This window comes from Bacteroides neonati (assembly GCF_000499785.1).
Lineage (GTDB): Bacteria > Bacteroidota > Bacteroidia > Bacteroidales > Bacteroidaceae > Bacteroides > Bacteroides neonati.
In genome coordinates this window covers 173,015-230,685 of the sequence record NZ_HG726027.1, presented here as the reverse complement: position 1 = coordinate 230,685, position 57,671 = coordinate 173,015, and the positions used below count along the sequence as shown (strand labels likewise).

The window sequence follows — 57,671 nt, the reverse complement described above, 5'->3', positions numbered from 1 at the left end:
TAAACTGATTGAGTCCTTTTAGTTCAAAAGAGAAATCTACCACATTAACCTCATCTAGAGATTTTGCATCAAATTTAGGAAACATATTGTCTGGAGCCAACTGATAATCCTTTAATCTCCCGGGATAATCTTTCGCTACCTCATCGGCACGCACTAGATTGACTGTATATCCTTCTTTCAATTTGAGAGAAGACAATACTGATAAATCAATTTTGGTACCCCCAGATACAATAGTCTCCTTAGAAGTAAGAGTAACTGCTTTTTCAAAAACCTGATTTTTCAGAGTTATCACCTGTTCATCTTTGAACGTCAACAATTGAAGCCCTCTGTTTGTGCTCGGAAAAAAGACAGAAGATTCTTCTTTAACAAGACGAACAGGTAGTAAACTATTAATCTTCAACCCTTCCATATTCACGCTAAGCTTAGCTGTCGTTTTTCCCATACCTGCGGGAATCACACAGGTGGATTCTGCTATTTTCACTTTATCTACACCAATAAACTCTCGCGTTTGGTAACCAGCCAAAGCTATATCGTCACTTTTCAAGACCTCTAAAGCGAATCGATTATCTTTTTCAACAGGGCGAGTAGTGGCGATAAGCATACTTGCCTCTACTTCAGCACCTATACTGGTCGTACCAATAAAAGGAATTATAATCTCCGCAAAAGGTTGGGAGAAAAACACTAAATTTTGACGTGGATCGACACCGTTATAATAGCTCTTCACATCATATTCACCTTCATAACTTAACTCCTTACTGCACGATGTCAACAGGATGATACAGGCAGGAATGATATATAATAATGTATTTTTTTTCATATTATTCTAATTCTATTTTTTTTCTGGAAAATAAACAGGTGATGTCCATTGAATCTTTGCCTCATCGTAAGGAACGTCAGAGGACGATGAAACATAAGAATGAAAGTGTATCGGTTCGTTATTTTCCTTAAACTTGCTTACAGAGCACTTCAATCCCGACTCTTTAGTCAGTGGAGCATAAACCAACAGGTGTTTGTTTGTCGGATCCTCAACATAAAGATTTTCCATTATTTGATCAGAAGTCAACGCACAGTCGTAGAGACGAATATCACGCATATAACCTACAAAATTACCAAAACTAGCTTGGATTTTATACCAATTGTCGTTATTTGCAACATCAAATTCTGTCTCAAGAATACCATTAATATACATTTTCACATGTTGTTTTTTATACGTAAATGTAATGTGATACCATGTGTTCCGTGCAAGGGACTGCTTCGAAAAAGCCAATGGATCGTCAGAACCACCCGCCTTATATTGAAGCTTTCCGTTCGATGTTATGCGAGAGTAAAAAGACCCCATGGCAGGCTGTTGGTTATCAAACAAACGATCGAACTTCATGCCATAATGAAAAGTCCACTCCTTGATCTCGACCGGTGCATTGGGAAACGTATACTTCATATAGAACCCTTGTTGGCGCATTACAGAAGTCTCCAGAATACGATCCAGCGCAAATATCTGATAAGAGCTTTGTTCTAAAACTCCCATGCTATTAGCCGTACTGACTTGTACCGGGATGGCATATTTGTATGAGGGGTTGAGCGTTGCCGCTTCTTTCTTGATATTAATCTTCACCGGTGCAGTATTGTATGATCCCGCTTGTATCACATCCTCAACACGTTCTACTGTAAAATATTCAGAAGGGAGTATCTTGAAGTTCTTGCCATGTTCTTCATTATACTTATTCAAAGTAGTCGTATCAACTGCATAAGCTATATAAACGTCTTCCTGAGCAAGATTGGCGGTACGTGCAGAGAATCTAGCCACTGCGCCATTTTCCTCAAGCAATATTTTTTTCATTGGAGAGCTTTCAACCTCTTCCATATATACTGCATTAGGCAGATTTTTCTGAGCATTCACTTCATCTACATCCACGTTGGCACAGCCAAAGACGATGAACGAAAGAACTCCTGTAAGAATATAATTTAATCTCTTTTTCATTTCTAAAATATTTAGATTATTTATTAGCCGGATTCATTATCTGAATACCTTTTCTCAAATACTTATAAGTGGGCTGTGCTGCAAAGTCCTTTTGCATGTGATAAGAACCGATACCTCCTTTGCGGTATTGTCCCCCAAGCGGCTTCCATTCCGCCATACCTATGTAAGAAGGAACAGTTCTCCCATCTGGGGTAGAAAAATTAACACCACCAGTAGACGAATATTTCTCAAATTCTTCCGTCACAATCAATTTATTTGCAACTTCTTCGGGAGTATGAACCGATGAAAAATGACTAATTAAAGAATTCAATCTACTGTCTAATCTAGCATTAGAACTGGCTCCATAAGTTTGTAGAATGAAATAATTCATATAGGGTCCATATTTAGGTGGAAACCAATCCGGCTCTCCATCCACTATCAACAGCTTCTTACGTCCTTCTTCTGTCTCGGCTTTAGGTCCGATGCGTTTTGCCATCGTCTCGAAAAACGTATACATGCGTTGAGGCGGTCTCCACATCTCTTTAGCTGTTTGAAACGGCTGTGAATAACTCGGCTCAGCATCAAGGTCAAAACCATCATAACCAAATTTAAAAATAGTATCGCAAAGTGCATTTGCATAAGTCTCGACAGATTTCAGGATAGCCTCTTCGTCACCATCTTTCCATCCCCAAAAACCTTTATTCCATGTCTCCCAGTGTTTTTCTTTTGGAATATCCGGATTCTTCTCAGCAAAATCGGCTGGCACAGGTGGAGTAAGACCTTTACCTATATCAAACAGCAGACAAGCCGTTACCACCTTTAACCCCTTTACTTCTTGGGCATATTTCAAGTCGGCCAACATCTCTTTTGTAGGATTTGCCCAAAGTTTTTCGCCCCAAATAGCCACCAAGTCGGTGCTATCTGGCAATTGCGACAAGAATGTTGAGCCGGGTCCATTGGCTGCCCATGCAGCAAACCACCCAAATGTCAATGAGTGCTCTGATTTTTTATATATACGTAAATTTTCGTAATATTTTTCATTGGCTGCTTTCATCTCAGCATCTGCATGCTCCAGAAGCTTGTCAATATTTTCATTTTCTAACTCTGTCCAATCCGAACAAGCCGTTTGGAAGCAGGAGATTGCAATAAGCAATAGTATATGGAGTGTCTTTTTTAGTTTCATCACTATTATCTATTAAAAATTATTTATTGGATTTCTTATCCCACCATACCCGCGTGTTACCTTTGTCGGGTCCGCCTAACATCTGAACAGCCTTGTTAATGTTTTCAAGATTGTCAGTGTATTCTTTATTAGAATAAACAATACGAGTAGGACCTACAGTTCCGTCTACATCAGAGTCTGTACGGACAAATTTGGCAGGAAAAATATGAGGATATCCTGTACGACGATATTCGCTCCAAGCCTCTTGTCCATCAGGATAAAGTGCAATATACTTTTGAGTTATAATTTGTTCCAACGATTTCTCAAACTCTTTACCTTCCCATTTGACAGTAATCGTACTAACAGGAGCAAGGTTATTTGCGGGATTTGTGTTATCCACAAATTTCACTGGTTTATTAGATGAGTTGGCTACATAACTTTTAGCTTTACTATCATCTATGCCATTCTCTTTGAACGAAAGTGCGATAGCCTTGTTGTAAAGTTCTTCTGCGGTAGCACCACCCATATTCCAATTGCGTAAAGCACCCTCAGCGCGCAAGAATGCAACTTCTGAAGCCTTCATTATATAAATAGGAGTTGCATTTTGTACGTTCAACAACGAGTATTTTGTTCTATCCAAATATTCTGAAACCTTTTCAAGGCTTTTGAAAACAGGATAGAATCCTTCCACAGAACTTTGTTTAGCTTTCGTAAAATAGACGTCTGTACGCGGATCTTCATAGCCCACCATATATGAGTAAATTTCAGCACCCATACGAGCATCGTTATAAGAAGAGCCATTAATTATGACTAAAGGGTTGTTCAGGAAAAGTCCGGCACCTTGTGATAGTTGTGCCATATCATTCGCCTCTACCATTACACCGAATGGGTTTGAAATTGCTTTCTCTGCATATTCTTTAGCCAATGCTTCATCGGCATATACCACGCGCATGGCTAAACGCAACATCATAGAATTAGCTAATTTTCCCCATTTTACATAATCACCCCCATACATCAAGTCGTATTTAGGAAGGACATTGTGTCTTACCTGATCAAGAACCTGCACGGCATTATCTAATTCTTTCAACATTTCAGAATACACATCCTTTTGAGAATCATAAGTTGCTTGAAGCATATTCCCTTTGGAAATCTTCAGATAGGGAATAGGGCCAAAAGTATCTGTTGCTTTGTGAAGACTTGTAACCTTTATGATATCCAGCAATGCATTTACTGCATCATCACCTATTGTTTGCTCTTTTAAGTTCAACCAACTAGCAAAAGTTTTTTTATACATTACTGAAAAAGTATAATCACTCCACCCTTTCAATGAATAGGATGGAAAGCCTCTTCCAATCCACTTATTTTGAGCCGGAGAGATATAGCCGATCCAACATGCCCCTGCTAATGTATAAGGTATTTGATAGTCATTTACATAATCTGTTCCAGAGTTTCCCACCGGGAAAATCGTAGTTTGAAAGCTGGTAAAGAAACCTCCGACATCCAGACCATCCTTTTTTAAGTCATCTTCAGTCGGGTGGCGAAAATCTCTATTTATTTTTTCAAAGTCTGTCTGGCAAGCATGAAAACTCAGCATACCGACAGCCATCAATGCTATATATTTTGTAACTTTTCTTTTCATTTTGATAATATATTAGAACTGTATTTTTAAACTAAATCCAATATTACGTAAGCTCGGTGCTCCTAAGTACTCACTTCCCTGTCCATAAGTTCCTGTTGTAGCAGTGAGCTCGGGATCAAATGGTGCCTTACAATAAATCATCCATAGATTACGACCAATAAGAGACAGTGAAAGATCCGGCATCTGAGTTCCAAACATCTTCTTGGGAAATTTATACCCCAAACTTATCTCTTGAAGACGTACATTGGTAGCTTTATAATAATAATATGCCGCAAGTTGCTCTCCACCTACTACCGAATAGTATTTGCGTGCATCCACTATTTTACCACCTTTGACCATCACCCCACCATTATCGCGCGCAATAGCTGAAGTTTTAGAAACTCCATATTGGTCCATTAAAGCTTGCGTTCCAGAAGTAACGATACCTCCTACACGTGCATTAATCAAGAAAGCCAAGTTGAAGTTTTTATACGAGATATCGTTTCTCCAACCCATCGTAAAATCAGGGTTGACAGATCCGATTTTCAAGCGTTTACCATCAGGGAGATCCATAGTAGAGATATTTCCCTCTGCATCTACGTAAACATCACCTTTATTATCCCGTTTCAAGATCTTGGTAATATACACATCGCCAATTGCATCACCTTCGCGAATATAACCACCTCCAGCACTTGTTTCTTTAAAGCTGATCGTTTTATCTCCATCACCCGTTGGATAATCATGTACCAATTCTTTTACTTTATTGACATTTCGCGAATAAATCAGATTGGAGGACAGACTTACAGGTCCAAATTTGTCGCTATATCCCAATGTTATCTCAAAACCATGGTTTTGTATATTACCTGCTTGAATGATAAATGACGAATATGAAGCAGAAGCGGGAAGCGTATTCAAGAATGTTTGGTTATAAGTATTGGATAAATAGTAAGTAAAATCAAAATTAACCTTATTATTGAACATACGCAAGTTCAAACCTGTCTCATAAGAACGGGTACGCTCCGCTTGAAAATCATAAAAAGGTTTCACCGTTTTTGTACCGGGAAGCCCATTTTCCATAGGCAAGGTCACTGTTCCACGAGTCATACCGCGATACCGATCCGGGATGGGAGAACCTACCTCTGTGTATGACCCTCTTACTTTCATGTAAGTAACCCAGTCAGGAAGTTTTGCCATTTCAGAGATAACACCCGACAAGCCGATTGAAGGATAGAAGAACGATGGCTCTTTGGCATTCACCAACAAGGAACTCCAGTCGTTACGACCTGTTATCGTCAGGTACAGCATATTCCTCCAACCCAATTCTGCGCTACCAAAGATGGCTGTGCCGCGTTTGCGGAAAGAGCTGTCTCCACCATGATTAAACTGGGGGTCAAGGGCATCGGAGGAGAAAGTATTTGGCACTTTCAAGATAGGACCAAAAAATCCCACGTTACTTGTATACAGATCTTCCAAACTGGCACCAAAGTTTCCTACAAGATTGAAATCACCAAATGTTTTGTTTATACCTAAGATGAAGTCCATATATGTTTGTTGAGAAAGAGATTGGGAATGTCCAAACATACCATTGCCGTGTGTATTGGCATATAAAATACCTTGTCCAGAAGCGTGATAACGAGTTTCACTCTCTGTATTTGCGTTATCCATACGAATACGCCCTGACACATTAAGCCAGTCAAGAATATCGTACTTCAAACTGGCCATAAACATATAGCGTTTACGTTTACTCGGAGTCATCATGTCGTTCACTATGAAATATGGGTTTTGCATCTGCATACCATTATCACCATACGCCCAATTCTGCACCGGAAATTTACGAATCGGATCATACCGTTTATAGAGTTGTACAGCTTGCCAACTCTCCCCCCTCGGAAAGAGGTAAACTGCAGGAATGGGATTATAATATTCACCTGGACGATACATATTTTGTGATTTCTGAATGATGTAGTTCCCATTCAAGTCTAAATGCAATTTATCATTCAAGAAACTCGCAGTGTTACGAACCGTAAAATTGTAGCGATCATAATTATTATTTGTAATAATACCTTTTGAATTTGTTGTTGCCACAGATACAAATGTTTGATTTTGCTTTGTTCCTGTGGTCATAGATAAAGAATTAATAAAGTTATGTCCTGTTTCAAAGAAGTCCATCGGATCAAAAGAAGAGGGTGTAGGAAGTTTTTCTCCCCAACTTTCAAACTCTCCCTTTACATTACCATAAGTGTTTTGAAACTCAGGTTTAATAAATGGAGTGGAAAAATCGATGCTGGAAGAAAAACTAACTTTGAGTTGTCCTTCTTTTCCTTTCTTTGTATTGATCAATATAACACCACTGGCTGCGGCAGAACCATAAAGAGCAGCTGCCGAAGGACCTGTTAATACGGAGACACTTTCAATATCATCGGGATTAATATCGGCAATACCTTCACTACCGGGCTGTTTAGCAAATCTAAGATCAGTACCTATATCCCCACCACTGATATTATTCATAGGTACACCATCAATCACATAAAGGACATTATTGCCACCTGTAATAGACTTCACACCTCGTACAACAACACGCGTTGCAGCACCTGCACCAGCTGAAGAGGCGTTGATATTCACACCTGCAACCTTACCATTCAACGCATTTACAAAATTAACATCTTTCACCGCAGTAAGCGATTCATTATTTACTTTCTGTACATTATAGCTCAGCGCTTTCTCCGATCGTTTTATACCGAGAGCAGTAACTACCACCTCGTCCAATACTTTGGCATCTTCCTGCAAAACAACCGAATAGGCTAGCGCATCTCCTAAAGTAACCTGTTTAGGTGCATAACCAATATAAGAGATTTCCAACACATCGCCTTTGGCAGCCTGCAAGAAAAACTCACCGTTCAAATTTGTAATTGTTCCTGCACCAGCGCCTTTCACCTTGACATTGACGCCAATCAATGGTTCACCATTTCCGTCTTTCACAGTCCCAGTAACTCGACGTTGCTGAGCAACCGGTTTGCTTTCCTGTACAATCATGATGTGTCTGTCTTTGATTTTATAGCTTAGTCCCGTTCCGGACAATACCATAGAGAGGGCTTTTTCGAGAGGTTCTGCATTGATATTTAAATCAATGCGCTGCGTTTTTTCCAGTTTAGATTCATTAAAAGCAACCAGATAGGTAGATTGTTTTTCTATTTCCTGCAATGCTTCTTGCAACGTTGTGTTCTTTTTCTTGATGGTTATTCTCGCATTACTTTGTGCAAAGAGAGAAACACACAAAAAAGAATTGATAAAAAAGATAAAAAAGATAACTTTAAATCGATTAAAATTCATATTTTTGAATGATTATTAGTGTTAAATCATATATTATTTATTTCCAGAAGATAAGCGTATAGCTTTAATACTAAGAATAGATTTCATATCCGGAATTAGGCGACACCCTTTTTCCGGATACTTTTTTACATAAAAAAGTGGATTATTTAAGATTAAACAAATGCTATTTTGAACTGAGTTATTTCTTTTTCTTCGATTTTATATAACAGACATCTACTTCGAATTCATAATTAAAATCACCCACAACAACCTGCATGATATCCATCACCTCTTTGATATTAGATTTACCGGGGAATTCAAAATTATATTTATCTTCATTCACATAATTGGCATCGCATTGAAATTTAATATCATATCGACGTTCCAGTATGGTCAGCATCTCTGCTACAGTACTTCCTCTGAAAACGAGGGTACCTCTTTGCCAAGCGGTTACATCGGATATGTTGGCCTGATTGATATGGCTCGAAGCGGTATTCTTATCGTAAATTATTTGCTGTCCGGGTGCAAGCGTATAGCTCTTATCGGAATCATTACAGTCTACCTGTATTTTTCCGGAAAGCAAGGTGGCTACTATTTTGCTGTCTTTCGGATAAGCCGACACATTAAACTCGGTTCCCAATGCCATGACAGACACTGTTGCCGATTTTACAATAAAGGGTTGATCGGGGTTCTTCTTTACCTTAAAATTGGCCTCGCCCATGAGATAAACGGTACGCGTATCACCTTTAAAAGATTCGGGATAAAATAAAAGAGTACCCGAGTTTGTCTGAACGGTACTTCCATCGGGCAACACTACACTGTTAAGCTCGCCATAAGACGTGAACTTCTCGACCATAGCTATATCCGAATAGGTGTCTTTGGTATAGAAAAAGGTAACCGACACGGAAACGACTAGTAAGGCTACAGCTGCCGCATAGCGCCAAAGGGTCGGTTGTTTGCGGGTATGCTTGATTTGAGGGATACCTGCTTTACGATATACGTTCGATAACGAATTCCAAGTATCTGCATCGGGTACTCCCTCCGTTGCCTCCCATACAGAATACAGTGCCTTCTCCTTTTCTTCGGAGTGTTCGGGATGGATTAGCCATTGATGCACCTCATCCGTAACCGATTGCTCAGGTTCGGAAACAGTGAATATACGAATAATTTGTTGAATGTAGTTTTTCATTATTTAATCGGCTTATACTATAGAGACAATCGAGCAAACGCAACTACTCAACGCAAATAGAAAAAAATTAAAAATAAAATGATTTTCTTCAGTTCGGCCAATGCCAGGTATAGATGACGCTCTACGGTACGGATCGAAATATTCAGCTTTTCGGCTATCTCATTATTGCTCATGTGTTGCTGTCGGCTCATTATGAAAACCTTTCGCCGTTGTTCGGGCATCCGACTTACCGTTAGTTTCATTAACAATTCGATTTCTTTGGCATACAGTTCATCATGAATATCCGCCTGAAAGGAAGAGGCATATTTACCGACCAGTTGTTCCTCGTAAGTATTGGCAATCGATTTATGTTTCAAGAAATTAAACACCTGATTGCGAACCATTATATAAATGTATCCGCTGTTCGATTCACAATTCTTCCACGTCTCTGCATCTGCCCATATCTTCACAAACACATCTTGCGCTATGTCTTCAGCATCATCTTCCGATTTTAGTATTTTATAGGCAAAAGCCTTTACTTTCGGGAAAGTTAAAATGAAAAATTGCTCGAAAATCTTTCTACGTTCTTGCTCGTTGATGTAATTCATAATAAATTTATTGAAGAGCAAATGTAGTTTTTTTAATAAAAGCGCACAAGTAATAAAGAATAAAAATAAAATGAGCCGATTTTACAAATCAATTTACTATTCAATACTCATATAAATAAAAAGGAACAATAACTAAAATAAAAAAGCTTCAAAAGCTCATGAATAAGAGTTATACAGAACAGAGCACACATCATTAAATCGGAAGAGCCGGTATACACACCGACTCTTCCGATTTAATGATATAAAAACAATTATTTAGTATGATAATGCATAGCAAACTGCATAAATACCTGCGAGAGTCCACTGTCTTGTCCTTGTTGTTGGGCAAAGCAAAGATCGCGCATCATCGGCATATCTTTAATTTCGATCACCCGAAAAGCACCCGACACCAACTCTTTGGTGATGGAGCGAACAGAAACAATCCCCATGCAATCGGTGTGTTCGAGAAATAATTTAATGCTTTCGGTACTACCCAGATACATCAAAACAGGAAGCGATGATAGCTTGATGTTGTGCTGCGACAAGGCGCGTTCGAATACATCGAGTGTACCCGACCCTCTTTCGCGCAATACCAACGGAATATTCAATAGTTCGTGCGGTTCTATTTCATCGCCAAGGGCTAATTTGCGGCCGGTGTGCACGACAGCCACCAACTCATCGTCCAAAAAGGTAGTATATTTAAGGTGAGGCAAGCGAAATACGCCCTCGACCAATCCCAAATCAATCCGATGCTCCTGCAAGGCAAGCTCTATCTCGCGCGAGTTTCCGTTGAGCAAAGAGATAGTGACCTGCGGAAACTTCGTGATAAAATTGGCCAGCAACGGAGGAAGCACGTATTGTGCGATGGTAGTACTTGCTCCAAGTCTCAATTCGCCTATGTATTCGTTGTGCAACAGGTGCATCTCATACTCCAATCGTTTGTAAGCATCGAGTATGCGTTCGCTGTGTTCCATCAAGAGCCGACCGGCCGCAGTCAACTCTATCGTGTTGCCTTGCCTGTCAAACAGCCGGGTCTGATAACAGTTTTCCAGCTCCTGTATATGCTTTGTTATCGCCGGCTGGCTGACAAAAAGCTCTCGCGAAGCTTTCGTGAAACTGTGATTCTTGGCTACACTCAGAAATGCTTTTAAACGAAAATCGGACATAATACCTATATGATTAATAATGTTTATAGCTCTTCGCCCTTGATGCCGAATGCCTGCATCACCGGGTAAGCGAGCATTTCCCATTGGTAATTTACCACTTCTTCGGGTTCGTTCATACGGAATTGAACAATCTCTTTTCCTTGCACATCTTTCAGTGCTTCGGTCACCTTCGCTCCGTATTCTTCATTAAAGGAGATGAGTATGAGTTTCTTCACATCGGCCGAATCGAGTACGATATGCAGCAGGTCGAGGTATAAATCTTCTCGCGATACCATGTCGGCACAAGGCACACTGGCAAATGAAAATTCTCCGAACTGATTGGTAAACGCTACTCCATTAAGTTCTTCTTTGAGGTCTGATGGGCGGCAGTTTGCAAGCGCAGCCGACTCGTCATCATAAACCAGCAACGTTTGAATCTCATTTTTCCCTTCGGCAATATTTGCATCAAGTGCCAGATAAGTAGATAACTCGGAGAAGTCAATATCGGGTAACTGGCGTTTTAGCAAGGGCTCAAAGTAGCGCTTTAAATCGCTGGTCACAAAGTTCAAAAAGGCAGCGTCAACCAATAGCACATTCTCTGAAAGGAGTATCTTTTCGCTCATATAATTCTTTTGTTTCAGGTTTATATTCTTAAGTCTCAGACAAAGGTAATTATTATCTTTCAATTAACAACACTTCAGTAAAACTATTATAAAATCCTGACAAACAGTAATGTATATTGAAAATCAATCACAAACCAATGATTAGCTCACTGATTACTAACATATTTCAACTATTCAAGCCCTTGAACTTATACAGTCAACATCAAGCATCCTTAGCCAATATATGAGTATCTGTAAAGATATTATTTCTAAAAACAGTATAAATTAAAACAATTTGAGTGCAGCACTAAGGTGCTGTGTTAACGAACTACTGCCATGCATCAAACAGATTATATCTATGAAAACAAAAGAGATACAACATCTGTTATTAAAAGAAAAGAAATGTTTCTCTTAATTAACCCCAATATCCTTAAAATAATAATTTTTCGATACTATTAAATTGTTTTATCTGTTTTCATTGTATACTCTAGAGAACAGATAAAATTATCAAATTCAATTAAACAGTTAAAGACATGAAAAGAATTTATTTGTTTATCGTAGGCTTTATCTACTTGGTACTAATACCGGAAGCGAACGCATGTACACGTATCGTTTATACTGGAGATAATGGAATGGTTGTAACCGGTCGTACAATGGATTGGAAAACCGAAATGCATAGTAATATATGGATTTTTCCCAGAGGAATCGAAAGAAGTGGAGAGACTGGAGCCAATTCATTAAAATGGACATCTAAATACGGTAGTGTAGTAACATCTGCATTTGAAATAGCCAGCACCGATGGGATGAATGAGAAGGGTTTAGTAGCGAACTTACTATGGTTGAACGAGTCTGTATATCCAGTATGGGATAAAAGCAAACCGGGACTAACCATAGCCGCATGGGTGCAATATATGCTAGACAACTTTGCTTCGGTTAATGAAGCGATCTCTTCTCTCAATAAAAATTCTTTTCAGCTAGTTTCTGATAAGATGCCTGATGGTACGAGGCTCGCAACATTACATCTATCTATTTCTGATGCTACTGGAGACAGTGCTATTTTAGAATATATAGATGGAAAGCTGAACATCTACCACAGTAAGGACTATAAGGTCATGACCAATTCTCCAACTTATGATAAACAGTTGGCCTTGAACGACTATTGGAAATCTATTGGTGGATTGACTTTCCTTCCGGGAACGAATCGTGCTGCAGATCGTTTTGCAAGAGCCAGTTTCTATGTCAATGCACTTCCTAAAATAGGAGACGAGAAATTAGCTGTGGCGAGCGTATTCAGTGTTATTCGTAATGTCTCTGTGCCTTATGGAGTTTCTACTCCCGATAGCCCTGAAATTTCTACGACACAATGGAGAACTGTATCAGATAGTAAGAATCTGACATATTTCTTTGAATCGAGTTTGACGCCGGATATATTCTGGGTAAACCTTCGGGACGTGAATTTGTCAGAAGGTGCTCCAGTACTTAAATTATCTATAGCCAACGGTGAAACATACAGTGGAAATACAGTAAATCACTTCAAGGTTTCTCAACCGTTCAAATTTCTAGGTGTGAATGATTAAGAAAAAAGAATTACCTGCTTCATAGCACTTATACTTTCTTATATATAAGAGTACGTACTTAATGAGCCATTGATATACTAATTAACGGTGAGTTAAATACGTACTCTTTGCAGGCAAAAGAACGTACTCTTTTATCAATTGATTATCAGTATATTACAAAACAAAAACAGCTATACAAGAAAGATGAAGTGATTGCAGGAAATCCGCTTTTCTTTACATCGCGCTTAAACAGGAAAAGGGAGAATGAATAAAGAGTCGCAAAGTAAGAAAGAGCGAAAAAATGGCAAAATATAGACATTTTGTCACTATTTCTTTTAATATTACTGAAAATTTGTCACTTTTTGTTGCGTGGTAAATCTTTTGCCCCTCCTACAATGTTATTTAAAACATAGAAATGAAAGGAGAACAAATCATATGAACTTTAACAATTTTACCATTAAATCGCAAGAAGCTGTTCAAGAAGCTATTGAGCTGGTGAAAAATCGAGGTCAACAAGCCATTGAGCCTGCACACGTTATGTACGGAGTGATGAAGGTAGGCGAAAACGTAACCAACTTCATCTTTCAGAAACTGGGTGTGAACGGTCAGCAGATAGAAACGGTTATCGACCGGCAGATCGAATCATTGCCCAAGGTATCGGGTGGCGAACCTTATTTAAGCCGCGAAAGCAATGAGGTGTTTCGCAAAGCCACGCAATTATCGAAAGAGATGGGCGATGAATTTGTATCGATCGAACACCTGCTTTTGGCTTTATTGAGCGTTAAGAGTACGGTATCGACCATCTTAAAAGATGCGGGAATGACCGAAAAAGAGCTGCGCGGAGCCATCAACGAACTGCGCAAAGGCGAAAAGGTAACTTCGCAATCAAGCGAAGATACGTATCAATCGCTCGAGAAGTATGCCATCAACCTGAACGAGGCTGCCCGAAGCGGAAAGCTCGATCCGGTGATTGGGCGCGATGAAGAAATAAGACGGGTACTTCAGATATTGAGCCGACGTACCAAGAACAACCCCATATTAATCGGCGAACCCGGAACGGGTAAGACGGCTATCGTAGAGGGATTGGCTCATCGTATCTTGCGAGGCGATGTGCCCGACAACCTCAAAGACAAGCAAGTATACTCGCTCGATATGGGTGCATTGGTAGCCGGTGCCAAGTATAAAGGTGAGTTTGAGGAACGACTCAAATCGGTTGTAAACGAGGTGATGAAATCCGAAGGCAACATCATTCTCTTCATCGACGAGATTCATACGCTTGTCGGTGCAGGCAAGGGCGAAGGTGCCATGGATGCCGCCAATATATTGAAGCCGGCATTGGCTCGTGGCGAACTGCGTGCCATCGGTGCTACTACGCTCGATGAGTACCAGAAGTATTTCGAAAAGGACAAAGCCTTGGAGCGTCGGTTCCAGATTGTACAGGTCAACGAACCCGATACGCTGAGTACCATCTCCATTCTTCGCGGATTGAAGGAGCGGTACGAGAACCACCACCATGTACGTATCAAAGATGATGCGATCATTGCAGCCGTTGAGCTGAGCAATCGCTACATCACCGACCGCTTCTTGCCCGACAAAGCAATCGACCTGATGGACGAAGCTGCGGCTAAGTTGCGCATGGAGGTCGACTCCGTACCCGAAGGGCTCGACGAGATATCGCGCAAAATCAAACAGTTGGAGATTGAGCGCGAGGCCATCAAACGAGAGAAAGATGAAGTGAAGTTGAAGCAACTGGGCAAGGAACTGGCCGAGCTCAAAGAGCAGGAAAGCTCCTACAAGGCCAAGTGGCAAAGCGAAAAGACACTGATGGACAAGATTCAGCAGAACAAGGTCGAGATAGAGAGCCTGAAGTTCGAAGCCGACAAGGCCGAACGTGAAGGCGACTACGGCAAGGTGGCCGAGATTCGCTACGGCAAGCTGCAACAACTTAATAAAGAGATCGAGGAGATACAGACTCAACTGCGCGATATGCAGGGAGACGCTGCCATGATTAAAGAAGAGGTGGATGCCGAAGACATTGCCGACGTGGTATCGCGCTGGACAGGCATACCGGTAAGCAAGATGATGCAAAGCGAGAAAGACAAATTGCTTCATCTCGAAGATGAGCTGCACGAGCGGGTCATCGGACAGGACGAGGCCATCGAAGCGGTATCGGATGCAGTGCGTCGTAGTCGTGCGGGCTTGCAAGACCCCAAACGCCCCATCGGTTCGTTCATCTTCCTGGGCACCACGGGTGTGGGCAAAACGGAGCTTGCCAAAGCATTGGCCGAGTTCTTGTTTGACGATGAAACCATGATGACCCGTATCGACATGAGCGAATATCAGGAGAAGCATAGTGTTTCGCGGTTGGTAGGAGCACCTCCGGGATATGTAGGCTACGATGAAGGCGGACAGCTGACGGAAGCCATCCGACGCAAACCTTACTCGGTGGTATTGTTCGACGAAATCGAAAAAGCACACCCCGATGTATTCAACATCTTGTTGCAGGTACTCGACGATGGCCGCCTGACCGATAATAAGGGACGCGTGGTAAACTTCAAGAATACCATCATCATCATGACCTCCAATATGGGCAGTGCCTATATACAAAGCCAGATGGAGAAGATGGGCGGAGACAATAAAGAAGAGGTGATTGAGGAGACGAAGAAAGAGGTGCTGAATATGTTGAAGAAAACCATTCGCCCCGAGTTCTTGAACCGTATCGACGAAACCATCATGTTCTTGCCGCTCACCGAAAAGGACATCCGACAGATTGTATTGCTACAGATAAAGGGTGTAGAGAAAATGCTGGCCGGGAATGGTGTCGAATTAAAGTTAACCGATGCAGCCGTAGAGTTTATCTCTCAAGCCGGTTACGATCCTGAGTTTGGTGCGCGTCCCGTGAAGAGAGCTATTCAGCGATACCTGCTCAATGATCTGTCTAAGAAGCTTCTTGCCCAAGAGGTAGATCGTGAAAAGGCAATCATTGTAGACGCTGATAACCAAGGACTGGTATTCCGCAACTAATCTACATGACGGACTTCTATCGAGAGGGGAGTGATATCCCCAGCCGGTAGAAGTCCGTTTGTTTTAAAAAACAAACCGCTTCGTTATCACCCGGCAGTTAGAATGATTCATCACCACTACATATCCCCCGCGTTTTTCGAGCGTAAGAATCAATGAGGGTGGAGTGAACAATTGTTTCATTTGCAACGTTCCACTATCATCATATATATAAATCATCGTGCCTGCCAATAATCTTGTAAGAGACAAGGTTTTTGCCCGACTATCGAAATGCACCTTTACATTATCATTAGTTACTATCTCCATATGCACACTCTGCCTTCCGAGCCCCCAAGAAGGCATACAATATATAAAAAAGCGTGGGAACTGCTGTCATTATTGCACTTGAGGCTCTGGACTGCCCACTATTCAGATAATGTACAACTCTCCCACGCCCATACCATATATTTGCATATATAGTAGAACACGGGCGTTTGTGCATTATTCCTGAATAGTGAAATTGTCCAGATTTCAAGTACAGAATAATATTTTAACGCCTTTGTCTTTTTAAATTTAATCTCATCCGTTCACATCCGACGCTTCAGGGCAATGAACTGCAACAAAGATAGGTAAAAGGCTAGAACATTATATGAGAAAACTTAAAAATATTCACGAAAATGCCACAGATTTATAAAACAGCCCCTAGTTGTTTTTGTTTAAAAAAACAATAAAAGATATTATGTAACGTATAAGCTGACTCCATCAGATCGCTAAAATACGTCTTTATGTGTTCAAAAAAAGCTGGTTGCCTTCTCCCAAAAGCTGGCGGCCTTTTTCAAAAAGACGACCGGCTTTTCTAAAAATACCGAGAGGTTTTTCAAAGCCTCCTTCAGCCTTTTCTCTCCCCCTATTTTCCCTTGACTCATTTATGCGGTCTTACGCTTTTCTTCGGTTCTTTCTTTTATCTCTCATTTATTTATTTTACTTTTGTCCTATCACCAATTTATACTATTCTGAATGATGACACTAATTGACGGAAAAGCCATTTCCGAACAAGTAAAGCAAGAGATTGCCGCCGAGGTGGCAGAGATCGTTGCCAAAGGTGGCAAGCGCCCTCACCTGGCAGCTATTCTTGTGGGTCACGATGGCGGTAGCGAAACATACGTAGCTGCCAAAGTAAAGGCCTGCGAAGCCTGTGGTTTCAAGTCCTCGCTCGTGCGCTACGAAGCCGATGTGACCGAAGACGAACTACTGGCTAAGGTGCGTGAACTCAATGAAGATGCCGATGTAGACGGATTCATCGTGCAACTTCCCCTGCCCAAGCATATCTCCGAGCAGAAAGTGATCGAAACCATCGACTACCGCAAAGATGTAGACGGATTCCATCCCATCAACGTAGGGCGCATGTCCATCGGGCTTCCTTGCTACGTATCGGCAACACCCAACGGTATTCTCGAACTGCTTAAACGCTATAAGATAGAAACTTCGGGAAAGAAATGTGTGGTACTGGGACGTAGCAACATCGTTGGCAAGCCCATGGCCTCGCTGATGATGCAAAAAGCCTATCCGGGCGATGCAACAGTGACCGTATGTCACAGCCGTTCGCGCGACTTACTGAAAGAGTGCCAAGAAGCCGATATCCTGATTGCTGCTTTGGGACAGCCCAACTTCGTAACTGCCGATATGGTAAAGGAAGGCGCAGTGGTGATCGATGTAGGTACTACACGCGTGCCCGACGCCAGCAAAAAGTCCGGCTTTAAGCTAACCGGCGATGTGAAGTTTGAGGAAGTAGCCCCTAAGTGCTCGTACATCACCCCCGTTCCGGGCGGTGTGGGACCCATGACGATCGTCTCACTGATGAAGAATACATTGCTGGCCGGCAAGAAGGCGATTTATCAATGAAACAGCTTACCGCTTTCACCCTTTTGTTTCTCTCCTTCTCCTGCACCTCTGTGTCGCAGGAAAGGAGAGATTCTGTTATCTGTACCACAGATTCGACCGCGACACAGCGTATCACTCTGCTCTTTGCAGGCGACCTCATGCAGCATCAAGCACAGATTGCCGCTGCACAACAGGCTGATGGCACGTACGATTACTCGCCCTGTTTCGAACCGATAAAAGAAGAGATCGAACGGGCAGACATCGCCATCGGCAACCTCGAAGTAACCCTTGGGGGCAAACCCTATACAGGATACCCTGCCTTTAGTGCACCCGATGCTTACCTCACCGCCATTCAGGCTGCCGGGTTCGACGTACTTCTGACGGCCAACAATCATTGTCTCGACCGCAGACGCAAGGGATTGGAGCGAACCATCCGTCAACTCGATTCGTTGCAAATACCCCACGTAGGAACTTATTCGGATAAAGAACAACGGGCAAAACGCTACCCGCTATTGCTCGAAAAGAATGGCTTCCGCATCGCCTTGCTAAACTACACCTACGGCACGAACGGAATTCCGCTTACTGCGCCCAACGTAGTTAACTATATCGACAAGGCGGTCATAGCCGAAGACATCAAAGCGGCGCAAGCCTTGCAGCCCGATGCAATCATTGCCTGCATGCATTGGGGCATAGAGTATCAGTCGCTCCCCAGCCGCGAACAGCAAGCATTGGCCTATTGGCTATTGCAAGAGGGTGTAACGCACGTTATCGGTGCGCATCCACACGTGGTACAGCCCATGGAGCTTCGAACCGATAGTGTAACCGGACGGCAACACGTGGTTGTTTACTCCTTGGGCAATTGCTTCTCGAATATGTCGGCACGCAAAACAGATGGAGGAGCTTTATTGACGCTCGAATTGACAAAAGATAGCACCACTCGGGTGAGCCGCTGCGAATATCAATTGGTATGGACGGCACGGCCGGCACTCAGTCGAAATAAAAACTTCATTTTATACCCAATCCACGCAGTCCCCGACTCACTGCCCGAAACGGCACTTAACCGTTTGAAGATCTTTATAAAAGACACCAGAACCCTCTTCAGCAAGCATAATCGGGGAATAGAGGAAAGCACTTTTTTTGAAAAAAAATCGTCCAATAATTTGCAGAATAAAAGATAATACCTATCTTTGCATCGCATTAGAGAAATGCACAACATGGTGGATGTAGTTCAGTTGGTTAGAGCGTCAGTTTGTGGTTCTGAATGTCGCCGGTTCGAGTCCGGTCTTCCACCCGGTCAAGTCTCCATAAATCTTTGATTTATGGAGACTTTTCTTTTATATAATACCTGATAACGGAGCCGAGAAGCGATTCAAAGCATCGAAAGAATACAAAAGAAGCCTTCGGTTTAGAGTTGATTGATATTAATACAACTCTAAACCGAAGGCTTCTTTCAACTGCAATAAGGCACTGTTCTTTTGCGCCATCATCTGAAACTTCTCAACGCGACTAAAGGCACGTACATTCTCGGTAGCCTCGCTTACACGAACCGTCATGCGAACTTTACTGTTCTGCAAACAACTACGAAGGTAGTTCTGCATTTCGGGAACGAAGGCAACAAAATCTTTCGCAATAATCTCATTGTCGACCACTACTTCGAAGGTGGTTTCATCGAGCAATTTAGGGCGGATGTTCTGCATACGCATCGCAATCGCTTTGTGCTCCAGAGGCAATCGGCCGGCATAGTCCTGCCAATAGAAATTCAGGTCTTTCTCATTAAACATAAAGTCCTCTTCCGGCTGTTGTTTGGCAGCTTGCGGCATCTGCTGATCGGCAGGAACCTGTTGGTGCTGCTGCGTATTTTTCTGCGGATGTTTTATAGAGAGTCCGATGCTGCCTTTATGCATCAGTGGTACTTTCTTCTCCTCGACCAACTGAGTCTTCAATGCCTGAGCAGGTTTAGCAACGGGCGAAGGAGCGGGCTTACTGTGAGTAGCAACCGCCGCCCGAGCAGAGGTAGCCACAGGGGGCTGTTGAGTCGTAACCGAAGCTTGAGACGTAGCAGCAGCACTCTGCACTTGCTGAGCATTGGCAGTTTGCGTAAAGATGGGTTTTATAGCTTGTTTAGGGCTACGCCCATGGCTCACGTCATCCCCCTCGGTGGTAAGCTGGGCAACCTGAATCAAGGTTAGTTCTACCAACAATCGCTTATTCTTGCTGGTACGGTAATTCATATCACAATCATTGCACAGCTTCATCGAGCGATACAAGAAAGGAAGCGGGCATTTCTGCGCTTGTTCCTGATAGCGTTGACGAATACTTGCACCTACCTCGAGCAGTGCGAGCGTAGCAGGATCTTTACTCACCAACAAGTCTCTGAGATGAGAGGCAAGTCCGGTGATAAAGTGGCTTCCGTCAAAGCCTTTGTTGAGCACATCGTTGAGCAGCAACAAAGCATCACTCACTTGATTGTTCAAAAAGCAATCGGTCAGACGGAAATAATATTCATAATCGAGCACATTCAGGTTCTCAATCACACTCTGGTAGGTAATGCGGCCACCGGTAAAGCTAACTACCTGGTCGAAGATAGAAAGTGCGTCGCGCATACCACCGTCGGCCTTGAGAGCAATCACGTTCAAGGCTTCGGATTCGGCCGAGATATTCTCTTTCGAAGCCACATACGCTAGATGCTGCACGGTATCTTCTACGCTGATGCGATTAAAGTCGTATATCTGACAGCGCGACAGGATGGTAGGAAGAATCTTATGTTTCTCGGTTGTAGCGAGAATAAAAATAGCATGCCGGGGCGGCTCTTCAAGCGTTTTAAGGAAAGCATTGAAGGCCGAGGCCGAAAGCATATGAACCTCATCGATGATGTACACCTTATACTTACCAATTTGTGGAGGAATACGTACCTGCTCTACCAATTGGCGGATATCATCGACCGAGTTATTGGAAGCAGCATCCAGCTCATGAATGTTGTACGAACGCTGTTCGTTGAATGCCACACACGACTCGCAGGCATTACAAGCCTCGCCATCATCAGTGGGTGTCATACAGTTAATCGTTTTGGCAAAAATACGGGCACAAGTAGTTTTTCCTACTCCACGCGGACCACAGAAAAGATAGGCATGAGCCAGTTTCTGGGTGGCAATGGCGTTTTTCAGTGTCGTCGTCAGTGCCCGTTGTCCCACAACAGATTCGAATGTCGAAGGGCGGTATTTACGAGCCGATACAATATAGTTCTCCATATTCCGGGTTCTATCTATTTTTTGAGTTTCTGCAAATGTACGCAAAAAAGTGGTAAGTGACCAGCGATGGCTGATAAGTTTTGATCAGGAAATAGTAAGTTTTAAGTTATATGTTTTATCTTTGCATGCAGAAATAAACAAAAAATCATGGTCAAATTAGGCACAATCTGGGATTTTATTGGTCGGCATAAATACTGGATTACGATTCTGGCATTTGCTGTTATTATCGGCTTCCTTGACGAAAACAGCATGATTCGTCGCATTGGTTATGCGCGAGAGATCAGTGCGTTGCAAAACGAAATTGATAAGTATCGCACCGACTACGAGGAGAACACCGAACGCCTCAACGAACTAACCAGCAATCCGGATGCTATCGAACAGATAGCGCGGGAGAAGTATCTAATGAAAAAACCGAACGAAGATATTTACGTATTTAAAGACAAAAAATGAAATCACTCATACCCGTATTTTTCATGGTAGGTGCTGTAATGGTGCTTACAGGTGCTGCTACCTATATTAGCGGATGGGACTATTCGCCCTACCTCTATCTCTTAGGAGCTGCATGTGTAGCACTGGCTCAGATCAATCTGCCGCTTGCTACTACCAACAAGATTCTCAAACGCTTGCGCATTCAACAGAAGTTTGGGGGAATCATACTCTTGCTATCGGCCGTATTCATGTTTACCACACGGGGCAACGAATGGATCGTATGTTTGGCCATCGCCTCGGTATTGGAACTATATACCGCTTTCCGTATCCCCAGCGAGGAGGCCAAGGAGCAATAACGAAACGGTCGGTTAAGTACCAAACAAATAGGGCTTCGTATGTCTGTATCGACTACGAAGCCCTATTTGTTAGTTTCCTTATCTTACTTCTTCGCCGAAGCCGAAGTGTATCTGGCATTCAAACCATCTACAATTTCTTTCGTAATATTGAGTGAAGGCTCAGCATACAATAAGTTATCAAAACCTGTATTGCTGATAATCAAGCTATATCCTTTGGTTACGTTATATTCTTTCAGGAATTTGTTGATTGAATCGCGTAGCTGTAAGCTGTTCTTTTGGTTTTCGGCAGCCAACTCTGAAGATAACTTCTGTTGCAATGCCTGAAGATCTTGCTCCATTTTAGCCAGACGGTTGTACTCTTGCTGTGCTCTATCTTGTGAAATGAAAGCGTTGGCTTCGTATTTCTTCTGGAATTCCTGCTTCTGCTTGCCCAGTTCGTTTGCTTTCTGGTTCAAAGTCATACGGATATTTTCTTCTTTCTTCACCATGGCCTCATTCAGGTCAATGCAAAAATTATATTTAGAAAGCAACGTATCTACTTCTACATAAGCAATCTTTAGTTCAGATGATGTAGCCCCTTTCACTCCGCCTTCGGCAGCAACCGCTGTGTTATCGGCTTTACCGGCGCATTGTGAAAATAAAACGATAAGTGCCAAAGCTGCAAAACCGTTGATGAGGTAGTTTATTCTCTTCATAACTTGTAAAATATAGTTTTTAATTAATTAATTCATATTATCGTTTAAGGTCTTTTTCTCCAGCTCATCAATCGAGAATCCGGATTTGCGTTGTGCTTCCCGATCTTGAGATTGTACACAACCAATGCCTTTGTCGCGCAATGTTTTATTGCCACTAACGTGCCCATTGGGAAACTTCCCTCCTTTTACTAAAAGCATCCGGATGCCTAATAATGCAAGGCAAATAGCAACTATTAACAGAGTTATCAGTATTGTATAGAGCATTTACATTAATTTTGTGAGTGCAAATATAGACTTTTGTATGGATTAAGCCTCTTTTTTAAAGGAGAAAAAGAGAATTACAGTCAAAATACGCAACTAATTTAAGCATATTTAGCAATATATCGACTTATATTTGCCCTTTCATTAATAACAAAAAGAAAACAGAATGGAAAAACAACTATTGAAACCTACCGGCATCTTTCGGTATTTCGCAGAAATCTGCCAAGTGCCGCGCCCTTCAAAGAAGGAAGACAAAATTATCTCTTACCTCAAAGAGTTTGGTGCAAAGCATAATCTCGAAACCAAAGTCGATGAAGCCGGTAATGTACTGATCAAAAAGCCCGCTACAAAAGGAAAAGAAAACTTACAAACCGTAGTGCTGCAATCGCATGTGGATATGGTGTGCGAGAAGAATGCAGACGTAAAACACGACTTTCTGGTCGATCCTATCGAAACGGAGATAGACGGAGAATGGCTGAAAGCAAAAGGTACTACGCTGGGAGCCGACAATGGTATCGGAGTAGCTACCGAATTAGCCGTATTGGCAGATAATAGCATTGAGCACGGCCCGTTGGAGTGTCTTTTTACAGTCGATGAAGAGACCGGACTTACCGGAGCATTTGCTTTGAAAGAGGGTTTTATGAATGCAGACATCTTGCTGAACCTAGACTCGGAGGATGAAGGCGAACTCTATATCGGTTGTGCAGGCGGTATCGACTCGGTGGCCGAATTTACATATAAAGAGGTAGAGGTGCCTATCGATCATTTCTCTTTCAAGGTAGCAGTAAAAGGATTGAAAGGTGGACACTCGGGTGGCGACATCCACTTGGGACGAGGCAATGCGAATAAGATTCTGAACCGTTTCCTTCATCAAATGCAGGTTTGTTACCAAAACGATTTTTACCTGTGCGAAATAAACGGTGGCAACCTGCGCAATGCTATTCCGCGCGAGGCATTTGCCGTCTTTGCCGTGCCCGAAAAGGCAAAGCACGACGTACGCACAGCCTTGAACGTATTCATTGCCGAAATAGAGAATGAACTAAGCGTAGTGGAACCCGACTTGAAAGTTGTTCTCGAATCGGAAGCTCCCCGCACAAAAGCCATTGATCAGGATACAACGCTCCGGTTGATAACAGCCTTATATGCCTGTCCGCACGGAGTATTTGCCATGAGTCAGGACATCCCCGGACTGGTTGAAACCTCTACCAATCTGGCATCGGTTAAGATGAAGCCCGAAAACACAATTCGTATCGAAACCAGCCAGCGCAGTTCCATCCTTTCGGCTCGCGATGATATGGCCAATACGGTGCGCGCTGTATTTACCCTGGCCAAAGCACGTATTAGCTCGGGCGACGGTTATCCGGGATGGAAACCGAATCCCCACTCGGCAATCCTCGAAGTGGCTGCTGCCTCTTATAAGCGTCTGTTCGGAGTAGATGCACAGATCAAGGCTATCCATGCCGGACTGGAGTGCGGACTGTTCTTGGATAAATACCCTTCATTGGATATGATCTCATTTGGCCCCACAATGATCGGTGTACACTCGCCCGACGAACGTTTGCTTATTCCTACGGTAGAGAAGTTCTGGATTCATTTGCTTGATGTATTGGCAAATATCCCTGAAAAGAAGCAATAAACAAAACCAGTTTTCGTTTATATAGACACAGATTATAAGACTCATGCGGTTGATTAATCTGTGTCTTTTCTTTATGAATATGCTACCTTCGAGACATGAATGCACGAAACACGATCCGAATTCTTTTCCTGCTCTGCTGTTGCTTCTTCGCAATAAGTTTGCCAAGCCAGGAGCAACCTCGCTTTCGGGTGATGTGGTGGAATGTGGAGAACCTGTTCGATACGCACCACGACTCGTTAAAAAATGACAGAGAGTTTCTGCCCGATGGTATCCGTCGTTGGAGTTATGGGCGATACAAGAAGAAGTTGGACAATCTGTCCCGGGTAATCACCGCAGTAGGCGAATGGACACCTCCCGTATTGGTGGGGCTCTGCGAAGTAGAGAACGATACGGTACTGCGTGATCTCACCCGCTACTCCGCACTGGCCGGACAAGACTATCGATACATCATCACCCATTCGCCTGATGAACGAGGCATCGATGTGGCGTTGCTTTATCAACGCCATCGCTTCAAACCTCTCTCCCATCAATCCATTCGCATAGCAGCTTTCAATCGGAAGAGCCGCCCCACCAGAGATATCCTACACGTTTGCGGCCTGTTGTTGAACAATGATACGATTGACATTCTTCTTTGCCACCTACCCTCGCGGACGGGCGGTGTGAGAGAGTCTGAGCCTTATCGACTCTTTGTTGCCCAAAAGCTACGCACCATATCCGATAGCTTAATAAACGTACGAACGAATCCAAAACTGCTTCTCATGGGCGATTTCAATGATTACCCCGGCAATAAATCCATCACCCGGGTGCTGGGCGCGGCAACTCCTTCGGCACACATATCTTCCGACAGTCTATATCACTTACTGGCACGTAAAGCCCGCCAACGGAACTTCGGCTCGTACAAATATCAAGGGCAATGGGGATTATTGGATCATCTCATCGTATCGGGCAACCTGCTCAACACCTCCACCCACTTCTATACCAGTGAAGATAAAGCCGATGTGTTTCGAGCTCCTTTCCTATTGATAGACGACGAGAATAAAGGAGGCAAGCAACCTTTTCGAACCTATTACGGCATGAAGTATATAGGAGGATATAGCGACCATTTGCCCATCTATACCGACTTTTATATTCGGGAATAGGATGGGTTCAATCGGAATATTGATATAGTTTGAGGTCAAACTTCGGCACCATAGCCAAGAGATGATCAAAGATATCGGATTGAATCCGTTCGTACTCTTTCCATATTTTATTTCGGGAGAAGAAATAGACCTCAATAGGTACACCATATTCGGTTGCTTGCAGTTGACTAATAATTAAATCAAGCTCTTGATTAACCACAGGAAGACTACCTCAATTCCGCAGCTAATTTATAACTGATTCAAATAGCGATTTAATTCACCTAATAGTTCCTACTCGTAGCTTTTCCCCCTGCTTTTCTCCTTGATTTCAGGTTATAGGGCATAGCTTCCCCTTTCCCCAGTTAGCTGAAGGCATAAGTAATCCCACGAAAAGTTGTTTTTACGGACTCCAAAGCAACTTGTATGGTTTGTCGGAATAAATATTGAGTACCCATTGTCTGCCTGTCTTTACCCATTTCGCAGGAACTGTAATGAATCGAAAGATAAATCGTTTGACTCGGCTTACCGGTTCAATATCTTCAAACACGGCTGCAACCTTCTCAATAAGGTAAGCATAAAAGTTTTTAGCCATGGCTGTAAGTAGCAGGAATACTGTATTCTCTTTGAGGAATGAACAGGGAAGATGACTCCACCCGAAATCGTTATTCATCATGTCGAATGTTCTTTCACAGGCTCCACGAGCATTGTAGAAGAGTACAATGTCTTTTTCAGAACTTTCATGGTCATTGGTTAAGATGCACCGATAGGTGTATTCACCATCAAATAGGTCCAATTGGTTGTCCTTACGCTTTTGCCTTTGAATAACAAGTCGGTAGTTTTCTTCTTGCAAAAAGGAAGTAAAAGGTATGGAGGTCACTTCATAATTCTCGAAGTTGATTTCTTCTTTTTTCCAATCTGTGATTTTCGTCATTTCTTCATACAGAGACTGACATTTGCCGGCTCGTATGTAGAACTTGTTGCAGTAGCCATGTGTCATACGGATAATCTCTTCCGAATAAGAACCACAGTCCATCCGGCAACGGTCTATGAATATTCCCCTATCGGCCAAACGACGAAAAGTCCGTTGGAGCGTATCCGCTTGACGAAAACGGACATTTGCGTTTGCGGCCCGATTTTCCACACCAACAATGTTACCACCAATAGTTGCCGTGCCGGGGAAATAACCACGTTTTTTCTTGTAAGAATACTGAGTGTCATACTTTTCTGTGGGAATAAACTGGTGGTCGAAGTCCAAGTTATAAAGCGTGTTTGGCTTGAGTTGTTCTGTTTGAAGGAGCATATCGAGCATCAAACTATTAAGCTGTTCCGCCTTATTGAAAGCATAGCTTGCTCCTTTTTGGGAAGTATAGTGGATATCCAATTCTGCGAGTTCTTTTATGCCTCTCAATAAAGTATCCGGACTGGGGATTTCAGTATCCGGGCGTAATTCAAGATGTTTGCCAAGGTGTTTGCCGATATCTTCGATGTGGTCACCGCCGCAATAGTAGATCCAAAATAGGCTCGAAATAATTTCGCTATATTGGTAACCGGCGTAGGAAGAACGTAATCCTAAAGATTTATCGATCACGGAATTCAGTCCTAAACGAGAAAATTCATCCATTGCGTAAAATATACCCCCAAAAGGAGTGATATTATCTGATTTTATGGCTATTTTTGTTGTCATATGCACAAGTACCTTTATGGTTTGTTTGGTAGCACTAATTTAGGTGAATCTTGTGACATAACCAAACCTTGAGGATGTTATTCATCCTCAAGTGTTTGGATTCTCTGAAAATAATATGACTGCGGATTTAAGGGACTACATAAATAACGTTCGATATACACCCTGAACACCTGAGAGTTGGTAGGAACTGTATCCTTGTCGGGCTGGTAATCTGCCAACAAAGGAATTTCCTTTCGAAAAGTATCGAGCATATCGGGCGTACAAAATTTAATGGTATTGAGGTCGAGTATAATGTTCTTCTTTACTCGCCTACCACCGGAATCTTGCATGAAACGCCAATTCTGAAAACAAGTACTGACCAATGTATAAGGAGGTATGGTGGAAATCGTATTATCGAAGTTCTTCACTTTGACGGTATTGAGCGTTATCTCCTCTACCACCCCATTGGCATCGTTGGACGGAAGCGTAATCCAATCGCCTATACGAACCATATCATTGGCCGAAAGTTGTATCCCCGCCACAAATCCCAGAATCGTATCTTTAAAAACCAACATCAAAATAGCCGCCGATGCCCCCAAGCCGGTAAGTAAACTGGCCGGAGAGCGATTCATCACAACAGCAATGATCACAATGCCTCCCACGAAAAACAATAATACCTGAAGCACTTGAATAAAGCCTTTCAAGGGACGGTTTCTGGCCGTTGCCTCGCTACTGTACACATCGAGAATCATCAACAAAACGCCGTTGGCAGCCAATAAAAGCGAATAAACAATGTATAGTACACAGGCTTTCTGAGAAAGAAAAAGTAATTCCTTTCCGCGGATAAAGGCCAACGGCAACAGAAAGAAAATAAGAACACCCGGAATCGTATGTATTAAGTGATGAAACACCTTGCGCTTCATCAACAATGTATTCCAGGTGTGTGGAAAACGTTTGGTATATCGCCTCATACCCCCTACCAGTATAGCCTGACAGATGTAATCGAGTCCGATAGCTACAACTACCATTAATACGGCAATAATTGCCTCATCAAACATATTAGCCACTTTAGGGTCTACTCCCCAACCCACAAGAATGTGGTTCATCCAACCTCCTAAATCCATATCGTTTATTTTTATAATATCATTGCAAAGAATAATGTGATCTATAAAAATAACAGAAGAAAAGGAGTTTGGTTTACGGTTTCTTCAGACTTACCCGTTTACTTTCTTATAATCTTCAAGAAATTTCTGGAGTCCGGAGTCCGTAAGCGGATGATTTAACAACCCTTTAATGGCACTCAGCGGACAGGTTGCCACATCTGCACCCGCATCGACACACTCTATGATATGTTTGGTATGGCGAATAGATGCGGCAAGTACCTGTGTTTTATAATCATAAAAACGATACATCCGTACAATGGCAGCCACAAGTGCTACACCGTCTTCACAAATATCATCCAGTCTGCCAACAAAAGGAGACACGTAAGTAGCCCCCGCTTTTGCTGCCAGCAATGCCTGCCCAACCGAGAAAACAAGTGTACAATTGGTTCGGATACCTTTTTCCGAAAAATAATGAATGGCCTTGATGCCATCGGCAATACAAGGCACCTTCACTACGATATGCGGATTGAGTGCAGCTAGTTCCATTCCTTCACGAATCATTCCCTCATAGTCTGTGGCAATCACCTCTGCACTCACGTCTGCCTGCACTATATTGCATATTTCCACATAATGTTTCTGCTGATTTTTAATGCCTTTGATTCCCTCTTTAGCCATTAACGACGGGTTGGTTGTCACTCCATCCAAAACGCCAAGGTCATGTGCTTCTCGTATCTGTTCTAAATTCGCTGTATCAATAAAAAACTTCATGATCGTATTATTTTAAAGGTTATACATCTTAACTTACAACAAGCCGTCGTTATCTTTTGTTTACTAACAAACTGTTTATCAATACAATTTACTATTTCTGAATAAACAGTCCGAACTCATCCAGTTCAACACCGGCAGGCTCATCAGTTGGTGTGGTAGCATCGAGTTTAATGTAACGCGCCTTCAGCGGTTTATCAAACGATACAATTTGCGGCAACGGGTTGTGCATGATGTTACTAAACTCACCATGAGTAGGAATTTCGGTCCACTTAGTACCATCCATACTGCCATAAATTTTGTAACGGAAAGCCATCGTGGGTTTAGCCTCTGCATGAGCGGGCGCATATACAAACCCTTTCAGCGAAGCCTCTTTGCCCAGATCAATGGTGAAAGGTGCGGTAGACAGCTGCTTCCAGTTCTTACGTTCGGCATCGTTACGCCATGCATCGCTCTCTACTTGATCGATCAACGGAGGAGCATAGTAGGCCGCTACCCGACTGATATTTGCCGTTAAACGACAATCGTTGATCTTCACACGCAACTTCGAGGCTTTCACAGGATCGAACCGAAGCATGCGTTTGTAGCCAATGGTGGTTTCTTTGGCAATTGTTTTCCAGCCATCACTTGTCAACGCTTCTACTTCAAATGATTCTACTCGTTGCCCTTTCGTAATATCCTCCTGAAGCAGCACTACGTTAATTTCAGATTTGCTCCGCAACGAATAAGTGCGCGTATCTCCCGAAACCGCTTTCCATAGACGTGTTCCTTTCTTGACTTGATCATTGGCAAACGCACGTTTGCGGTAAGCGGCAAACTCCTTCAAACGATTTACATCGGCTTCATTGATAAGCCCGCGGCGATCGGGGGGGATATTGAGCAACAAAACCGAATTATAGCCAACCGACTGAAAATAGATATCGGTAAGTTGTTTCAAGCTCTTTACTTTACTATCCTCTTCTTGATGATAGAACCAACCCGGACGAATCGACACATCGACCTCCGAAGGATACCAAAACATTTCGGTGGCTTTTTCGATCATAGCACGACTACCCAAGTCTTTGGAGGTAGCCTGGATTCCTTGCCGTTCATTCTCCGCTTTGGCACCAGCATAAGCCTCGGGCATTAAGACAGTGGCACTCCATTCGGTTTCGCGCCCCAGCCCGCGCTCGTTTCCTACCCAACGCACATCATCACCCATAATGGCCGTCACTGCATGAGGTTGCAGGCGGTGGATCGTTGCGAGTGTGGTATCCCAATCATATACCTGCTTTTTGCCATTAGGGCCTTCGCCATTGGCACCATCAAACCAGACTTCGTCTACCTCGCCATAGTTGGTCAGCAGTTCGGTCAATTGTTCGATAAAGAACTCGTTGTATTTGGGCGAATCACCATAGCAAGCGGCATTACGATCCCAAGGCGATAGGTAAACACCAAATCGCATATCATATTTATCGCAAGCGCGACGCAAATCGCCTACTACATCGCCTTTACCTTCTTTCCAAGGCGAAGAAGCAACCGAATGAGTCGTTGTCTTGGTAGGCCAAAGGCAAAAACCATCATGGTGTTTTGCCGTGAGCAGCACCATCTTAAAACCGGCCTCTTTCAGCTCGCGCACCCATTGTTCGGCATCCAGTTCCGTAGGGTTGAATAAAGCCGGGTCTTCCTTTCCGTCGCCCCACTCGCGCCCAGTAAAAGTATTGATACCAAAGTGCAAAAAGGCAGTTAGTTCAAGACGTTGCCAAGCCAACTGTTGCGGGGTTGGAACCAGCCTGGCAGCCATTTCGACCTTTTGCTCAAGAGTAGCTCCTTGCGGAAAAGCAACACGTTTTTCGTAGTTCTCATTCTGAGCCTGTCCGCTACACAAAAGAGCAGACAGGAATAAAGATAGTAGTAGTTTTCTTTTCATATTTTAATTTAGCGGATAAAGAGTAAATTCAAACTGTTGTTCGCGTACAGAAACCAAGTAGTGGGGCAAAACTCCGGGGCCACAAGTGGCTGTGCCTACCCCTGCCTGCTCCGCATCCAGATGAATGGTAAACTTACCTTCGGTTTCCAGTTCATTGATATGTTTGGCCTTTTCTAATAATACATCCGAGAAAGGAATGGCACTAAACTGAAAAGGTTTGTTTGATTCAAATTGACATCCCACACCTGCCTCATCGGTCATCTTCATCCAACGCACATCCGTATGATTGCCGGTAGACTGTGGCGTTACATAATAATGGAACATACGCTCAGGGGTCGTTTTATAAAGGGCTATCTTGCCCGATTGTTTACGGTCTGCATACGTCTCGTGCTCTCCACGTCCTAAGTAAGTGACATTGGCATACGTATCGTTCATCTCGAATGCCAGTCCCAATCGAGCCAATGACTTCACCACTGCCGTATCGGGGTTGAAAGCCGTTTGCACTTTTAAAGCACCGTCTTTATTCAGGGTGTAAGTAAAGGTGGCTTCGCCTACCTTCTGCTCCTTAGCATTGAGTATCTCAACTTGAGCAGTAGCCGATGTTTTTCCTTCTTTCAGGGCAACGACCTTTTGCGTTAAGCGATCCAAACCGGCTTGTCTCCATAAACGAGCTCCGTTTCTATCCCGATTATCGTTGTCGGTTGCCGGACGAAACAGGCTCAACACGATGGGCGAAGCTAATAATTCTTTTCCATTCAAGCGCAAAGAGTTCAAAGCGCCGGTAGCTTTATCCACCGTAAAAGTAGTCGCTGTAGCTATTCTATCGCGATGATACGAAACAGGTTTCTTTGAGAGAGGCAATACAAACTGATCGTAGGCTACCTCCCAGTTCGTAGTAACAAACGGAGTTGCCTCTTTGCGCGTCCAGCTTAGGTTCAAGAAAGCTTCCCGGTTGCCCGATGTGCATTTAATCGCTCCAAGTGTAACATCTGCCGTAGCATGCGGAGCACAAGATATCTCTTTTGTTCCCTGAGCACACACCGTTCCATCATCTGTCGTCACGTTCCAATGCAGGATGTATTCATTCAATTCGGAGAAGTCGAACCAATTCTTCACCCGAATGGTCAGGTTTTTAGGATTGACCAAGGTCGACTTGATGTTTTGGTACACCTTCTTCACTTCGAGCAGGTGAGGATGCGGCACACGGTCGGCACCGACCAATCCGTTGCCACAGAAGTTTCCGAAGCTGGGAATATCCTTAGGCCCGTAATCGCCACCGTATGTCCAATACCATTTTCCGTTGGCATCGATCTCACGGAACGATTGATCAACCCAATCCCAAACACAACCTCCCTGCGCCATCGGCTCGTTCTCGAATACATCCCAGTACTCTTTCAATCCGCCAACACTATTGCCCATGGCATGCACGTACTCACATAGAATAAACGGACGGTAAATATCTTTCTTGTCTACATACGCTTTTATCTCGTCTACGCTGCGGTACATACGGCAGTAGATATCGGTATTATAGTTCTCTTGGGCACGCTCATACTGTACGGGACGGCTCTTCTCTACCGACTTGAGCCAATCGTACGTCCTTTCAAAGTTAACTCCGTTTCCGGCTTCGTTGCCCAACGACCAGATAACAATAGCAGGGTGATTCTTCGAACGCTCATACATTCGTTGAGTGCGATCCATGTGTGCGGGCAACCACGTGCTATCCTTAGCCAACGAAGCAGCACCATAACCCATACCGTGCGATTCGATATTGGCTTCATCGATCACATAAAGACCGTAACGGTTGCACAGTTGATACCAGTAAGGGTGCGTAGGATAATGAGAGTTACGAACCGTATTGATGTTGTATTGCTTCATCAATCGGATATCTTGTTCCATCAATTCTTTGCTTACCGTGCGCCCCAGTTGAGAATGCTCGTGGCGGTTGGTTCCTTTGACCAACGTAGGAACTCCATTGATACAGAAGCGCCCCTCTTTAATCTCCGAAGTGCGGAAACCGATCTCAGTACCGGTTATTTCGGTAACTTTGCCCGTAGCATCTTTCAACTCCAAAAGTAAGGTATACAAATTCGGGTGTTCGGCACTCCACGCATTCACGTTCGGAATTCTCTTTTCATCAAACGTAATCAGGTTGCTCAGCCCTCTGGATTTTACTTGAACAGCCTCTTGCCATACAGTCTTACCGGCAGTATCCTGCAAGGTGTAAGCTACAGTACTGATCCCGGTTGCAGGACCTGCCACCGTTACATCCAACCCGAAGATGCCCTCTTTATACTCTTTCTTATCGAGTGCAGAGGTTACTTTATAGTCGGCTATATACTGTTTCGGGGTACTATATAAATAGACATCGCGCTCGATACCACTCAATCGCCACATATCCTGGCACTCGAGATAAGCACCCGCACTCCATCGGTACACTTCGAGTGCAATCGTATTGTCACCCTCCTGAAGTTTATCCGTAATATCCCATTCGGCAGCCGTTTTCGAACCTTGGTTATAGCCGATAAATGTGCCGTTCACCCAAACATAATAGAACGAAATCACCCCCTCACAGCACAAAACCACTCTACGGTCTTTCCACGAAGCAGGCACGGTAAAGGTACGACGGTACGAGCCAACCTCGTTCTCTTTATGTGGAACCAACGGAGGATTCTTTTTAAAGTTGAACATCTTATCATCAAACTCATAGGTTTCATTGACGTAAATGGCAGTGCCATACCCTTGACGTTCCCAATTGCCGGGTACATTGATGTCTGCCCACCCATCGGTATAAAAGGTTGGCTTATAAAAATCTTTGGGACGATTATCGGGATTCTTCACCCAGTGGAACTTCCATGAACCATTCAGACTCAGATAATAGGGAGATTGTTCGTAGTTGCCCGCCTTTACATCCGCAGCGGTGCCATAAGGCCAAACGTAGGTATGTGGTGCAAGTTTATTCAACCCGATCGCATATTGACTCTGCCATTCGGGAAGTTGTTGCGCCATGGCGGGAAAGGCAAGCAGGCCGGCTATCAACATTAGTAAGTTTTGTCTCAATAAGTTTCTCATGTTCATCTTCTTTAGGGTATTTTAGTCAATCATTATCTCATCGAAAAAGACTCTCGATTCTTGTCCGGGACGTACGTGATTCTCGGGACACTTTCCGGCTCCTTTGCCTGTTACCCGCACATAACGCGCTTCCTTGCCACCTAAATCAATCGTACAATTATCGATAAATGTACCTTCGCGGAAAATTTCTTCGAAGGTAAATTTCAATTCTCCGACCGTATTGAAGTCTGTGTTGTCATTCGATAGCTCAACGCGGATGGCAGAAGGTTTATGTATTGCCATTCCATAGTTGGTAATGCAACCGATGGCAAAGGTATGCAGCTTTTCCGATTTTTCCAAGTCAATCGTGAAAGATATGCTATCACTTTTTTCCCAATTACACCATTCAAAGTCAGTTTGTTTCAAACTTCCCCGTACGCCGTTTGTTAATACCTTTTCGTTAGCCCTTCCTCCAAGAATCGTTTTCGCTGTGGCTTTATTCCAACCGATGGGCAACACAAGGGTCTGTCCCATCTGCTTTCCTGCGATAAACGTAGCACTCTTCATTGTAAGCGCCGAGCGAATGATAAGAGCTTGTTTATAAAGAGCGGAGGCTGCGGTAGGTTCGCTTCCATCCAACGTATACCGAATCTCTACATCCGGGCGAATGCACTCCAGATCTACGTTCAACCCGCCGGATTGAGGAGTAACCGTATGCTGAATATTGTACATAGAGCGTGCATACACTATTCCTTTCTCTGCGAGATGAGCATTGTAATTATCTACGCTTTGAATAAAGCGTGTCCAGTTTTTCTTCTCAGGCAGTGTCCATGCTCCTTCGGCCAAGGCCGCCAGACGGGGGAATAAAAGATAATCCACATCTTCCGGCTTATTACAGAATTCTGTCCAGAGCGATGCCTGAACGCCCATCAGCAAAGAAGCATATTCAGGCTTCCAATCTTTCTGAATCGGTTCGTAATCGTATACATCCTTAAGCGTGTTATTGCCAAAATAGGTCAGCGGTTCGAACCACTGCGGCCCTTGATAGCGAATCAGGTACATGATACGGGCGGGGGTCATAACAAAGCGATGTCCCAGTTTTGCCCCCTTCAATGCAGCCGTTCCCATGCCCTGCCAACCAAAAATAATCGCATCTTCGGGCATGGAACTATTGGTCAACTCATCCCAACCCATCACCCCTTTGCCTTTGTCGGCAACATATTTTGCCACCCGTTTCATAAAGTAGCCTTGCAGCTCCTCTTCGTTAGGCAGTTTTTCTTTTTGGATGCGTGCCTGACAAAGCGGACATTTCTCCCAAGTTGTTTTTTGAGCCTCATCACCTCCCAGATGAATGTAACGAGAAGGAAATAGGGTTACCACCTCATCAATCACATCTTGTAAAAAGGTAAATACGCTATCGTTTCCCGCACAGTAAATAGCATTGGCATTCTTACCTCCCAAACCGGGCAACACGCCAATAAAGTGATCAACTACCGGACAAGCCAGTTGAGGATACGCAGCCAGTGAAGAGTTCGTATGAGCCGGCATTTCAATTTCAGGAATCACCTCTACCTGCCGCTGAGTAGCATAGGCTACTATTTCTTTGATATCCTCTTGGGTATAGAATCCGCCGATAGGCGTAGGTTCGCCTGCCTGAGGGTTGCGTCGAGAGTGAAAGGGTACATCAGTACGGTCAACACGCCATGCACCAACCTCGGTAAGCCGGGGATATTTCTTTATTTCCAATCGCCAACCATTATCATCAACCAAGTGAAAGTGAAGCGTATTGATTTTCAACATAGCCATGCAATCGATGATACGCAATACATTCTCTTTGGGCAGAAAGAAGCGAGCCACATCGAGCATCAGTCCACGGTATCCGAAACGCGGTTCGTCGGTTACCTGTACCGATGGTATATTCCATTCGATATCCTTTGTCACTGTATTCTTCTCAATAGCAGCGGGCAACAACAAACGCATCGATTGCAACGCGTAGAAAAAGCCTTTCACATCGGCTGCTTTCACGGTAATACTTTTAGGAGTTACCTGTAATTGATAGGCCTCACTTTTCAAGGAAGCATCGGTGATAAAGCGTATATCACCCTTTTTATTGATAACAAGTTTCGGCGTAAATCCGGCAGATCGGGTGAATAAAGAGCTGAAAGAGCGTACCAGATTGGCTTGTTCGGCATTCTCTACCGCAAAGGTGGTTCGAGAGGTAAACAGATAGCTTCCACTGCCCGATGTCAATTGCATCGGACATGGAAGTATGGAGCGTGTTTGTGTGATGTGACGGTCGGATGTTTCTTGTGCCCGAAGTGGTAGCACCAGTAACAAAAGTAATAATAAGGTATATTTTCTCATGGTATATATCGTTAGTCGTAATGTCATTCTTTATCTCTGTCGGGGCTGAAACGTACCGAATCATTGTACTGCTCCTGTAGCTTCAAAAGCTCCTCTTTCAACTCATTGGCTATCTGCTCATACGCCTCCTGCCCGTATAAGTTATGCATTTCGTGCGGATCGGACTGCAAGTCGTACAACTCCCACCAATTGATATCATTATAGAAATGAATCAACTTATAGCGTTCGGTACGCACGCCATAATGGCGTTTTACGCAATGCTCGGCCGGGAATTCATAGAAGTGGTAGTACAACGCTTTTCGCCATTGCTGCGGTCTTTCATTTTTCAGTAAGGGCAACAGTGATGCACCTTGCATATCTTTAGGAACCTCTACTCCAGCCAGTTCGAGAAAGGTAGGTGCATAATCAATGTTTTGTACTAATTCGCCGATGTCTCCCCGGCGATTCATACCGGCGGGTAAGCGCATAATAAGAGGGGTACGCATTGATTCTTCGTACATAAAACGTTTGTCGAACCAACCGTGCTCACCCATATAAAACCCTTGATCGGAGGTATATACCACCAATGTATTTTCGAGCAACCCTTTCTCCTTAAGATAATCAAGCACACGCCCCACATTGTCATCGAGAGACTTCACGGTTTTCATATAATCGCGCATATAGCGTTGAAACTTCCAGTTTGCAAGTTCTTTCCCCCTGGGTTTTTTCCGGTAAAAGTCTTCAATGATAGGTGTATAGAACTTATCCCATGCAGCACGTTGTGCAGGATTCAACCGCCCGAGGTATTCTTCATAAAGGGATTTTAGGCGACTCTCTTTATCCGGGTGCAACATTTTCAAGTCATAAATCATGTCCATATCTTTCACAATACTCATTTCCTGCGCTGCTGCAGCGGGTCTGCCTGCATAGTCGTCGAAGAAGTTGTCGGGCATCGGAAATGTCTTATCCTCATATAGAGCCAGATTGCAGGTATCGGCCATCCAGTTGCGATGAATAGCTTTGTGATGAATCAGCAAACAAAAGGGCTGATCTTTGACGCGTTTATGTTCCATCCAGTCGATGGCATCATCGGTAATCAGGTTGGTAATGTATCCTTCTTTTTGAATCGTATCATTGTTTTGTGTGATAAAACGAGGATTGTAATAATCGCCCTGTCCGGGCACTATTTCCCAATAATTAAAGCCTGACGGCAAGCTTTCGAGATGCCACTTGCCAATCACCGCAGTCTGATAACCGGCTTTTTGCAACAGCTTCGGAAATGTTTGCTGCGCACTGTCAAACACGCAAGTCGTATTATCGTAGAACTTATTGGCACAACTGTGCTTGCCGGTAATCATGCAGGCACGGCTGGGACCACTCAACGAATTAGCGACAAAACTGTTGGTAAAGCGCACTCCATCTTTGGCTATGCGATCCAGATTAGGTGTTTCAATATAGCGTGTATCATAGCAGCTCATCATTTGGGCCGTATGGTCATCGGTCATGATATAGACGATGTTCAGTCGTTTCTGTTCATCCTGATTAGGACGCTTGCCGGCACAGGAAACCAAAGATGCTACCGCAGCAGCACTGGTGATTGAGTAGAGTAAACCAGATTGTAAGTTGTTCATTATAGTTATATTTAGGAATATTAATTCTTAAAGTTATTAGAATTAATAGATCAGATCAGACAGCACTCTCGTATCAAAAAAGCATTCTGAACAAAGAAAGAAGTCAAATGAACATTCGAACCTTCTTTCATTGCTCAGAATGATAATTGCACTAATTCATCATTGAAAACAAATCAATTAATCTCCATCAATAGAATGTATGGTTACTTACACCGCTTACACCTTGAAGATAATCGCTTTTCGATTTATTAATATAGAAGCGTACCCAGTCTATTTCGAGACGTGGAATAGCATCCTTATCACGGTCAGCAATGTAATTGTTCAATGAAGCAAAGCCTTCATCCCAATTTTCAGGAATAACACTGCCCAAAGCCCAATTATTAGCAGGTGCTTGCGTAAGGATATAATAGAGACCATCCGGGTTCATCGTTCTATTAAATGGCCACTCACCAGCCGGAAGTCCACTGGTAGCTTCGGTAACCGTCAATGTTGTTTCTCCATTAATACCCATTTTTACTGTCTTATCGTCTACCCATTCAAACCAATAAATATTCCAGTCATCCATCTTCGTAATCATATTCATACTAGATGGGTTACGATCAACGCTACCCATATGCAACGTTTGATGCGCATCATTATCCGTATCGGTTCCGGCAGGGTTTTCAAGTATATCGACTTCTCCCACCAAAGGCCAGCTCCTATTCGCTGTTCCCATAAGCCAGATAGCCATATTGAAACCTTTCTTACGTCCACGCAAACGAGCCCGTGTTTCCACTCGCACGCCCGGAAGTATTCTGGCAAAACCGGGTTTATAAATACCTTTGCAAGAGTAAAATGCTGCATTTCCATACTGTCTAGGTCCAGAACCTCCTCCCGAAGCATTCGTCGGAATCTTCATGGTCCAAGATTTCAAGAAACCATCATCGGTAACAGTTGAATATTTATTAAGATCCACACCGGCTACGCCTTGTGTACCTACTGTATTTTGTGCAGCAAGACCTTGTGCAATAAAAGTATTGTTAGCAACATTCTCGACAGCGCATACCGGAATTTTATGAAACTCCAAAGCGTTATAGAACTTCCAATTATTAGCAGCCAATTGTGAATTCGGATGCGGATCGCCTTCTTTTATCCCTTTCAATTCTTTCGTGTACCAATTCTGAATAGCCGTTTTGTTAGCAGTCGACATGAACGGGATATTAGGATTATCATACACCCATCGCTCATCTTGAAGTGAAGTTCCTAACGGAGTATCCATATCGTTCATCTTCAACGTAATGCTTTCATCCATCAAAGGATAGCGGGTCGATATCGTTTGTAAGAGTAGAGTCAAATCAACATTTCCAGTATACTTCCCATCCGGAAGGATACTAGCCGAAGTACTTTCTGCCGACTTCGATCCGGCAGGGATGGTGATAGAAGTAGGAAGATTCTGATACCACTTCTCCTCTCCCTCTTTTGGCGTAATCGTTACAATCACCTCTTCGGCCACAGCAACCGGAACGGTAGCGACCAAGATGAAAGATTCTCCCTCTTTCACCACTTTGTCTGAGCTTCCCTTCAAGGATAAAGCTACGCGATAATAGTCTGAAACGGTTATCGTTTGTGTAGCACCTGTCACCTTATAGCCACGTACAAAGGCACTAACGTCTACAATGGCACCCGAAGTAATATTCGAGTTCACCGGTATATCTACTTGCAGGCTCTTTTCTCCTTTACTAAAAGTAACCATCTTCGGGAAGTTTTCAAAGAGTCCCGACTGATCTTTATCACCCGATTTAGCACTTAGGTAGATATCAAAATCTTCGTTTGCCGAAAGTCCTTCGCCATCTACCGCAAAATTAATTTTCAGACGTTCGCCCATTACAAAACTCTTGCTATTCACAGTCATAGTCAGAGGTACCGACTCAGGCAAAGAGTCTATTCCATTATCATCTTTACATCCCACCACGGTGAGTGTAAACAGGTAAATGGGTAAGAGTATTTTATATAATATATTTTTCATATGCTAGTATTTCTATCTTGATTGTTAGTTTTTTAAATTGGGTTGGAATCACCATTTGCCCGGATTCTGTTTCAACGTTTTATTCAGCATTAGCTCTTCGGGTGGAATCGGCAACAAATAGTCTCTACCGGGATCGAACTGATAGCCATTGGGTAAAAACTCTTTCAACGGATCCATCCAATTATTTTCATCTACCAGAACTTTGTCTATTGTAGTCTCGTTATCCTTAGCCAAGGGGTCAAAAGAACGATAGAGTACGCTCTCTTTTCCGAAGTAAGCTCCTTTTCCTCTCTTATTTTTAAATATAGGATGAGCCCTCCAACGCATCAAATCATCCAGACGATAGTCCTGTAAAGCAAACTCCGAACGTCTTTCTCGACGAATCTCTTGCATATTAGGCGTCAACGGATAACCAAAATCAGGAAAATGAGGATCGATAGTCGATGGTTTTACATAAGTAACTCCGGCACGTTCTCTTAATAACCTCAAGGTCTTATCTAATACGGCATCCGTACATTTGCCCAATTCTTCGGCTGCTTCGGCATAGCTGAGCAGCGCCTCGGCATAGCGAATCAGCACATGTGCTGTTTCTGATTTTCCGGTAACCCAAGTTGTATCAATGCCTAAACGAATATGGTAACCGGTAATATTTTTCCCATTACCCGACCCTTTAAGGAAAGGAGGAGAGATACGTTTGATAATAGCACTATCCGCTTCAGAATAGTCCTCTCCCACTAAAATCGGATAAGGCTCTACATTCAAGGGTTTTCCATTCGATTTAAATTTTGAACCACTATTCATCACAACTTCGGTCAAACGAGAATCGCGTCCTTTGAATGTTTCATTGAAATCCTTAAACTTCGGCAGCGTCGGATCAATGAAAGTTCCATCTGCATTCAAGTAGTTATCAACCAGCGCCTGCGAAAGTCCGCCTGCAGAGCTTTCATTTACCTGACCTCCGGAAAGTAAACTGCCTAAAACATGAAAGACACCTGTTGCCTCATCATACTTTTTCCAAAAAACAGCTTCTTTGATGTCCGACATATTTTTTGTATTAAATAGATGACCGAACGCATCACCAGCTGTCTTGGCTGTTTTATCCGTTTGGGTAGTATTCAGGGTCAAGTCCGATTTAAATACTTCATCTCCAAATGCCATTACCTGTTCGAAAAAGAAGTTCGAATTGTCAGCTCCTTTATAGAAGTCAGTTCCTTTATGATATTTCTCCCAGGTTCCTTCGTATAAAGCCACCCGCATAGCAAAAATCTGCGCAGCTTCTTTACATATTCTCAATCCTTTACCCTTGGAACGATCGAAAAGCAATTCGCTAGCTGTTTGCAAATCCTGCAGAATAAATTTAGCTACATCGGTACGGTTGGAAGCCGGAATTTGCAATCCTTCAATCGTGGCTTGTTCATCCCAAAATTTATCCATAATAGGTATATCGCCAAAACTGGTCAACAGAGAAAAATGCCAATAAGCACGTAAGAAATAGGCCTCTCCTTTCAAAGAGAGCACAGCAGCCGTTTCCAGTTCGGGAGGAACAGCATAGTAACGGAAGAAATAGTTTACGTTACGTAATTTGGCATAGCCTCCTGTCCAAGTACTTGAACCGTCAAATGCTTTCAATTCACCATTCATACGTGCATTATATGACTCGAGAATGATATTATCGCTGTTGCTTTCGGCTCCCCTCATAGCCATACCGAATTGGGCAAAGGCAGGAAGCGAAGTATACAAATTGTTTATGTAATTCTCCAATTGTGCCTGGTCTGACAAAAAAGAGACATTATTAGGTGCAGTTAAAGGCTCTCTATTCAGAAAATCTGAACAAGCAGAGAACAACAAAACACCCGCTAAAAGTAATATGTTATATATATTTTTCATTTTATATTCTCCTTTTAAAACGTGAAATCGAGTCCAAATACAAAGTTACGGTTCATCGGATAGACTTTACCATTACCATTATTTCCCAAAGCCGAGGTCATAGCCGGAGCAAGGTTATTGCTTCCGCCGGCCCAATCGTTCACCTGATTCAATGTCTCCGGATCGAACTGCTTGGGCAGTTTCGATATGGTAAACAAGTTATCACAAGTAACATAAACTCTCAGGCCTTCAATACCGACAGAGTTGAGCAATTTCTTATCAAAACGGTAAGATACCGTCAGGTTCTTCATGCGCATATAAGCCGTATTGAGCAAATAGCGAGTTGTGTTATAACCGGTGTTTACCGGAGTATCCAATGAATTTACTCCTCCCAAACGTGGCAGATAACCATCCGGATTATCGGCACTGAAATAATCTAAATGCTGTTTAAAGTAATTGCTTCCACCAAACAAATAAGAACTTCCCGGCAAAGCGAAATCTCTCTTGCCTACTCCTTGAAGCAGGGTCGATATTTCAAAACCTTTGTATCCAACATTCAGGTTAATACCGAAAGAATATTTAGGATTTGCATTACCGATCACACGAAGATCACCATGATCGCTCAAAGTACCTTTTCCTGCATCTACTTTACCATCACCATTTACATCAATGTATTTCAAATCTCCTCGCTGCCACAGATTGGCACCTTTAAAGAAAGACAGATCGGTGGTTTTCAAATATTCATCGATTTCGCGATTCGTCATAAACAAATCATCTGCTTGGTATCCCCATATCTCACCCAAATCCATTCCCTCATAATATCCTTTGTTGCGCCCCAATCCGGTATGATTGTTGTATAGAACACCCGTAGGGTTATTGTACTTCGTAATAATAGTTTTATAATTAGAAATATTAAAGCCAATACCATAACTGAAACCACATTTTAAACGATCATTCCAATTCACGCTAAGCTCCCAACCACGAGTACGCAAAGATGCATTATTCACTTTGGCACGGTCGCCAGAAGAGATACCACTCATCATCGGAATAGCTTCAGCCGGGCCGATCATATCGCTAGTGGTACGTTGATAGATTTCTGCCGTTGCAGACAAACGGTTATTGAAAAGACCGAAATCCAACCCAAGATTGATCGTGTTCACTTTTTCCCAAGTGATGGTAGGACTAAGCATTTTAGGTGTTCCGGCAGTCGTACCAATGATGGCAGTTCCTCCTCCTGTCGGGGGAAGCAACCATCCATTAGCCGTATTCGTACTAAGCGGCATCAGACCCAGATAGTCATACAATCCTGCTCCATTTTGATTTCCCAACATACCGTAAGAACCACGAACCTTCAACTGAGATATCGGTACATCCAGTTCTTTAAAATAGTCAGTACGAGCAATGTCATACCCCGCAGACATAGAAGGAAACAATCCCCAACGACGACCGAGTGCAAAACGGGAAGATCCGTCATAACGTCCGCTTACTTCCAAAAAGTAAATTTCCTTGTAATTGTAGTTTAATTTGGCAAATAGCCCCATTGTAGCCCAATGTGTACGCCCTTCTCCCACGTAAGTAGCTCCGTTAGCATTTTCAAAAGAATAAGTATCCTCACTCAACATACCATCGCGGTAAATAAACTCATTAGAGTATTCTTGCACTTCCATCTGATAACCAGCCATTCCTTTAAAGTAATGATCACCCCATTGGTGTGAATAAGAAGTCATGACACTGGGAGATAAATAATAATCGAAGGCAGAACCTCTGGTGAATGAACCGAATTGCGTATTCTTCCAAGACATACCCGGATATTGATACCCTTGTCGGGTTCCGGTAATAATATTCATTTCATTGCCAGGCTTCTCATACCGAGGTTTTTTCAAAGTAAAATCATTTGTCCGTACATCCAAGCGAGTCTTCATTTCGCCAACAATGTCCCAACCCTCTAATGGGGTGATTGTAGTAGACAGAGAGATGATATCTGAAATTTTACTTTCTCGGTAATTAGCACTTTTCAAATAAAGATACTCATTCCAGTTCGGTAAGTTATACTCTGACGTCACCGGTAATTTAGTCGGACGATTGGGAGTCGTACCGGATATACCATTATAGAATATAGTTTGATTGGGCATTGGGCGCTTCGTAATGGTTAACATCACATTATTGCTGAAGTCAAACCGCAACCATTTATTTGCTTTTAATCCTAGTTTTGTATTCAGATTGTATTTACTTAGGTTATCCTCCACTTCACTCATTAGCCCTTCTTGGTATGTATAGCCCATACCTACATAAAAATTTAGTTTATCAGTACCACCCGTAACACTTAAATTATGTGTTTGCCGGGGAGATCTATCTTTAAAATAATAATCGAACCAGTCGGTATTAGCATAAAGGTTATCGACTGCACCCGCCCAATCAGTTCCGTTGGCATTGACATCTACCCCCGGAAGTCCGGGAGAATAAGGGTTCTGCATAAACTGATACATCTTATCAATGATATTAGGTGTAAAGAGCTCTTTTACCCCATTGTTCCGCCTTTTCTCATTCTCATAATTAGCATACTCAATAGAGTTCATCATCTCCGGCATATTAATAGGAGAGCTAAAGCCATACGTTCCACTATAAGATACGCGTGCTTTTCCTTGTTTACCGCTTTTGGTCGTTACGAGAACAACACCATAAGCTGCACGTGCCCCATAGACAGCAGAAGCAGATGCATCCTTAAGCACACTAATACTTTCGATATCTGCAGGGTTTACATTCTGCAAACTCTGTTCCACTCCATCGACCAATATATACGGCGAACCACCGTTGATAGAACCGACACCACGAATATTAAATTTGATCTCCGCTCCGATTTCACCACCAACACCACCAGCAACCGCATCTGTCGAAAAATTAAGACCAGCCACATTACCTTGTAATACACTGGTCACATCCGTCACCGGACGACTGGTAATAGCATCTTGTTTAATAACAGAAACAGCAGCAGTAATTGTATTTCTTTTTTGTGTTCCCATACCTACCACTACTACTTCATCCAAAACCTTAGAGTCCTCTTTTAACACAAATTGATTTCCAGCCAGTTTTGTTACTTTTACTTCGAGGGGAGTATATCCTACATAAGTAACAGAAAGGGTACTTCCTATTTTCCCTTTCACGGAAAAATTACCATCTAAATCGGTAATTGTGCCATCAGAAGAACCTTTCACCATGACAGTTGCCCCAATGATCGTTTCTCCTTTGTCGTCAATAACTTGTCCTTTTATCATTTCTTGCTGAGCGAGAGCTCCTAAAGGAAACAATAACAGGAACATCAGAAAAATAAAATTTGCGTGCTTTTTCATAAACTTCCTTTTTTCATAATACTACAATTTATAAATTCAAACTACGTTATTGCTATAGTCAATAAGTCGTTTCAAATGATTAACAAGAGGTTGGTATTCTCTTATTTATAGCGCAAATATAGCGAGTAGAGATGCGATGATGGGTTTAAAATTGTCTATAAATAATCCAGAAACAGATATTTAAAATACCTCAGCAAGGGTTTTAGACAAAAACGAACATTGTTTAGACAATATTGGAAGTAACCAGAATATGAATTATATAGACTACAACAACAGCAGAAGTAATAAAAAAATGGTCGGACCATCCGAGTGGAAGGTTCCGACCATTTAGGACAGATGGTTCGAACCTTTGCAATACAAGGTCCGAACCTTTTGGGGGTTAGTCGTTATCGATAGAGTTCGAAAGGAACACGCACCGATACTCCTTTTTTCATTAAATACATAAGATTAGGAGAAAGTCGGTTTTTGAATGATTCCCAACTGCGATGTTCCATCCGGGTCCATCCGGCCTCGGCCAAAGCTAAACCACGGGGATAGGTCATATACGTCACACGATTGATATCGGGCATTGCTTCACCCCAAAGTGTACCCATTATACCTTTTACATGTGCCTGTTCAGCTTCAGACTTTCCATAACCGGGATCAAACTGATAGCACTTTTCGAGTGTAGTAACCGGCATACCCCAATTATTAAATTCGGGCAAGTCGCCTTTCAGTTGTGGATAGTCGAGATAGGCATATTCGCCGGGAGCCATAATAACGGGATTGCCATGACGGGCGGTAAGATCGAGACAAGTGGGTGTCAGCCCGCCCCGCCAACTAACCAAGGTCACATCTTTTGGATATGGAAACAGGTAATCGGTAGCGGGGGGATAAATACGGTCTAACTCACACCATAAAATAGGTTCTTTGCCATTATTACGTACAAAATCCAACATCTTGGTAAAGAAGGGAACCATGAGCTGCGATGATTTTTCATAACCCAGTTCTTTCTTCAGTGCCTGACAACGGGTACACTTTGTCCAGTTTTGCTCAACAACCGCTTCGTCACCTCCCAAATGAATAAAACGTGAGGGAAACAGCGCAGCCATTTCATCAATCACATCTTTAAAAACCGTATATACTTTTTCGTTATTGGCACACAACATCAGGTTAACAGTTGTACCCACTTTCTTAACCAATGTATCGGTATGAGTACAGCCTAATTCGGGATAGGCGGCAAGTATGGCTACCGTATGGCCGGGAATATCTATTTCGGGCACTATTTCAATATGGCGTTCGGCGGCATAAGCAATCAAGTCTTTGAGTTGCTCCTGCGTATAATACTCGCCTCCGGTAAGCCGGGGATGTTTCTTGACTTCAAAACGCCATCCTTGATCATCGGTTAGGTGGAGCTGAAGTACATTGTATTTATACCGCGCCATTTGATCGATGTAAAACTTAACATCGGCTACCGGCAGAAAATGACGTGCAGGGTCGAGCATCAAAGCGCGAAATGGAAAACGGGGGGCATCATCTATCCAAACAGGAGCAATCTGTTTAGACTGTGTAGAAACCACATCGCCCAACAACAACTGACCGACTGTCATCACTCCATAATATACGGCAGCAGGGGTTGCACCGGCAATGTCCATCCCCTTCTCATCGACACGAATCGTATAATGCTCGGCTCCCGTCATCGAAGGGTCGATACGCAAGTGAATAGTGGCTGTCCGCGAAGAAGTATGCAGCGGAACATCCAACTGCATCTGTTCTTTCAACAAAGCCTGAAGTGAAATGGCAGCAAATTGAAGTTCGGCATCATGGGTGGCAATAGAGGTCTTCGAGCTTGCCAACCGAAAGGGTTTGCCTGTTTTTTGTTCGATATGATTCGGCATAGGCAAGAGTGCCGATTGATTGTTTTGCGCTTTGAGGGCAAAAGCAACAAGAAGAAAGAGGAAAGTAAAATAACATTTCATATAGTTTGTGTTTTAAAGGTTTTCATAGCAGATAATAAACTGTTACTGCGCTGCAAAGATAAGGCAAAAAACGAATTATCAAAAGATTATTCACTTTTTGCATTGACAATAAATGATCTATATTCACTCATTATTAATCGACCTTATTACTTGCAAATAAAAAAACAAAATACTACTTTTGCCGACACGACATTTAACCTCAGATTATGAAAATACTAAACTACTTACTTCTCATTCTGATGCTCTGGGGCGGACAAACAATACATGCAAATCACTATTACTACAAACAACTATCCATACAAGACGGCCTTCCATCAACCGTACGCTGTATCTTCAAAGAAAAAAAAGGGTTTATCTGGATTGGTACACAGTCGGGCTTAAGACGGTTTGACGGGCATGAGCTAAAACGCTATGTTGCCCAAGCCGATGATAAAAACGGACTGCCGCACAACTACATTTATCAGATTATTGAAGATAAAAACCACCACATCTGGGTCATGACCGAGGGAGGGCTGGCACGTTATCAACGAGAAAACGATCGGTTCGAAATCCCCCGATTAGATAATGGAGAGCGCATTATTGCCCAAACAGCCTGCTTGACAGACCAAGGCATTCTCTTTGGAAGCACCGGAAAAATCTATCAATACAACTATCAAACAGACAAAATCAATCTACTGCAAACACTCAAAGGGAGGGAGAACTTTGCCATTACACAAATCAAGCCTTGGAGTCGCGATGTATTGCTATGTTGTAACCGCTGGATAGGTATTATACTTGTCAATATACGTACCGGAAAGATCTCGGAGCCACCTTTTGACTGTGGAAAAGAAGTTAAGGATATATTGATAGACTCCCAAAAGCGAATCTGGATAGCTCCGTATAATAATGGAGTTCGTTGCTACGATCAAAACGGACAACTATTGTCAACATACACTACACAAAACTCCAATCTAAGCCACAACGTGGTGCTGAGCATGGCCGAACTGGATGGGCAAATCTGGTTCGGAACAGACGGAGGGGGAATCAATATACTCAATCCGAAAACAAAACAGATTACCGTACTTGAACACGTTCCTGGCGATGGTTATTCACTACCGGTTAACTCGATTTTATGCTTATACAAAGACGATTACAACAATATGTGGGCAGGTAGCATCCGCAGCGGACTAATCAGTATTCGCAAGGCATCCATCAAAACTTATACTGATGCCGCACTAAACAGTGATCGCGGATTGAGTGATAACACTGTATTGAGTCTCTATCAGCGACCAAACGACCAACGAATATGGATCGGAACTGATGGCGGAGGCATCAACAGTTTTGATCCGGTCATAGGAAAATTCAAACATTATCCATCGACTTGGCGTGACAAAGTTGCCTCCATTACAGGATACAGCTCAACAGAACTCATGGTATCATTATTTGCAAAAGGAGTTTTCATTTTTAACACTACGACGGGACACAGCCAACCCTTGACCATTGTTAACAAGGAAATAAACGACCAGCTCTGTTTCAGCGGAAGAACCGTAAACCTGTATCAAAACACTCCGGAAACGGTATTACTATTGGCCAATCACATCTATCGTTATACCCTAAAGACGAAAGTTTTCGAGTTGGTAAAAGAAGAGGAGGGACATGATATTACAGGGGCATTACTTCCCATTGAAAGAAAGGCAGAACAAACCTATTTAAATGATCTTAAAAGTATCTACGTCTTAGACCATCAGAAGAATAAATTACAACCCATATACGTCATGAATGGAGATACCATCATTAATTCGGTATCAGCAGATCAAAAAGGGACATTCTGGATAGGAACGAATTACGGACTAAGTTCCTATACTCCCAGTACACGCAAGTTCAAAAATATATCTACAGGGTTGTTTGGCGAAGTACGATCAGTCATTTGCGACCATAAAGGAAAGTTATGGATCGGGGTAGACGGCATGCTCTTTGCTTGGATGATTAAAGAACAGAAGTTTATCATATTCGGAGAATCGGATGGAGTGATACGAAATGAATATTTACAAAAGCCACGATTGGTATCGACTACTGGTGATATCTACATGGGAGGTGTCAAAGGGTTGCTGCACATTGAGCATACACTTCATATTGACTCATCCGAGATACCTACTTTACAACTCACAGACGTAAGTATCAACGGAGAAAGCATTAACAATGAGCTAACAAGAGAGCATCCAACGATTTCGGTGCCTTGGAATAATAACACCATTACTATCCGGGTAATGGCAGAGGAGAAAGACATTCTCAGAAAAAAGAGGTACCGGTATCAAATAGTAGGATTGAATGATCAATACATAGAATCGTATCAACCCGAATTGGTGATCCGCTCCCTTCAGCCAGGTACCTATCGGATTATGGCATCGTGCAGCACCAAAGATGGAGACTGGACAGCAGACGAACAAGTCTTAACAATCCTTGTATTGCCGCCGTGGTATCAATCATGGTGGTTCATTCTGGGATGTATCCTGCTGATATCGTATACCATCATTCAAATCTTCTTATCGACACTGAAACGAAAAGAAGAGAAAATGAAATGGGCTATCCAGACACACGAGCAAAAGGTGTATGAGGAAAAGGTACGTTTTCTTATCAACATCAGCCACGAGTTACGCACACCACTCACCTTGATTCATAGCCCGCTACAACGTATCTTGAAATCGCTGCCCGATAGTGACACCAACTATAAAGCATTGAAGAGCGCATATAAACAAACGCTGCGGATGAAAGAGCTGATTAATATGGTACTTGATTTGCGCAAGTTAGAAGTCAAGGAAAGCAAGTTGCAAGTCAGCCCGCAACCACTCAATAAATGGATTCGTACCACGGCAAACAACTTCGTCCATGAATCGGAAGCACGAAACATCCGCATCGACTATCAGCTCGAAGAACAGATTGGAACCATCAGTTTCAATGCAAACAAATGCGAAATAATACTTAATAACCTACTTATTAATGCCTTAAAACACAGTTCCGAAGGAAGTACAATCACGATACAATCGACACTTATAACCGATCGGCAATCGGTTCGCATAGCCGTTAGCGATCAAGGATGCGGATTAGTAGGTGTAGACGTGGATAAGCTATTCACTCGCTTTTACCAAGGCAGCAACGAACAGAACGGAAGTGGCATCGGTTTGTCATACGCAAAAATATTGGCCGAACTACATGGAGGAAGTATAGGGGCCACAAATAATATGAACACAGGAGCTACCTTTTTCTTCGAATTGCCGTTAGTCACAACAGCCGAGATCATCAGTTTCCCGCCAAAAGCCTATCTAAATGAACTGATTTCCGACAAAAGCGCAATGGAGGAGCCACAAGCAAATGCTTTCCCAACCAATAACTACACGGTATTGATCGTAGATGATAATGCAGATATGATTAACTTCCTGCGCGAGGCACTGGAAACTGATTTTAAACAAATACTAACCGCCAAAGATGGCGTAGATGCCTTGAATGTAATTAAACGTTCGCAGCCGGATATTATCATCAGCGACGTGATGATGCCGCACATGAACGGATACGAACTATGTAAGCAAATCAAAGAGAACATCGAAATAAGTCACATACCCATCTTATTATTAACTGCACGTGATGATGAGCAAAGCGAAATACAGGGTTATAAAACGGGAGCCGACGCATACCTGACAAAGCCTTTCGAAATTGATGTATTGCTCGAATTGATTCGTAGCCGGCTGAGAAATAGAGAATACACGCGTATGCGTTATCTCCATGCAGGATTCATCCCCCAACCCGAAGATAGCACCATCAGCCAGACCGATGAAAATTTCATGCTCAAAATAAATAAGATCATTACCACGCATCTGAGTTCTCCCACACTAGACGTTACTCTTATCTGCAAGGAGATAGGTATGAGCCGGGCATCACTCTATAATAAAATAAAGGCACTGGCAAATATGGGTGTAAACGATTACATCAATAAATACCGAATGGAGAAAGCAATGGTTCTTATCAAACAAACGGAACTTTCAATTGCCGAAATAGCTGAACAGGTGGGCTTTTCTACCTCACGTTATTTCAGCACAGCCTTCAAACAGCATACGGGACAAACGCCCACACAATATAAAGAGAAAAATAAAAAAACAACTAACATCAATACATCACATTAAAAACTGAAAAGACATGCGAAAGCTTTATTCTTTTATAGTAGGAACACTACTCGTATTGCCAACCCTACAGGCTGGAAATACGGATTATACACGAGGGTTATCTATTTGGTTTGATAAGCCCAATACACTCGACGGACAAGCGATTTGGCTGAGACAATCCGGACAGGGACACAATCCCGACAAGGCTTGGGAGACAAGCTCTCTCCCACTGGGCAATGGTAGCTTGGGAGCTAACATTTTAGGATCGGTTGCTGCCGAGCGTATCACCCTAAACGAAAAGACACTGTGGAAAGGAGGCCCCAATACAGCCGGAGGAGCCGATTATTACTGGAACGTAAACAAGCAGTCGGCACACTTGCTCAAAGATATTCGGCAGGCATTTGCCGATGGCGACCAGAAGAAGGCGGCAAAGCTCACAAGCGACAACTTCAACGGACTGGCTGCTTATGAAGAGAGTGATGAAACACCTTTTCGCTTCGGTTCCTTTAGCACCATGGGCGAACTCTATGTAGAGACCGGATTGAGCGAACTGCAAATGACCAACTACCGACGGGTTTTATCACTCGATTCGGCCATGGCAGTGGTGCAGTTCGACAAAGACGGCACACACTATCAGCGTAAGTATTTCATTTCGTATCCCGATAGTGTAATGGTCATGAAGTTTACCGCCGATAAGGCGGGGCAGCAGAATCTCGTGCTCAGTTACTGTCCGAACTCAGAAGCCAAAAGCGACCTACAAGCAGACGGAACAAATGGACTCGTTTATAGAGGTGTATTAAATAACAACGGGATGAAGTTTGCCATCCGCATCAAAGCCATTCACAAAGGCGGCACGATGATGGCGGAAAACAACCGGATCATAGTGAAAGGCGCCGACGAAGTAGTATTTCTACTCACTGCCGACACCGATTATAAAATGAATTTTGATCCCGACTTCGCAAACCCTAAAACGTATGTTGGCAATGACCCTTCGCAAACCACGCAGGCAATGATGGATAAGGCGTTCGCAAAAGGGTATGACGAGTTGTATCGCAACCATGAGGCCGACTATACCCAACTATTCAACCGGGTACAGCTCCATTTAAACCCCGGAATCGAAAGCACCAGTCTGCCTACCTATCAGCGTCTTATCAATTATCGTGCAGGAAAACCCGATTATCGTTTGGAGGAACTGTATTACCAATTCGGGCGTTATCTGCTGATTGCTTGTTCGCGTCCGGGCAACCTGCCTGCCAACTTGCAGGGTATGTGGCACAACAACCTTGATGGTCCGTGGCGGGTAGATTACCATAACAATATCAACCTACAAATGAATTACTGGCCGGCCTGCTCAACCAATCTTTCGGAAAGCGTTCAGCCCCTCATCGACTTCATTCGCCTATTACAGAAACCGGGTGAAAAGACAGCGCAAGCTTATTTTGGAGCAAGAGGATGGGCTGCCTCCATATCGGCCAATATCTTTGGGTTTACGGCACCTCTCTCCAGCAAGGACATGTCATGGAACCTCAACCCGATGGCAGGACCATGGCTTGCCACACATGTATGGGAGTATTATGACTATACGCGCGACAAGAAGTTTCTGAAAGAGACCGGTTATGAGTTGATTAAAAGCAGCGCACAGTTTACGGTCGATTATCTATGGAAAAAGCCCGATGGTACCTATACCGCTGCCCCTTCAACTTCGCCAGAGCACGGTCCTATAGATGAAGGAGCGACTTTTAATCATGCTGTAGCGCGCGAAATACTCTTGGATGCTATCGCTGCCAGCAAAGTGTTGGGAGTAGACAGCAAGGAGCGTAAAGAATGGGAACAGGTACTGGCCAATTTGGTTCCCTACAAAATAGGACGCTACGGACAGCTATTGGAATGGTCGACCGACATTGATGACCCCAAAGATGAGCATCGTCATGTGAATCATTTATTCGGACTACATCCGGGACATACACTTTCGCCCATTACCACACCCGAGCTGTCACAGGCAGCTAAGGTTGTATTGGAGCACCGTGGAGATGGAGCCACAGGATGGAGCATGGGATGGAAGCTAAATCAATGGGCACGATTACACGATGGCGACCATGCCTATAAATTATATGGTAACCTACTGAAAAACGGTACGATGGATAATTTGTGGGATACCCACCCACCCTTCCAGATTGATGGTAACTTTGGAGGAACTGCCGGTGTTACGGAGATGTTGATGCAAAGCCACATGGGATTTATCCAACTATTGCCCGCCCTACCCAAAGCGTGGGAGAATGGCTCAGTCAATGGTCTTTGTGCGAAAGGAAACTTTGAAGTATCTATCAGCTGGCAAAACAACCAGCTAACCGAAGCCACCATCGTATCAAACGCAGGAGAACCTTGTGTATTGAAGTATGAAGGCATGACATTATCATTCAAAACTCAGAAAGGGAAAAGCTATCGAATTATCATAGCAGGCAACCGATTGAAAGTTGCATAGACAAGATAACAATAACGCGATTGAACGAACATCATTCAATCGCGTTATTCTATTTTATATGACACGCTACCTGTATTCTATGAGAATGAACCTTAAACCGATTTTCCCTGATTAGCTACGGCCTCGGTCAATTTCCGTATCTCCTCCGGATCGCCAAGGAAGTAATCCCTGACCAACTTCAACTTTTCATCAAACTCGAATACATAAGGAACAGCTGTTGGCAAGTTCAACTCGACAATATCTTCATCAGAAATATGCTTTAAATACTTGATAACTCCCCGCAGACTATTACCATGAGCTACAACCAATAGCTCGTTAGATTCCTCTAGCTGAGGGAAAATGACGCATTTCCAATATGGTAACATCCGATCGATGGTATCTTCGAGAGATTCGGTACGAGGCAGTTCGCTGTTGGGCACTTCGCGATAGCGTTCCTGAAAGCGAGGGTTTCGAGGATCGTCTTCACTCAAGGGGAGAGGTGCTATATTGAAGCTACGACGCCACACCAATACCTGCTTATCACCATATTTAGCAGCGGTTTCGGCTTTATTCAAGCCTTGTAGCATACCGTAATGTTTTTCGTTCAGTCGCCAGCTTTTATCAACAGGAATCCAATCTTGATTCAATTTATCAAGTACGCAGTTCAGTGTCTTGACCGCTCGTTTCAAATACGAGGTATAGGCTCTATCAAAGTGAAAACCTTGATGAAGCAACAACTCCCCTGCCCTTTCGGCTTCGGCAATTCCTTTTACAGTCAGATCAACATCTGTCCATCCGGTAAAGCGATTTTCTTGATTCCAAACACTTTCACCATGGCGAAGTAATACAATCCTCTTCATGAATTATTTTCCTTTCTGTTTTTGTTTTCAAAACAATTAGCAGCGGAGCAAAGTTCATGAATCACCTGTATTTCAGTTAAAAACTGGTAATTTATGCTTTAGCATCGGTATAATTAGTTACCATCGACATCATTCCCTCTACCTGTGCCAAAGCCAGCATCCGTCCATGAAATGAATATCCCGGATTATATCCTTTACCGGCATCATCAAGCATCAGTCGTCCATGATCAACCCGCATCGGAAGATCGGGGCGGAGTTTTTCAAAGATACGTACCAATTCGGGTACTTTACCACGTCCTTCGAGGTGTGAGGCTTCTATAAAGTTACCATCGGAAGAGGCGGCAGTACTACGTAAATGCACAAAATGAGTGCGGTGAATAAAGCGACAAGCCAAGGCCGAAACATCGTTTTGCAGTCCGGCACTCAGTGATCCGGCACAAAAGGTTAACCCATTGTGTGGGTTATTTACAGCGTTCAACAACCAATCAATATCATCTCCATCGGTTACAATGCGGGGCAGTCCCAGCATCTGACAAGGAGGATCGTCGGGATGAATACACATATTTATACCCCATTCATTGCATACGGGCATAATAGTTGTAAGAAAATAGTAAAGATTAGTGCGCAGTGTTTCTCTGTCAACGCCTTCGTAGAGTGACAATAAATTCTTGAAGATAGCAACCGGATTCTGATCTCCCTCTTTGATATTCCCATTAACGAATCCCTGCGTTTTAACAATAATCGTATCGATCAGTTCTTCTTTCTCGGCTTCGGTTATGACGGCAGCCAGTGCATGCATCTTACTTTTTTCTTCGTCGGTATAATCGGCTTCGGCATTATGACGTTGTAGAATATAGCAATCAAAGTAAGCAAAACGAATCTTATCAAAATAGAGAGAAGAGGTGCCATCGGCCCATGGATGGGCAAGATCGGTACGAATCCAATCGATCACGGGCATGAAGTTATAGCATACGGTTTTCAGACCTGCACGCCCCAAATTAGCCAAGCTAAGTTTGTAGTTCTCAATTAATACGTCGCGCTCCTTACCGGCATACTTGATCGCCTCGCTCACCGGCAAGCTCTCGACAACCGACCAACGAAGCCCGAAGGATTCGATATACGACTTCATCTCCAGAATCGCTTCAAGCGGCCAGACTTCGCCGTTGGGTATCGAATGAAGGGCTGTCACAATACCCTCGACTCCTATTTGCTTGAGCATAGGAAGAGTGATCTTATCGCTCTTCCCAAACCATCTCCAGGTTTTTTCCATTCTTCTTTTCTTAATTGAGTGAAGCTGTAAAGCAGACACTCATCGTTTGTAATGGAGAATCTATCGCTTATTTATAAAGAATCAACGCCGATTGGGCGGGTACAAAGACCTCCGGTCCATAGACAGTGCCCATTCCGCGACTATCAATCACTCCATCCCGGCAAACAACGGTGTACTTGCCATCCTCTATGGATAGCTTGGCTGGTGTGGTACGTGCATTGAGTGCTACAATTATCTCCTGCCAGCTATCGCCATTGGCATGATCTTTGAGTCGATATGCGATTAGGTTGCTGCCTTCGACCGGAATAAACTCCAAGTGTTTACGAACCATATCGGCATCTCCCATTCGAAAAGCAGGGTGCGACTTACGTAGAGCGATTAATCCTTTATAATAGGCAAACACATCTGCATTCATCGCCTTACGCCGCCAATCAATAGCATTGATGGAATCAGGACTTTCGAAACTGTTATGCACTCCTTTTTTATCTCGCATCAACTCTTCGCCGGCATAGATAAACGGAACGCCTTGTGAGGTGAAAACGGCTGTTTGCGCTAGCTTGTCGAGCTTCACTAATTGCTCACGAGTCAATCCGGGAATGCTTGCTTGCAAGCGATCAACAAGACACATATCATCGTGGCAGGAAACGTAACTGATCATTTGTGTCGGTTGCAGTGCCCAAGGTGCTTTGCTGTAATTTACCGAATCATTTTTCACTTGCGGATGCTCAATAGCACCTACAATACCGAATTTAATACTCATCTCTTCTCCGGGAAGACCAGCCAGGAAAGCTCCTTTTTTATTCTCATTGAAAGGACCACGCAGACCGTCGCGCATTTCATCAGAGAAGGCGGCAATGCCCGGCATTCGATTCACATGGGCTTTCATGGCCAATGAGTCGGCCGGATAAGCAGGTGCTTGGGCAGCCCAACCTTCGCCATATATAAAGATGGAGGGATCGACTTTATCTACTGCCTTACGTATTTCGTTCATCGTTTCAATATCATGGATGCCCATCAGGTCAAAACGGAAACCATCCAGGTGATATTCGTTGATCCAGTAGAGCACGGACTCGATCATGTAGTTGCGCATCATTGCACGGTCGCTTGCGGTTTCGTTGCCACAAGCTGATCCGTCGGCAAATGTTCCATCCTTTTTCTGACGGTAGAAATATCCCGGTACGGTACGTTCAAAATTACTTTCGGCCGTATTGAAGGTATGATTGTATACCACGTCAAGCACTACCCTGATACCCGCTTTATGCAAAGCCTGTACCATCTGCTTGAACTCTTTGATACGAGTAGCCGGGGTATAAGGATCGGTTGAGTAAGATCCGTCGGGCACATTGTAGTTCTGCGGATCGTATCCCCAGTTGTATTTATTTTCATTTAACTTTGATTCATCGACCGAGGCATAGTCGTAGGATGGTAACAGATGCACATGGGTTACTCCCAAATCGACCAGATGATCGATACCGGTCGACATTTTAGTTGAATTGACCGTGCCGTGCTCCGTCAGTGCCAAGTATTTCCCTTTGTGGTTGATACCCGATGTAGAATCGATCGAGAAGTCGCGATGATGCA

37 protein-coding genes, 1 tRNA gene and 2 pseudogenes (2 of these 40 running past the window's edge) are annotated in these 57,671 nt (G+C 43.3%); 11 read left to right on the top strand and 29 right to left on the bottom strand.

The features are described from left to right. The 9 genes from TY03_RS19490 to TY03_RS19450 form a co-directional block, all read right to left on the bottom strand. On the bottom strand, positions 1-817 hold the 5' portion of the coding sequence (locus TY03_RS19490) for a discoidin domain-containing protein (protein WP_042373030.1). The gene continues 527 nt to the left of window position 1, outside the view; the window shows 817 of its 1,344 coding nt (coding positions 1-817); the start codon lies at positions 815-817; its stop codon lies beyond the left edge, outside the window. A 12-nt stretch (positions 818-829) separates the two neighbouring features. Next, positions 830-1,978, bottom strand: coding sequence for a DUF1735 and LamG domain-containing protein (locus TY03_RS19485; protein ID WP_042373029.1), 1,149 nt, complete (start codon positions 1,976-1,978; stop codon positions 830-832). A gap of 16 nt (positions 1,979-1,994) precedes the next feature. After that, positions 1,995-3,140 carry a glycoside hydrolase family 18 gene (locus TY03_RS19480; RefSeq protein WP_042373026.1) on the bottom strand — a complete coding sequence of 382 codons (1,146 nt, stop codon included), beginning with the start codon at positions 3,138-3,140 and terminating at the stop codon, positions 1,995-1,997. Between the two features lie 19 nt (positions 3,141-3,159). Next, the gene (locus TY03_RS19475) at positions 3,160-4,758 is read right to left on the bottom strand and encodes a SusD/RagB family nutrient-binding outer membrane lipoprotein (protein ID WP_042373024.1); all 1,599 of its coding nucleotides are present in this window, start codon (positions 4,756-4,758) and stop codon (positions 3,160-3,162) included. A gap of 12 nt (positions 4,759-4,770) precedes the next feature. Continuing rightward, complete coding sequence (locus TY03_RS19470) at positions 4,771-8,067, bottom strand: SusC/RagA family TonB-linked outer membrane protein (protein WP_042373022.1); 3,297 nt, start codon at positions 8,065-8,067, stop codon at positions 4,771-4,773. Between the two features lie 178 nt (positions 8,068-8,245). After that, positions 8,246-9,235 carry a FecR family protein gene (locus TY03_RS19465; RefSeq protein ID WP_042373020.1) on the bottom strand — a complete coding sequence of 330 codons (990 nt, stop codon included), beginning with the start codon at positions 9,233-9,235 and terminating at the stop codon, positions 8,246-8,248. A gap of 47 nt (positions 9,236-9,282) precedes the next feature. Beyond that, a complete protein-coding gene (locus tag TY03_RS19460; protein WP_042373019.1) occupies positions 9,283-9,822 on the bottom strand; it encodes an RNA polymerase sigma-70 factor in 540 nt (179 codons plus the stop codon). A 251-nt stretch (positions 9,823-10,073) separates the two neighbouring features. After that, positions 10,074-10,967, bottom strand: coding sequence for a LysR family transcriptional regulator (locus TY03_RS19455; RefSeq protein WP_042373017.1), 894 nt, complete (start codon positions 10,965-10,967; stop codon positions 10,074-10,076). A gap of 23 nt (positions 10,968-10,990) precedes the next feature. Further along, the gene (locus tag TY03_RS19450; RefSeq protein WP_042373087.1) at positions 10,991-11,569 is read right to left on the bottom strand and encodes a DUF6621 family protein; all 579 of its coding nucleotides are present in this window, start codon (positions 11,567-11,569) and stop codon (positions 10,991-10,993) included. Positions 11,570-12,081: 512 nt separating this feature from the next. On the opposite strand from TY03_RS19450, the gene TY03_RS19445 reads away from it, so the two are divergent. Continuing rightward, on the top strand, positions 12,082-13,125 hold the full coding sequence (locus TY03_RS19445) for a linear amide C-N hydrolase (protein WP_042373015.1): 1,044 nt from the start codon (positions 12,082-12,084) through the stop codon (positions 13,123-13,125). A gap of 414 nt (positions 13,126-13,539) precedes the next feature. Beyond that, complete coding sequence (clpB, locus tag TY03_RS19440) at positions 13,540-16,128, top strand: ATP-dependent chaperone ClpB (RefSeq protein ID WP_042373013.1); 2,589 nt, start codon at positions 13,540-13,542, stop codon at positions 16,126-16,128. A 63-nt stretch (positions 16,129-16,191) separates the two neighbouring features. Here the strand turns inward: clpB and TY03_RS19435 are convergent, their stop codons facing one another. After that, on the bottom strand, positions 16,192-16,431 hold the full coding sequence (locus tag TY03_RS19435) for a hypothetical protein (RefSeq protein WP_074434214.1): 240 nt from the start codon (positions 16,429-16,431) through the stop codon (positions 16,192-16,194). Positions 16,432-16,895: 464 nt separating this feature from the next. After that, the gene (locus TY03_RS23080; RefSeq protein ID WP_262482539.1) at positions 16,896-17,030 is read right to left on the bottom strand and encodes a hypothetical protein; all 135 of its coding nucleotides are present in this window, start codon (positions 17,028-17,030) and stop codon (positions 16,896-16,898) included. Between the two features lie 94 nt (positions 17,031-17,124). Between TY03_RS23080 and folD the strand changes: the two genes are divergently transcribed. The 3 genes from folD to TY03_RS19420 all read left to right on the top strand — a co-directional run bounded on the left by folD (position 17,125) and on the right by TY03_RS19420 (position 19,277). After that, the gene (gene folD / locus TY03_RS19430) at positions 17,125-18,006 is read left to right on the top strand and encodes a bifunctional methylenetetrahydrofolate dehydrogenase/methenyltetrahydrofolate cyclohydrolase FolD (RefSeq protein ID WP_042373084.1); all 882 of its coding nucleotides are present in this window, start codon (positions 17,125-17,127) and stop codon (positions 18,004-18,006) included. Next, the gene (locus TY03_RS19425) at positions 18,003-19,163 is read left to right on the top strand and encodes a CapA family protein (RefSeq protein ID WP_042373011.1); all 1,161 of its coding nucleotides are present in this window, start codon (positions 18,003-18,005) and stop codon (positions 19,161-19,163) included. The genes folD and TY03_RS19425 overlap by 4 nt, the downstream gene beginning before the upstream one ends. A 38-nt stretch (positions 19,164-19,201) precedes the next feature. Continuing rightward, positions 19,202-19,277: transfer RNA gene (locus tag TY03_RS19420), tRNA-His, on the top strand. A gap of 129 nt (positions 19,278-19,406) precedes the next feature. Here TY03_RS19420 and TY03_RS19415 read toward each other — a convergent pair. After that, positions 19,407-21,233 carry a DNA polymerase III subunit gamma/tau gene (locus TY03_RS19415; protein ID WP_042373009.1) on the bottom strand — a complete coding sequence of 609 codons (1,827 nt, stop codon included), beginning with the start codon at positions 21,231-21,233 and terminating at the stop codon, positions 19,407-19,409. A 147-nt stretch (positions 21,234-21,380) separates the two neighbouring features. Between TY03_RS19415 and TY03_RS19410 the strand changes: the two genes are divergently transcribed. Further along, positions 21,381-21,683, top strand: a complete 303-nt coding sequence (locus tag TY03_RS19410; protein WP_042373007.1) for an FtsB family cell division protein — start codon at positions 21,381-21,383, stop codon at positions 21,681-21,683. Further along, positions 21,680-22,018 carry a hypothetical protein gene (locus tag TY03_RS19405; protein ID WP_042373004.1) on the top strand — a complete coding sequence of 113 codons (339 nt, stop codon included), beginning with the start codon at positions 21,680-21,682 and terminating at the stop codon, positions 22,016-22,018. The genes TY03_RS19410 and TY03_RS19405 overlap by 4 nt, the downstream gene beginning before the upstream one ends. Before the next feature lie 83 nt (positions 22,019-22,101). On the opposite strand, the gene TY03_RS19400 is transcribed toward TY03_RS19405, so the two are convergent. Beyond that, entirely contained in the window at positions 22,102-22,713 is a 612-nt protein-coding gene (locus tag TY03_RS19400; protein WP_042373002.1) for an OmpH family outer membrane protein, read from the bottom strand. 27 nt (positions 22,714-22,740) lie between these two features. Continuing rightward, positions 22,741-22,977 carry a hypothetical protein gene (locus TY03_RS19395; RefSeq protein WP_042373000.1) on the bottom strand — a complete coding sequence of 79 codons (237 nt, stop codon included), beginning with the start codon at positions 22,975-22,977 and terminating at the stop codon, positions 22,741-22,743. Between the two features lie 163 nt (positions 22,978-23,140). On the opposite strand from TY03_RS19395, the gene TY03_RS19390 reads away from it, so the two are divergent. Together TY03_RS19390 and TY03_RS19385 are read left to right on the top strand one after the other, a co-directional pair. Next, positions 23,141-24,610, top strand: a complete 1,470-nt coding sequence (locus TY03_RS19390) for an aminoacyl-histidine dipeptidase (protein ID WP_042372997.1) — start codon at positions 23,141-23,143, stop codon at positions 24,608-24,610. A 95-nt stretch (positions 24,611-24,705) separates the two neighbouring features. Next, a complete protein-coding gene (locus tag TY03_RS19385; RefSeq protein ID WP_042372995.1) occupies positions 24,706-25,749 on the top strand; it encodes an endonuclease/exonuclease/phosphatase family protein in 1,044 nt (347 codons plus the stop codon). Between the two features lie 7 nt (positions 25,750-25,756). Here TY03_RS19385 and TY03_RS19380 read toward each other — a convergent pair. The 12 genes and pseudogenes from TY03_RS19380 to TY03_RS19325 all read right to left on the bottom strand — a co-directional run. Then, positions 25,757-25,957: pseudogene (locus tag TY03_RS19380) on the bottom strand (mechanosensitive ion channel family protein); the annotation flags it as partial. 171 nt (positions 25,958-26,128) lie between these two features. After that, on the bottom strand, positions 26,129-27,412 hold the full coding sequence (locus TY03_RS19375) for an IS1380 family transposase (RefSeq protein ID WP_042366226.1): 1,284 nt from the start codon (positions 27,410-27,412) through the stop codon (positions 26,129-26,131). A 134-nt stretch (positions 27,413-27,546) separates the two neighbouring features. Further along, positions 27,547-28,515 (bottom strand): annotated as a pseudogene (locus TY03_RS19370) (mechanosensitive ion channel family protein); the annotation flags it as partial. A gap of 90 nt (positions 28,516-28,605) precedes the next feature. Beyond that, positions 28,606-29,262, bottom strand: a complete 657-nt coding sequence (gene fsa / locus TY03_RS19365; protein ID WP_042372992.1) for a fructose-6-phosphate aldolase — start codon at positions 29,260-29,262, stop codon at positions 28,606-28,608. A 91-nt stretch (positions 29,263-29,353) separates the two neighbouring features. Further along, on the bottom strand, positions 29,354-31,168 hold the full coding sequence (locus TY03_RS19360) for an alpha-L-fucosidase (protein ID WP_042372990.1): 1,815 nt from the start codon (positions 31,166-31,168) through the stop codon (positions 29,354-29,356). Positions 31,169-31,171: 3 nt separating this feature from the next. Then, entirely contained in the window at positions 31,172-34,237 is a 3,066-nt protein-coding gene (locus TY03_RS19355; protein WP_042373080.1) for a glycoside hydrolase family 2 TIM barrel-domain containing protein, read from the bottom strand. A 21-nt stretch (positions 34,238-34,258) separates the two neighbouring features. After that, positions 34,259-36,580 (bottom strand): glycoside hydrolase family 20 protein, encoded by a 2,322-nt coding sequence (locus TY03_RS19350; RefSeq protein ID WP_042372987.1) that lies wholly within the window; start codon positions 36,578-36,580, stop codon positions 34,259-34,261. 23 nt (positions 36,581-36,603) lie between these two features. Next, positions 36,604-38,190, bottom strand: a complete 1,587-nt coding sequence (locus TY03_RS19345; RefSeq protein WP_042372985.1) for a sulfatase family protein — start codon at positions 38,188-38,190, stop codon at positions 36,604-36,606. A 187-nt stretch (positions 38,191-38,377) separates the two neighbouring features. Further along, positions 38,378-40,195 (bottom strand): DUF5006 domain-containing protein, encoded by a 1,818-nt coding sequence (locus TY03_RS19340; RefSeq protein WP_042372983.1) that lies wholly within the window; start codon positions 40,193-40,195, stop codon positions 38,378-38,380. A 48-nt stretch (positions 40,196-40,243) separates the two neighbouring features. Then, positions 40,244-42,082 carry a RagB/SusD family nutrient uptake outer membrane protein gene (locus TY03_RS19335; protein WP_042372981.1) on the bottom strand — a complete coding sequence of 613 codons (1,839 nt, stop codon included), beginning with the start codon at positions 42,080-42,082 and terminating at the stop codon, positions 40,244-40,246. Between the two features lie 14 nt (positions 42,083-42,096). After that, entirely contained in the window at positions 42,097-45,408 is a 3,312-nt protein-coding gene (locus TY03_RS19330; protein WP_042372979.1) for a SusC/RagA family TonB-linked outer membrane protein, read from the bottom strand. Between the two features lie 386 nt (positions 45,409-45,794). After that, positions 45,795-47,366: a beta-N-acetylhexosaminidase gene (locus tag TY03_RS19325; RefSeq protein WP_042372978.1), complete on the bottom strand. Its 1,572-nt coding sequence runs from the start codon at positions 47,364-47,366 to the stop codon at positions 45,795-45,797. 206 nt (positions 47,367-47,572) lie between these two features. Here TY03_RS19325 and TY03_RS19320 point away from each other — a divergent pair, with 206 nt between their 5' ends. Together TY03_RS19320 and TY03_RS19315 are read left to right on the top strand one after the other, a co-directional pair. After that, positions 47,573-51,520 carry a hybrid sensor histidine kinase/response regulator transcription factor gene (locus TY03_RS19320; protein WP_042372977.1) on the top strand — a complete coding sequence of 1,316 codons (3,948 nt, stop codon included), beginning with the start codon at positions 47,573-47,575 and terminating at the stop codon, positions 51,518-51,520. A 13-nt stretch (positions 51,521-51,533) separates the two neighbouring features. Next, positions 51,534-53,981 (top strand): glycosyl hydrolase family 95 catalytic domain-containing protein, encoded by a 2,448-nt coding sequence (locus TY03_RS19315; protein WP_042372976.1) that lies wholly within the window; start codon positions 51,534-51,536, stop codon positions 53,979-53,981. Between the two features lie 92 nt (positions 53,982-54,073). On the opposite strand, the gene gpmA is transcribed toward TY03_RS19315, so the two are convergent. The 3 genes from gpmA to pulA form a co-directional block, all read right to left on the bottom strand. Further along, on the bottom strand, positions 54,074-54,820 hold the full coding sequence (gene gpmA, locus TY03_RS19310; protein WP_042372974.1) for a 2,3-diphosphoglycerate-dependent phosphoglycerate mutase: 747 nt from the start codon (positions 54,818-54,820) through the stop codon (positions 54,074-54,076). A gap of 91 nt (positions 54,821-54,911) precedes the next feature. Further along, a complete protein-coding gene (uxuA, locus tag TY03_RS19305) occupies positions 54,912-56,090 on the bottom strand; it encodes a mannonate dehydratase (RefSeq protein WP_042372972.1) in 1,179 nt (392 codons plus the stop codon). A gap of 67 nt (positions 56,091-56,157) precedes the next feature. Then, positions 56,158-57,671 carry the 3' portion of a type I pullulanase gene (pulA, locus tag TY03_RS19300; RefSeq protein ID WP_042373077.1) on the bottom strand. Its footprint extends 487 nt past the window's final position, so only the last 1,514 of its 2,001 coding nucleotides appear in the window; its start codon lies beyond the right edge, outside the window; the stop codon is at positions 56,158-56,160.

Bases quoted from the DNA above. Each gene is read 5' to 3' on its own strand.
- TY03_RS19485 (WP_042373029.1), bottom strand. From the start codon at position 1,978: ATGAAAAAGAGATTAAATTATATTCTTACAGGAGTTCTTTCGTTCATC.
- TY03_RS19480 (WP_042373026.1), bottom strand. From the start codon at position 3,140: ATGAAACTAAAAAAGACACTCCATATACTATTGCTTATTGCAATCTCC.
- TY03_RS19475 (WP_042373024.1), bottom strand. From the start codon at position 4,758: ATGAAAAGAAAAGTTACAAAATATATAGCATTGATGGCTGTCGGTATG.
- TY03_RS19470 (WP_042373022.1), bottom strand. From the start codon at position 8,067: ATGAATTTTAATCGATTTAAAGTTATCTTTTTTATCTTTTTTATCAAT.
- TY03_RS19465 (WP_042373020.1), bottom strand. From the start codon at position 9,235: ATGAAAAACTACATTCAACAAATTATTCGTATATTCACTGTTTCCGAA.
- TY03_RS19460 (WP_042373019.1), bottom strand. From the start codon at position 9,822: ATGAATTACATCAACGAGCAAGAACGTAGAAAGATTTTCGAGCAATTT.
- TY03_RS19455 (WP_042373017.1), bottom strand. From the start codon at position 10,967: ATGTCCGATTTTCGTTTAAAAGCATTTCTGAGTGTAGCCAAGAATCAC.
- TY03_RS19450 (WP_042373087.1), bottom strand. From the start codon at position 11,569: ATGAGCGAAAAGATACTCCTTTCAGAGAATGTGCTATTGGTTGACGCT.
- TY03_RS19445 (WP_042373015.1), top strand. From the start codon at position 12,082: ATGAAAAGAATTTATTTGTTTATCGTAGGCTTTATCTACTTGGTACTA.
- clpB (WP_042373013.1), top strand. From the start codon at position 13,540: ATGAACTTTAACAATTTTACCATTAAATCGCAAGAAGCTGTTCAAGAA.
- TY03_RS19435 (WP_074434214.1), bottom strand. From the start codon at position 16,431: ATGGAGATAGTAACTAATGATAATGTAAAGGTGCATTTCGATAGTCGG.
- TY03_RS23080 (WP_262482539.1), bottom strand. From the start codon at position 17,030: ATGAGTCAAGGGAAAATAGGGGGAGAGAAAAGGCTGAAGGAGGCTTTG.
- folD (WP_042373084.1), top strand. From the start codon at position 17,125: ATGACACTAATTGACGGAAAAGCCATTTCCGAACAAGTAAAGCAAGAG.
- TY03_RS19425 (WP_042373011.1), top strand. From the start codon at position 18,003: ATGAAACAGCTTACCGCTTTCACCCTTTTGTTTCTCTCCTTCTCCTGC.
- TY03_RS19415 (WP_042373009.1), bottom strand. From the start codon at position 21,233: ATGGAGAACTATATTGTATCGGCTCGTAAATACCGCCCTTCGACATTC.
- TY03_RS19410 (WP_042373007.1), top strand. From the start codon at position 21,381: ATGGTCAAATTAGGCACAATCTGGGATTTTATTGGTCGGCATAAATAC.
- TY03_RS19405 (WP_042373004.1), top strand. From the start codon at position 21,680: ATGAAATCACTCATACCCGTATTTTTCATGGTAGGTGCTGTAATGGTG.
- TY03_RS19400 (WP_042373002.1), bottom strand. From the start codon at position 22,713: ATGAAGAGAATAAACTACCTCATCAACGGTTTTGCAGCTTTGGCACTT.
- TY03_RS19395 (WP_042373000.1), bottom strand. From the start codon at position 22,977: ATGCTCTATACAATACTGATAACTCTGTTAATAGTTGCTATTTGCCTT.
- TY03_RS19390 (WP_042372997.1), top strand. From the start codon at position 23,141: ATGGAAAAACAACTATTGAAACCTACCGGCATCTTTCGGTATTTCGCA.
- TY03_RS19385 (WP_042372995.1), top strand. From the start codon at position 24,706: ATGAATGCACGAAACACGATCCGAATTCTTTTCCTGCTCTGCTGTTGC.
- TY03_RS19375 (WP_042366226.1), bottom strand. From the start codon at position 27,412: ATGACAACAAAAATAGCCATAAAATCAGATAATATCACTCCTTTTGGG.
- fsa (WP_042372992.1), bottom strand. From the start codon at position 29,262: ATGAAGTTTTTTATTGATACAGCGAATTTAGAACAGATACGAGAAGCA.
- TY03_RS19360 (WP_042372990.1), bottom strand. From the start codon at position 31,168: ATGAAAAGAAAACTACTACTATCTTTATTCCTGTCTGCTCTTTTGTGT.
- TY03_RS19355 (WP_042373080.1), bottom strand. From the start codon at position 34,237: ATGAGAAACTTATTGAGACAAAACTTACTAATGTTGATAGCCGGCCTG.
- TY03_RS19350 (WP_042372987.1), bottom strand. From the start codon at position 36,580: ATGAGAAAATATACCTTATTATTACTTTTGTTACTGGTGCTACCACTT.
- TY03_RS19345 (WP_042372985.1), bottom strand. From the start codon at position 38,190: ATGAACAACTTACAATCTGGTTTACTCTACTCAATCACCAGTGCTGCT.
- TY03_RS19340 (WP_042372983.1), bottom strand. From the start codon at position 40,195: ATGAAAAATATATTATATAAAATACTCTTACCCATTTACCTGTTTACA.
- TY03_RS19335 (WP_042372981.1), bottom strand. From the start codon at position 42,082: ATGAAAAATATATATAACATATTACTTTTAGCGGGTGTTTTGTTGTTC.
- TY03_RS19330 (WP_042372979.1), bottom strand. From the start codon at position 45,408: ATGAAAAAGCACGCAAATTTTATTTTTCTGATGTTCCTGTTATTGTTT.
- TY03_RS19325 (WP_042372978.1), bottom strand. From the start codon at position 47,366: ATGAAATGTTATTTTACTTTCCTCTTTCTTCTTGTTGCTTTTGCCCTC.
- TY03_RS19320 (WP_042372977.1), top strand. From the start codon at position 47,573: ATGAAAATACTAAACTACTTACTTCTCATTCTGATGCTCTGGGGCGGA.
- TY03_RS19315 (WP_042372976.1), top strand. From the start codon at position 51,534: ATGCGAAAGCTTTATTCTTTTATAGTAGGAACACTACTCGTATTGCCA.
- gpmA (WP_042372974.1), bottom strand. From the start codon at position 54,820: ATGAAGAGGATTGTATTACTTCGCCATGGTGAAAGTGTTTGGAATCAA.
- uxuA (WP_042372972.1), bottom strand. From the start codon at position 56,090: ATGGAAAAAACCTGGAGATGGTTTGGGAAGAGCGATAAGATCACTCTT.